Source organism: Paenibacillus sp. OV219 (assembly GCF_900110075.1).
In the GTDB taxonomy this organism is placed as follows: domain Bacteria; phylum Bacillota; class Bacilli; order Paenibacillales; family Paenibacillaceae; genus Paenibacillus_Z.
The window spans coordinates 173,015-230,685 of record NZ_FOCJ01000007.1; the positions used below are offsets into that span (position 1 = coordinate 173,015).

Genomic DNA, 57,671 nt, shown 5'->3' on the forward strand with positions numbered 1-57,671 from the left:
GAAGCTCTTTCAGCAGCTCGTTCAGCTCTTGGCGAAGCTCGTTCAGCTCGGCGCTGCATCTTGCTTGCAGCTTGTCTAGCTCACTTGTCGAGAGTCTATCCTGCTTAATTTGGAAAATCAACTTGTTCGTCATCGTTTCGCTGTCGCACAGACGATTGGCGTATACAATGGCAGGTGCATGGTTCATGATTCGTATTTCACACTCCCTTCTCTTAGCTGAACTTAGTGTAGCAGCCAAGTATTAACGGGACATTTGGAAAGTGTGAAACGATTATTAAATTTCGTTATTTCATTTCGCGAAGGAACGCTGCATCGCCGATTAGCAAGAAAGTGATGACAGGCGAAGGACCGTCGCTCAGAATGACGCTGATTCCGTAATCGTAAGGCGCACGATCAGGGTCAGGCATTATAGGGAATTCAGTTAGAAGCTGCAGCTCAGATCCTTTTCTCTTAAAATAGTACGTCCAGCTCGAAGGATCGGCTGCTGTCGGTTTGCCGTATAACCGCTCCAATATGGCTGCGGAGCTCTGCATCGTAATGCCGCGCGGTGTTCGGAATAGATGAGCGGGGTCTTCCCGCGGCTTGATCCCGACTGCCTTCGTGCCGCGATAATAGACAGACATACTGTCGTATTCATGGATAGGCAGCGACATCGTATAACTCTCGTGGCTTCCGAGCAGCTTGTCCACGTCTGCCATCTCCATGCCGAGTCGGACAGTACGGCCAAGCTCGTCGATTACGGCAAGATCGTCCAGTACGAATGGCGCATGCGAATGCGGGAGCCCGTCCGTGCTGTTTGCGAGCTGTATTGCTCTAATTACATCACGTTTGTAAGATACCCCGAACATAACTTCCGAGCTGATCTCTCCGAATGCGTTCAATGAAACAATGACCTCATAAACATCGGAGCGCCCCACAGCTGCTGCCAATTCCTTCGCTGTTCGCAGCTGCTTGAACAAATACGAATTCGCTTGATACCTATAGATGCGGTCGCTTCCTGCCACTAGAGTCGGTTCTCCGAGAAGCGCTGCGGCTTGCTCCCAGCTTTGGCCTGGCTTTACTCGCTTGCGGAGGGCGCCTTCCATACCGGGGTCAATCATCGCGGCTCTCGTGCCTACATAGCCGATCGTAATGTCTTCTCCGTAACGATAATAATCGCCGCTTAGCGTCTTGATTACTTGTGGCTTGCCGAGCAGAAGGTCGATCTCGCCCTTGGTCATGCCGAGCTGCAAAGCGACGTTGCGGCCGTTAATGGGAATATAGGCAGTGAGTGGCGAGTAGTTGAGAATGCCATCTGACGCCGGTTTGAATAACGGAGCGCCGTATGCTTCATGTGCTGCTGTGCCGCCAATAGTCCCTAGTAGCGTGAGTGCCAGAATGAAGATGCCGGCAAGGTGCAGCTTTTTGTTCATTTGTTGCCTCTCCTTTTGGTTATAAATAACAGATACAGGAGATTTTATAACAGAACTGCGGTACTTGCCTAGTGCAGATAGGCCCTGCAACTTAAGCTGCGGCTCCTTCGTCGAAAGAGATGAGAGAGAACATGATAAAGGGAAGGGAACTACAAGAAAGAGGTGAATTGATGTGAAGAAAGTAATGAACATGCTGACGGCTGCTGCGCTTCTGACTGGCACACTGCTTAGCGGATTGGCCGCGCCTGCGGGCGCTTTGGCTGCAAATGCGGCCGCTGCTCCTGCAGGATGCCAGGCAGATGATCACGGGCTGAAGCTTGCGGCGATGAAGGATACGGGCAGCGCCCATGTACAAGCGATTCAGTTTCTTGGTGCGAACATCGGTCGTGCGGCTGGCAACGGGTTTATGATAGGTACCTCGGACGGAGGCTGTCATTGGCAGTCGATCTATAATACAGGCAAGCTGAGCTTTAACCAGATGCAGTTTCTGACCAATTCGGTCGGTTATGTGCTCGCGAAGACGAGCGCGGAGAAACAGAACACGCTGCTCAAGACGACAAACGGTGGCACGAGCTACGCGTGGGTTCCGACAGGTCAGTATGGATTCGACCGCATTCAATTTCTGAATGAGAACGTCGGCTATGGGTTCACACGCCAGTTTACATTCAAGACGACGAACGGCGGGAAGAATTGGACGAAGGTGACGACGCCGCCGAACACGCGGTATGTTCAGTTCATCTCGCAGGATAAAGCATGGGCGATTATTGTAAAAGCAGCCGGCGGCTACGAAGTGATGAAGACTGTGGATGGCGGCAAATCGTGGGTGAATTCGCTCGCGGTCCAATCGTCGGTGAATTACGGCGGCGCGATCTATGGCACGGATAGCTCGGATGTGTGGGTCGTGCTGTATGGCAGTTCCGGCATGTCGCAGACGTCGTACTCTGTGTTCCATACGTCTGATGCTGGCGCGCATTGGAAGCAGGTCATTTCCAATACGACGGCAGGGGGCGGACCTGCACCGGGTCCGGAAGTAGCCGCAGGTAAGCTGCCTGGACCAGCCGGCAGACCGACGGATATGGCGGTCATTGGTCATTCGGCAGCCTATATGGCTGCGGGAACCGGTGCGCTTGATCAGGTTCAGTTCGGCCGTTCCGTTGATGATGGCAAGACGTGGAAGAACCTGCCGAGCGGCGTACCAGGGTATGAAGCGAAGCTGTCTTTCGTATCGCCTTCGAGCGGTTATATGGCCGTGACGAGCGATTCGCACTCCGGCGTTTATAAAACGATCAACAACGGCACGAAGTGGACGAAGCTGTTCGGGCTGCCTGATTCAAATTAACGCGTTCACAGTAATGGGTTCGATGTTATAATGGTGGAAAAAAAAGGCGGTGGCAAGTGATATGCTGCAGCATGAAGGCATCCATCATGTAAGCATCATTGTAACGGATATCGAGCGGGCAAAAGCGTTCTATCGCGAGGTGATCGGGCTTGAGGAAATCGAACGCCCGGGGTTCGATTTCTCAGGCGCGTGGTATGCGATTGGCGCAGGCGGGCAGCAGCTGCACCTCATCATGCACGAAGGCGAGACGAAGCGCACCGGCGGCATCGATACGCGCGATGGGCATTTCGCCATACGCGTGGCTGACTTTGATGCCGCGATCGATTGGCTGAACAAATGCAATATCCCGCATAAGTCGAACCGGAACAGCATCACGGGCTTCGCGCAAATTTTCATCATGGACCCGGACCATAATGTGATAGAGCTGAATGCGGCGAGAGATTGAGCATGAGGTTGACAGCCGTCACGAACCGTCGCACCTCGCGCGCGCGAGGGTTCGCGATTTCGAGATCGTTGCTCAAATCCCGCCCAGTTCGCGCTAACGAATCGTGGTAATTCTATTTACGCTTTTTAGGCCAACTAATAGCTGTAACGAATCGTGGTAACGCTATTTGCCACAAAATCGCTTTTATGAAGGCCAAATGGTCCGAATAGCGCGTTTACGATTCCTAAGAATTTCTGCGACGCGATTATCGCGGGAATAGGGCTTGTACGGTTCGTTAGATCTCGATCCGCATCGAAAGCTTGTAAAAAACCGTATCCCACAGGGATACGGTTTTTCGCGCTAACTATGCTGGACCAAGCATAAGCAGCTCGCGGATTTCCGACTCGGTCAAGGCGGACAGCGCCTCCTCGCCAGGCTGGATGACCTCGTTGATGAGGTCCTTTTTGCGCTGCTGGAGCTCGAACATTTTGTCTTCGACGGTGCCTCGGCTGACGAGCCGGATCACCTGGACGACGTTCTTCTGGCCGATCCGATATGCGCGGTCGGCGGCTTGCTGTTCGACTGCGGGATTCCACCACAGGTCGTAGAGAATGACCGTGTCGGCTCCGGTCAGGTTAAGACCGACGCCGCCGGCTTTGAGCGAGATGAGGAACAGCTCCCGCTCGCCGTCGTTGAAGCGTGCGCTTAGCTCCGCTCGCTCGGAAGGAGGAGTGCTGCCGTCGAGATAGAAGAACGGCACACCGCGCTCTGTCAGCTCACGACGAATGATGCCGAGCATCTGCGTGAACTGGGAGAAGACGAGCATCCGTCTGCCGGCGCTGCGGCATTCGTCAATGAGTTCGAGCAGCTGCTCGAACTTGGCGGAGCTGCCGCCATAGTCTTCGACGAACAGCGCGGGGTGGCAGCACAATTGGCGCAGACGTGTCAGGCCAGCCAAGATGCGAATCCGATTGCGCTGGAACGTATCCTTGTCCAGATGCTTCAGCGTCTCGTGCCGCAGCTTCGCAAGATACGCGGCATATAGTTTCTTCTGCTCCGGCAGCAGCTCGGTAGCAAGCTGGGTCTCGATCTTCTCCGGCAGCTCCTTCAGAACGTCGGTCTTCACCCTGCGCAGCAGGAAGGGGCGGGCGCGCTTCGCGATGGCCTCGCGCGTCAGCTCCGCGAATTCTCGCCGCTTCGGGAACAGGCCAGGACAGACAGCATCGAAGATGCTCCACAGCTCGTCCAGCCGGTTCTCGATTGGCGTGCCTGTCAGCGCGAACCGGTAGCGAGCTTCGAGCAGCTTCACGGTCTGCGCCGTCTGCGTCGTATAGTTCTTGAACGCCTGCGCTTCATCGAGAATAAGCGTGTGGAACGATTGTCTTGCGTACAGCTCGGTATCCCGGCGCAGCAGCGGGTACGAAGTGATGATAACGTCGGCGTCCGATGCCGCTCCCTGCACAATTCGGCTCCGTTCCGTCTTCGTGCCATCGGCGATGACAGCACGAATCTGAGGTGCGAATCGGCGCAGCTCGTGGAGCCAATTGTACGTGACCGAAGCGGGCGCTACGATGATGGCAGGGAGCCGTTGTTCACGGATTTCCGGCAGCTGAGAGACGAGGAACGTGATGGCTTGCACCGTTTTGCCAAGGCCCATATCATCCGCCAGAATGCCACCAAAATGGTAATTGGCGAGCGTGCGCATCCACTGATAACCGTAAACCTGATAGTCCCGCAGCACGTTCGCTAAGCTGTCCGGCACCGGGAATTCGAGGTTGTCTGGGCTTCGCAGGTTGTCGAGCAGCCGCCTAAACGACTTGTCCAGCGTGATGGTCTTGCTGTTTCGATGCTGCTCCATGAGATGAAGACCGCGCAGCAGGGGAACATGAATGCCAGCTGCCGTGAGATCCTTCACTGTGAATTTAGCTTCGTTAAAGAGTCGGATCATCTCCTGCAGCTCGGCGGTTTCGAGCGGCATTAGCTCGCCATTCGGCAACCTGTGATAACGCCGCTTCTCCTCCATCGACTGCAATAAGCGGCGGATCTCCGTCTCGGGGATGCCGCTTATGTCGAACTCGAATTCGAGCCAATGTGTCTGCTCATTCATCTTAATGTTTACTTTCGGCGGCGGACCGCCTGTATGGATTCTCGTTCTAACGGCTGAAGTGGCATGAACCGTCAACAGCTTCTCGAGCTGTGGGACGATGTGGTACAGAAACTGATACTCGGCTTCCTCATCCTCCATGAAATAACCGGCTTCCGTCTTCGCGAACCCGGCTTCCTCCATAAGAGAGAGAATGCGTCGTTCCCGCTCGCCGTCCCGCACGAGAATAAGTCCGCCTCGCTTCTGGATGTCTGTAGCCGCATCGAGTGGATTAATAATCAGCTCGCCATAATGGAACTCCAGCCCCGCGAGCAGTCTGTCCCGCACGCGGTCTAAGTACAGCCGGGCTTTCAGCGGCCGGTGGGTGACGCGGTTCTCGACCGCTTCGGCAATATGAACGCTGCCAAGCTTCAGTAGGCCGGGAATGACACGCTCCATGAACGGCTCAATTTGTTCGGATCGAATCGCGACATGGTCGCGCGCATCGGAATGTTCGAGCAGCTGTTGCAGATCGGTCAACCTGCGGCAGCCCTCTGATGGCAATGGTACAAGCTTACCGCCGTCTGTGATTACAAGGCCGTAGTCTTCCATAATCGTCATCCGATTAAGGCCTTCAACCTCCAGCTGATAGCTGCTTTCCGTGCCTATCCCTCTGTTCTTACCATCACCTTGATCGAGCTTGAATTGCAGGGGCAGCCGTTCGTCTGATACGGCGATGCCTTCAAACTGCGCACCATCCTGTTCGAGCATCGCCGAAGGAGCCTTCGTCAGTGCTGGCAGCAGCGCTTCCCAGGCGTAAGGCGGAACGAGCAGCATCCGCTCTCCGCTCATCGGACTTGCATGTATCGAATATGCGCTCGTCGTCTCGCGGTACAGGTTCTCGTGGTGCTGAATCGCGATTAACTGCCTGATGATCTCATAATCGGCAGGATGGAAGCTGTGCTGCACCGGATCGTAGGTGAACATCTTCGACAGCGGATAGGCTTCGCCCCGTTCAATATGAGCGAGGAAGTCGCGAATCTGCTGCACGATCAGAGGCCGATTCAAACCCGCCTTCATCTCGATGCCGAAGAGGCGCTTCACACTTCCTTTGCCGTAAGTGAACGGCTTGCAGATGAAAGTCACGTCAAGCAGCGTGCGGGACTCGAGACTTAAGCGCGAGCCGATAGGTAGCCGCGGCTGCTTGTGCGTGAACAGCCCGAGCAGGCTTGCGGCGAGCTCGCCATCCACGCTTCGCTCAGCTCGCTCAGGCGATGATGCGACGGCTCTGCCATCAGCGCGCCCCGGCTGGCGCCCTGCTTGCTGCGCATCGTGCAGCTGAAGCAGCACCGCTGCGATATGGGAGCAATACTTGTCGTAAGAGGATAACGTCGGACAGCTACAGGCTGCAGCGACATCGCCGTCTTCGTCGATTCGCACGCTTACGTCGAAGCGCTCTTGCAGCTTGACGATCGCTTCACAGCGCGAGCCGTCCGGCTCATAGCGTGTGATCGTCACTTTTCCGCTGCGAAAGGCGGCTTCGCCTTTCTTATACGAAAGCTGCCCGCACATCGACAGGATTGCGGACAGCGATAATGGGTTGCTCACGGGCGCAAATTCCTTTCATTCTTTCTCTCATTCTTTCTTTTCCATCATACACATTTGCATTTATTATACCGCCCGGAGGCTATGGCTCGCGAGCGGCGATTGACGAATTACCGGTACCGCTGGCGAAAAGCTTTCGGCCGCGTCCCCGTATGCTTCCCAAAGCAGCGAACGAAGTACGGAAAGGTGAGGAAGCCGGTTTCTTCGGCGATGGCACCGATCGGCTCGTTCGTGTGGATCAACAGCTGCTTCGCCTGTTCGATACGGTAGCGCTTCAAGTACTCTAGCGGAGTGCAGCCGAAAGCCTTCTTCATGCAGAGCGCAATATAGTTGGCGTGAAAATGCAGCTGCTCCGACAGCTCCTTATAGCTGATCGGCTCCCGGTAATGAAGGCGCAGGAACGCGGCCGCTTCGTCGGCTAACGCCAGATGAGCGTCCCCCGCCGCTTCGCTGCCTTCTTCTTGCAGCTGGAGCAGCAGGTCGAGGAAGATGCTTTGCTGGCGGAAACTGCTCGCCGCCGACGGTTCATGACGGAGTGCCATGAGCTGGCGCACCCAGCTATAAACCGTCTCCGGCGTACGAAGCTCACCGATCCGTGGAATATGATAGACGAAGGTTTCAATCTGCATGAACGGCTCATTACTGTTCGGCGACGTGAAGGGCACCTGTTCATTCACTTCGCTCCAGCTGCCAAGCGTCTGGAAGTGCAGCCAATAGAAATGCGTCTCCTCCGTACATGGCATTGGCGACCGATGATAACGGTCCGGACGCAGAAACGCATAGTGGCCGGAAGGAATCGTCAGCGTCATTCCTTCTTCCTCCATATATAGACAACCCTTCGTGACGATGAGTAGGTCGAATACCCCAATGCTGGCGCGCTCAGGATGTCTAGCTCCGGGAACATAGGTGTCTTCGCCGCAAGTAATATGGTGAGGCATAGGAGGAGAGGTGAATCGGAACATTGTGGTGAGCTCCTTCAAATACTAGATTGCTTTTATAATAAGCGATTTCGGAGTATTACACTAGATCTGATCCCGGTCCTAAATGTTGTAATTGGACAATTAATTGTTGTGTTCGGGTATCGGCTGTCCACTTGTCTCCGTGCTATATTCGGTTGGAAGGAATATTAGATTTCGATGTGCAAAGGGAGACGTGCGAGAAATGGAATCGACCATGAGGAAGCTAATTGATACCGCGTTCCAGGCGCTGCCGCTTGGCGCGATTAAACCGACAGGCTGGCTGCGGAACCAGCTGCGTATTCAAGCAGATGGACTGACAGGACACCTCGAGGAGCAATGGGGCGACGTTGGACCGAATAACGGCTGGATTGGCGGAAGTGGCGAGAGCTGGGAGCGTGGTCCGTACTATCTGGACGGGATGCTGCCGCTTGCTTACTTGCTAGAGGATGAGAAGCTTATTGCGAAGGCGCAGCGCTGGATTGAATGGTCGCTAGCTAGCCAGCAGGAGGACGGCTCATTCGGACCTGTTGGCACGATTCAATCGGTGAATCAAGATATTAACAAGAAGCATGACTGGTGGCATTACATGATTATGCTGAAGGTCATGACGCAGTATAAGGAAGCAACGGGCGATCCGCGAATTGTACCGTTCTTAACGAAATTCTTCGGTTATGTCCATAGCAAGATCGAAGCGACTCCGCTTGAAGGATGGGCCAAGGCGCGCGGTGCTGAGATGCTGTTGTGCATACAATGGCTCTTCCGGGAAACAGGGGAAGCGTGGCTGCTTGAGCTGGCTGACATTGTCGCGGAGCAGACGAATGATTGGACTGATATTTTTCACGACTTCCCGTATTGGCGCAAGGTTGAAGAGTGGGACTGGACGACGCATGTCGTCAACGTGGCGATGGGCATTAAGACGCCGGGCATCCGTTATGAGCTGAGCGGCGCAGAGGTGGAGCGTGCAGCAGTGCATCGCGGCATCGACAGCTTAATGACCTATCATGGGCAAGCGCATGGCATGTTCTCCGGAGACGAGTGGCTGTCCGGCACGCATCCAAGCCAAGGCGTCGAGCTGTGCGCCGTTGTGGAATATATGTACTCGATGGAGAATCTGACGCGGGTGTTCGGCGAAGGGCGGTTTGGGGATATTCTCGAAAAGGTTGCGTTCAACGCGCTGCCTGCGACGATCTCAAAAGATTGGTGCGCTCACCAATATGATCAGCAGGTGAATCAGATTGTCTGTAACGTAGCACCACGCAACTGGAGCAACGGTTCGGAGGCGAATCTGTTCGGTCTTGAGCCGAACTTCGGCTGCTGTACGGCGAACATGCACCAGGGCTGGCCGAAGCTGGCTTCGCATCTGTGGATGAGCGACAACCGCGGCGGTCTGGCGGCTGTGTCCTATACGCCATGTACCGTGCAAGCGACGGTTGGCAACGGAGTTTCCGCAGCGGCTACGATCACCGTCAGCGGCGAATATCCGTTCCGCGACATGGTTACGATGGATGTGGCACTGGATCGCCAGAGCGCAGCCTTCGCGATTTCGCTGCGCATCCCGGCATGGTGCGAGGCACCAAGCTTGACGATTAACGGAGTTAAGCAGGAGCTTAACATCGTTAATGGCTACGCACGCGTGGAGAGGGAGTGGGCGAATGGCGAGCAGCTAACGTTGACGCTGCCGATGGAGGTTCGCACCGTATCTCGCAATCTGTACGCGATTAGCGTCGAGCGTGGGCCGCTTGTGTTCGCGCTTCCGATTCAGGAGAACTGGCAGCTGCTGACGAAGCGGGAGAAGTTCCACGATTGGGAGGTCTACCCGGGCTCGCCTTGGAAATACGGCCTGTTGGCAGATAACAAGTACGAGGCCGCGCTCTCTGACGTGCCGTACCAGCCATTCGATGCGGAGCATGCGCCGGTTCGCCTCAAGGCGACAGGGCAGCTCATCCGCGAGTGGAAGATGGAAGGCAACAATGCAGGTGCGCCGCCGATCTATCCGAAGACAATAAATCAAGAATTCGCCGAGCTGACGCTCGTACCGTATGGCAGCGCACGCCTGCGCATCGGCGAGTTCCCGCTCATTGGCGAGCGGGAGAAAGCTTGGAAGAAACACGTATAGTCGCATCCTCGTAGAAACAAAGAGCCTCCCTCAGCCATCATGGCTGGGGGAGGCTTTTGTTGATAGAGATAGGCCGATTACTGATATTGGCCCAATATCAGTGAGCTTATTTACATCCATGTCTCCGCTTCAGCCGTACAAGTCCGTGCTGCAGCACGTTATTGCCGGTTTGCGGCGTTAATGTCGGCTGCTCGCCAAGGCCTGTCACATTCAGAATGACGTTACGGTTCACACTGCGGCGGGTGATGCGAACCTCATATCTGAACTGTACATTCGATACGTCGGCATAGACGAAGTTTGACGTGCCAGGAGCAAGCGATACGAGGCAAGTCGTCGTGTTGCAAGGTGATAACGTAAGCGGAACGGGCAGACCACTGGACCAGTCAAACACTTGCACCCTCATCTCTCTCGCGATCGTTTTGCCTAGATTGACCAGATCGACCAAGGCGAAATTCGTACCCGGATTGCGCCGGAGAATGCCTGTGGAGAATACAGCTCGAACCGGAGTCCTTTTGCAGCCTGTACAGCCTTTGGTCATCTTACTTGCGCTACTAGTCACCCTTGCCATATGAATCTACCAGCCTCCTTGATAGCGGCATTCTGCCGCACACTCGTACTATTACATGCGGTAGGGAGCAGTTTGGCACGGGTTAATCGCCGACACATGCATGAAATGAGTGGAAATGTCCACAATATAAGGGGCTTTCCACTACCGGCGTTTCAAACAAAGGAGAAGAACGACAACATGCGAAATCGTAGCATCAAAGTGATACTGCTCTGCCTAGCGCTAACCTTAGGACTAGCTCCCGCTGGTGTACATGCAAGCAAGGCTCTCGACCACTCCCACAATCACCAAGCTTGCTGGACAAAGCCGATGTGGGAGCTCAAGGACAACATGAGAAGGCTGTGGACAGATCACGCGATCTACGCGCAATCCTATATTGTCAGCGCAACCTCGAATCTACCGGACAAAGATAAAGTGTTGGAGCGACTGCTTCGCAACCAGCAGGACATCGGCAATGCGATCAAGCCCTATTACGGCGAGGAAGCTGGCAATAAGCTGGCAGCGTTGCTGCGGGAGCATATTCTGCTCGCGGGACAGATCGTCGGTGCAGCCATGAGCGGCAATCAAGCGGACTTGGCGAAGTTCAATAAGGCGTGGTATCAGAATGCGGATGATCTCGCCAAATTCTTGAGCGGTGCGAATCCGAACTGGTCGTACAATGACTTGAAGTCGCTGCTTGATCGCCACCTGGAGTTCGTTGCGGCGCAGCTTACAACAAGGTTGAAGAAGGATTGGAACGGTCAGATCAAAGCGTTCGACGATGGGCTGACACATCTCTATATGCTGTCGGATACGCTGGCGAACGGAATTATGAAGCAATTCCCAGACAAGTTTAAATAACTGAACTAAATGTGAGAGCCGCTGGCTGAAATGCTGGCGGTTTTTTTTCATTTATGGCAAGAAACATCAAGAACTAGCGGACTTTCGTACGGTACAATGGAAACAGCAATTGAGAGGAGTAACAGGTTTCCATGAGGCAGGATTACTTGAAGCAGATTCAAATGACCATTGATTACGTAGAAGCGCATATCGCGGAGGAGCTTTCTTTAGCGCATCTTGCTCGAATCGCGAAGCTGTCTGACTTTCATTTTCACCGTGTCTTTCTGAATATGGCTGGCGAGACGGTGATGGATTATGTGCGCAAACGGCGTCTGGCGAAATCAGCCTATCAAGTGGCCCACACGGATGCAAGACTGCTCGACATTGCACTGGCTCACGGGTTTCAGAATCATGAAACGTTCACGCGCGCTTTCAAGCGCATGTTTGATTTAACGCCGGCGGAATACCGCAAGCAAGGGATCAAGCCTACCGCTTACTCGAAGCTGAACGTCCTGCAAGGCAAATTTAATCCTTATTTGGGAGGCATTCGAATGGATTACCGTTTAGTGATGAAACCTGCTTTCAAAGTTATCGGCTTCGATCTTGAGACATCCACGCGTGATGGCGAGAATCATCGTCAAATTCCGGCGTTCTGGCAGGAGTACATTAAAGGTGGCTGGGGCCGCCGGATTCCAAATCGCGTTCATAAAGACAACTGGGTTGAGCTTGGTCTTTGTCATAGCTTCGATATGGAATCAGGCAAGTTCAAATATACGATCGGAATGGAAGTCGACACTTTCGAAGGCGTAGAGGACAGCGATCTGGTCTGCCGCGAGTTTGGCGCTGCCGAATATGCAGTGTTCACAACACCGAAGGTACCGATGGATCAGTTCTCGAATTCGATTCAAAGCACATGGGGGGCAGTCTTTAGCGAGTGGTTCCCACACTCCGGCTATGAGCATGCAGGTACGACAGAGTTCGAGCTGTATGACGAGGAGCATTGCGGTCAGGGGCTAGATGAAGTGTCGATGGACATCTATGTTCCGGTGAAACGTAAAGAGGCGTAAGGGTCAAGGCATTAAGATACGCGCCCAGAATAGAGGACAAGCGTGCTGCCCTAGAGCAGTGCGCTTTTTTGCGCACTTTACTTTTTTCGCGTGAATTCGCTTCTTGCGAAAATTGTGGAGTAGCGCAGCAGCTCGCAGGCGGAAAAAGGAGAACTGCTAGAAAAAATCCCGTTGAGCTGTGCTTTTTTCGCGTATATTCTTGTCTACATACGTAGGAAGGGAGCGAGCGGGTTGCATTCATTTTCAATAGAAAAATCTGGCTTCGTATACGATGGCGAGCCTGTTAGGCTGCTCTCCGGGGCGATGCATTATTTTCGAACCGTGCCGGCCTATTGGCGGGATCGGTTGCTCAAGCTTAAGGCTTGCGGACTGAACACGGTGGAGACGTACATCCCTTGGAACATTCATGAGCCGAAGGAAGGCGAATTTCATTTCGAGGGGATAGCTGATGCTGCTGCCTTTGTGGAGCTTGCAGGCAGCCTCGGCCTCCATGTCATCGTTCGGCCAAGCCCGTATATTTGTGCAGAGTGGGAATTCGGCGGTCTGGCGGCATGGCTGCTGGCTAATCCTTATATACAGCTGAGATGCAGCCACCCGGCGTTTCTCGCCAAGGTGGATGCCTATTACGATGAGCTGATTCCACGGCTTACGCCACTCTTGTGTACGAACGGCGGACCGATTATTGCGGTGCAGATCGAGAATGAATATGGGAGCTACGGCAACGATGCGAAGTACTTGGAGCATCTGAAGGATGGTCTCATTAAGCGAGGCATCGATGTACCTCTGTTCACTTCAGACGGACCAACCGACGCGCTGCTGCAAGGCGGGTCTGTACCTGGCGTGCTGTCGACCGTCAATTTCGGTTCGGATGCTGCATCGGCATTCGCCAAGCTGAAGAAATATCAGTCAGACGGTCCGCTCATGTGTATGGAATTCTGGAACGGCTGGTTCGACCATTGGGGCAAAGCGCATCATACGCGAGGCGCGCTTGATGCGGCTGGAGTGCTCGATGTCATGCTGAAGGCCGGAGCTTCCATCAACTTCTATATGTTCCACGGCGGCACGAACTTTTGCTTCTATAACGGGGCGAACTGCCAGGAGCCGGATCGTTATGAGCCGACCGTTACGAGCTACGATTATGATGCGATGCTTAATGAAGCAGGCGATCCGACGGACAAATATTATGCAGCGCGGGAAGTGATTGCCCGTTACATGCCCGTTGGCGAATTGGAGCTCCCGCCAGCAATACCGAAGCAAGCTTACGGCCGAGTCGAGCTGACAGAGCAAGCAGCCTTGTTCGAGCAATTGCCTGCCTTATCCGCGCCTATGCAATCTGTTACGCCGCTTCCGATGGAGCGGCTGGGCCAGCAACACGGCTTTATTCTCTATTCTACGCGGATCTCTGGACCGCGTCCGGCTGAGCAGCTGTATCTGCATGATGTCCGGGACAGGGCGTTGATCTTCCTGAACGGCGAATATCAAGGCAGCATAGAACGCGATCCAGCGCCGCAATCCGTGAGAATTAGCGTGCCTGAAGGCGGTGCGAAGCTTGACATTCTCGTCGAGAATATGGGCAGAATCAACTATGGCCCTTACTTGAAGGATCATAAAGGGATTACTGAAGGGGTAAGGCTCGGCTTCCAATTCCTATTCGATTGGACGATTCGGCCGCTTCCACTGGAGGACTTGTCGCAATTGTCCTTTAATAGTGGCGGCGATTCCGCAGATGCTTCAGGGCCGAAATTCTACAAAGGGAGGCTGCATGTAGAGGGCTCCCCGGCTGACACCTTCCTCGACATGCAAGGTTGGACGAAGGGCGTCGTCTTCCTGAACGGATTCAACCTCGGCCGTTACTGGAACAAAGGGCCGCAGCGGACTTTATATGTGCCTGCGCCGCTGCTTCGCGAGGGCGACAATGAACTCGTTATTTTTGAACTACATGGGACAGAGCAAGGTGTGGTCTCGTTTATGGACTCGCCGATTCTTGATCAGCCGCCTTGCTAGCTCTAGCTTCAACTAATCCAATAGAAGAAGGTGTTTACATTGCAATTGACTCCATCCATTCAAGAGGTTCTCGCTAAAGCAGAGAAGGAGCTTGCTCCGTATCCGAAGCTTGCGCATATGTTCAAACAATGCTTCCCGAATACACTCGAGACGACGACACGGCTTCAGGAGGACGGTTCGACTTTCGTTATTACCGGCGACATTCCGGCGATGTGGCTGCGGGACTCGAGTGCTCAGGTTCGTCCTTATATTCAGCTGGCAAGCGAAGATGAAGATCTCGGCAACATCATAGAGGGGCTGCTCAAGCGTCAGTTCACCAGCATTCTGATGGACCCTTACGCCAATGCGTTCAATGAGGAAGCCAATAATAACCGCTGGGAAGACGATATTACTGAGCTGATGGAGCCGAATCCGTGGGTGTGGGAACGTAAATACGAGATCGATTCGCTCTGCTATCCGATCCAGATTGCGTATCTGTTCTGGAAGCAGACGGGGCGGAGGGCCGCGTTCGATGCCAAGTTCCGGGAGGCGGCGCAGCGCATCGTGCAGCTGTGGCGCGTCGAGCAGCATCATATGGACCAGTCACCGTACCGGTTCACCCGTACGTCGGGTCCGGCGAGCGACACGATTCACAATAACGGCCTTGGCGCTCCGGTCGCCTATACAGGTATGACTTGGTCAGGCTTCCGGCCAAGCGACGATGCGTGCGCATACGGCTATTTGGTACCGGCGAATATGTTCGCAAGCGTTACGCTCGGCTACCTGGCGGAGATCGCAGCTGATGTGCTGTCCGATGATAAGCTGAAGAGCGATGCATTGGCGCTGAAAGCTGATATCGACGAAGGGATCGCGACTTATGGCATTTATAAGCATCCGATCTACGGCGATATCTACGCGTACGAGACGGATGGGCTTGGCAATTACACGCTTATGGATGATGCGAATGTGCCAAGCCTGCTGTCCATTCCGTACCTTGGCTACACGGCGAAGGAAGATCCGATCTACCAGAACACGCGCCGGTTCATCCTCAGCCCGGACAACCCGTACTATTACGAAGGCCGTATTGCCCGGGGAATTGGAAGCCCGCATACGCCGCCGCGCTATATTTGGCATATCAGCCTTGTTATGCAGGCGCTCACTGCGACGGATGAAGAGGAAGTTGCCGAGCTGGTACGGCTGCTTATTGCTACCGACGGCGACACTGGCTTCATGCATGAAGGGTTCAATGTGGATGATCCAACCCAGTTCACAAGATCGTGGTTCGCATGGGCGAATACGCTGTTCGGCGAGCTGATCTTGAAGCTGATGCAAGAGAATAAGCTGCACAAAATACTGGCCTAATACTTTGCCTAACTTATTAAGGAGGTTAAATAGATGAGTGAGAACGTAAATGGAGTCGTAGATGAAGTCTTAGATGAAGTCGAGCATGAGGTCGAAAATGGCGTGCATAATTACAGTAGCGAAGCGGAGTGGGTGAAACCGAATAATCCGGTTACGCTGGAGCGTCTGGAATGGTTCCAAGACCAGAAGCTTGCCTTGATGATGCACTGGGGTCCTTATTCCCAGATTGGCATGGTGGAATCGTGGATTCTTAGTGACGACGATGGCGACTGGTCGCGAGATGATGTCGACTGGACGACAGATTACGAACAGATGAAACGGGAATATTTTGACCTGAACAAGACGTTTAACCCGTTCCGCTTCGAGCCGGAGAAATGGGCGGAGGCGGCTGCGGAGGGCGGCTTCAAATATTTGATCTTCACAACGAAGCATCATGATGGCTTCTGCATGTGGGATACGCATACGACCGAATACCGTATTACGGGCAAGGAGACGCCTTTCCACGCGCACAAACATGCCGATATCGCAAAGAACGTCTTCGACGCGTTCCGTAACAAAGACATTGCAATCGCGGCATACTTCTCGAAAGCAGACTGGCATACGCCGCTTTACTGGTCACCGGGCATGGAGCGCGGTAACCACACTTGGCGGGGACCTTCCTATAACCCGCAGGAGAAGCCGGAGCTATGGGAGAAGTTCGTCGATTTCACGCATGAGCAAATTATGGAGCTGATGACGCGTTACGGCCGCATTGATATTCTATGGCTTGATGCTGGCTGGGTTCGTGAAGGCGGCCGAGTTAGCCAGGACATTCGCCTAGGCGAGCTTGTCGAGCGCGCAAGAGAGACGCAGCCTTGGCTGTTGTCGGCGGACCGCACGGTAGGCGGCGCTTACGAGAACTATGTGACACCAGAGCAGACGATTCCGACGCGTCCGCTGAATGTGCCATGGGAGAGCTGCATCACGATCGGTACCTCGTTCTCCTTCAAATTCGAGGACAAGTACAAGACGGCTCGCCAGCTTGTGAATATCTTGATGGAAGTCGTCGCGAAGGGCGGCAACCTTGCGCTTAATGTTGGGCCACAACCAGACGGACGCTTACCGGCAGGGGCACTTAAGAGTATGAAAGACCTTGGCGCTTGGATGAAAGTTTACGGTGAAGCGGTATACGGCACGCGGATTTGCGCGCCATATTATACGGGTCAATGTGCGTTCACGCGCAAAGACGACACGGTATATTGCACATATCTATACGCGAGCGAAGATGCGGAGCTGACAGCAGAGATCCGTATCCCTTACAGCGAGCCGATTACAGGCATTGAGCTGCTTGCATCGGATGAGCCGATTAGCTATACGCAGGACAGTGAAGGCGTGACTATTCAGCTTCCGGCAAGCGAGTTACAGGGCAAGGCGCCGATTGCGCATGTGTTCCGAATTTCGACGAAATAAACAACAGAACTGGATTTGGATGGCATTTATTCGACAAATCATGTAAAATAATTGTCTCGGACGACTATACACGGGAAAAGATAAAGGAGGAGTCAACATGAACAGCAGCTGGTTCCGTAAATTGCTTTTATCTTATCTTCCCGTGTTTTTTGTCGTGGTTACGATTCTGTTCTTTGTCTTCTTCCAATCCTTGAATGAACAGAACCGTAAAGAAGCGATTAAAGCCAACGAGTTTCTAACTCAGCAGATCGTCCTGTTTACAGATAATTCGCTGAAGACCTTGAACTATCAGGTGCTGCGCGACACGCTTACAGCCGATGAGCTTCGGTTCTTCTTCGGTTCGGATAATGACGATGTGTATCGCAATATACAAGCAACGGAGCTAATGGATGATTGGAAAATGAACAATCCAATCATTGACTCGGTTTATATCATCCGCTTAAAGGATAACTTCGTCCTCGGCGATGGCTCGGGACAAGCAGCTGACTTCGTGGATCAGCCATTCATTCAGACCTATATCAATCAGAAGGTGACAGCCGGCAAATGGACGGGCAAGCGAAGCTTCCGTCCGTATGCGGTGGAGAAGCCGACGGATGTGATTACACTCGTGCAAGGCTTTCCGCATTTCTCGACTGACAAGTCAGGGTATATCGTCGTCAATGTCAGCTTATCCAAGCTGAAGAAGTCGATTTCGCCGATGTATAATCCTAAGCTTACCTACGTGCGAGTTACCGATGAACAAGGTGCCACGCTGATGTCTGACTCTGGGGCAGATGGCGAGAATAGCGTATTGTCTCACTATATTTCCCCTTATACCGGCTGGGCTGTTGATAGCGGACCTACCGGATGGGGACTTGCCCACGTCGCACTCCATTTCTACAACATTTGGGTCATTATTGCCCTCGTTGCGGTATTGCTGGGCGTATTCTGGGTTGTGCATGTAACCCGCCGCAATTATAAACCGATCAGCCAGCTTGTCTCGCTCATTCGGACCAGCGCATTAATCAATCCGTATAAAGGGCAGTCCGGCAACAATGAGTTCGGCTTTATACAAGGTGCTCTGGAGCAGCTACTGGAAGAGACATCAAAGTCGATGCAGCAGAACCAGGAAGCCATAATTCTCCGCAAGAAGCATCGCTTTCAAGAAGCGGTGGAGGGCATTGTCTCCATCCGCGAATCGGAGTGGATGGCAGATCTGCTAGCACTGCAGGTGAATCCGGTTGGTGCGCATGCGTTCGTGCTTGCGATCGAGATCGATCGCTATCACCAGTTTATCGAAACCTATCATCGTCAAGACCAGTCGATTCTGAAATTCGTCGTATCCAGTGTGACGGGAGAGATGTCTGGTCTTCGGGACGCGACGACTTGGGCGGAATGGATAACGGACCGCAGGTTGTCGGCCATTATTTGGGTGCCGGATGACGCTGACGGCGAAGTGCTGAGCGGGCAGATCGGGGAACAAATTGTACAGTGGGTACAGAGCAATTTAAGCTTTACGGTCACCATCGGGGTTCACGGAATCGCTTCGAATCTGGAGGAAATCCGTCGCTCCCACGAGATCGCCGGCAACCTGCTACAGTACAAGGCAGTGCTTGGCACGGGGCGGCTCCTTCGTCCCGCACAGCTGGAAGGCTCCGAGCAACGCGTACATGACTATTTCGGTACAATCCATGGGTTATCGCAGTCAATTCGGATCGCAGACGGAGCTTGGCAGAAGCACATCGAGGATCTGTTCAGCCAAATGCAAGATTCGATCTCATCTCGCAAGGAGATCGAGAGCTTCCTGCAATTTCTCCACCAACAGCTGAACCGGGTATTCTTGGAGCTGTCCAAAGATTATCGCAGTGTATGGAAAGACAGCGGAGCGGAGCTGCTCGAACTCGGACGCAGCTGGGAGACACTGGATGAATTGAAGCAAGGCTGTTTGCGCGTCTTCGAGGAGATGGCGAGCAAGCTGCAGGCATTGAAGGATTCACAGCGGACACGTGCCGTTATTAGCGATATTCGGACATTTATCGAAGAGAACTATCATAATCCAGAGCTGTCGCTCGATTATTTAAGCGATCAGTTCATGATCCATGCCAAGAACATCAGCAAGCTGTTCAAGGAAGCGTACGGATACAACTTCGTCGATTTTCTGATCGGACTGCGGATGGATAAAGCGAAGCAGCAGCTGCTCACAACAGAGCGATCGCTTCAGGAAATAAGCACAGAGGTCGGCTACTTCAATTACAATTCCTTTAATCGCGCGTTCAAGAATGTCGCAGGCGTCTCGCCAAGCGATTATCGCAAACAGCAGACAAGTTAGCCAACCGCTCACTACAAACCATATTTCTACTTCGAACCTTGGGGTTATGCCTGCAACAGCAGGCAGCTCCAAGGTTTTTTGCTGCTCTGGCATGTCCGGAGAAAAACATGTTCTGTAGAAAAAAGAGGAGTACACATCTTTCTCAGCGCTAGAAAGCTTGATTTGACGGGTTTTGCGAAAATCGTGGATTTACGGAATCTTACGAATTGCTGCCACTGCGCTAGACGGGCTATCATCGAGCTACACAAGAAGAACGATACTGACTAAAGGGGTTATGCCGATGGTTCAGACATGGACTAGAGTAAAGCGAAGCTGGGAGCTATATCTCCTCGTACTGCTTCCAGTGCTTTATCTTATTATTTTCAAATATATCCCGATGTTCGGGGTAATCATCGCGTTCAAGGATTTTAACATCATTAAAGGCATCATGGGCAGCCCGTGGGTGGGGTTCAAGCACTTCCACAATTTGTTCAGCTCGCCGAACTTCCCGCTGCTCATTAAGAACACGCTGCTCATCAGCTTCTATTCCTTAATAGCAGGCTTCCCGGTTCCGATTCTACTGGCGCTCGCACTGAATGAAGTGCGGACAGGCCTTTTCAAGAGATCGGTTCAAATGATTACCTACGCACCTCACTTTATTTCGACGGTCGTTATGGTATCCATCATCATCTTAATGCTCTCGCCGCATGTCGGCGTCGTGGATCATATCTTCAGTTTCCTAGGCTACTCGAATATCAACTTCTTGGGTGAGCCTGGGCTGTTCAAGTCGATTTATGTCTGGTCCGGCGTATGGCAAGAGATGGGGTATGCCTCCATTATCTATATCGCGGCACTCTCAAGCGTCGATCCTTCGCTCTATGAAGCAGCACGTATGGACGGTGCATCCAGGTTCAAGAAGATCATTCATATCGACTTGCCGACACTTATCCCGATTACCGTGACAATGCTCATTCTAAGTCTTGGTAACGTAATGGCGGTCGGATTCGAGAAAATCTATTTGATGCAAAATCCGCTTAACATGAGTACATCCGAGGTTATTTCCACTTATGTGTACAAGGTGGGTCTGCTCGGGGCGAACTTCAGCTTCTCCTCCGCGGTTGGATTGTTTAACTCGATTATCAACTTGATTTTGCTCATCGTCGTCAATGCAATTGCCCGTAAAGTTTCGGAAAACAGTTTGTGGTAGAAAGGCGGACGAACATGCTAATTCAACAGAAAATCAGAGAGCCGTTCGGCGATCGCGTTCTACTTGGCATCATCTATACACTGCTTGGCCTGTTGACACTGACGGTCCTTTACCCGTTGTTGTACATTTTAAGCTCGTCGTTGAGCTCGCCTGATGCGGTCGTGTCTGGCAAGGTCTGGCTGTACCCTGTTGAGTTCTCGGCACGGGCTTACAAGTCGATCTTCCAAAGTACGCAGCTGATGAGAGGCTTCTACAACAGCCTTGTCTACACGGCAGTCGGTACGTTCATTAACGTTGCATTCACCGTATTAATGGCTTTCCCGCTCTCGCAGCGGACGATGCCAGGCCGCAAGTACATCATGCTTTTGATGATGATTACGATGTTTTTTAGCGGCGGACTCATACCAACTTACCTTTTGGTGAAAAATTTACACATGCTAGATACGCGCTGGGCGCTGTGGCTTCCAGGAGCGTTCTCGATCTTCCAGGTTATCATTGCAAGAACATTCTTCATGTCTTCCATTCCGGCGGAGCTGCAGGAAGCTTCCCAAATGGATGGCTGCCGAGATATGCGTTACTTGTGGAGCGTCGCGCTGCCACTTTCCAAGCCGATTATTGCGGTTATGACGCTGATGTATGCAGTTGGACATTGGAATGCATACTTCGATGCGCTGATCTATCTAAGGTCAGAGAATCTGTTTCCGCTGCAGTATGTGCTGCGTAACCTGCTCATTCTGAATGCGGCCGATCCGGAAATGCTGGCGAATACGGCCCAAAGTCTGCGGGACAAAGGCTTTGAAGAAGTGTTGAAATATGCACTCATCGTCGTCGCCTGTGTGCCGGTGCTCATTATGTACCCGTTCGTGCAGAAGCATTTTGTTAAAGGGGTTATGATCGGCTCCCTGAAGGGCTGATTATCATAGCAGCTAATGTGAACTCTGGCTGGAGGTGAGGCTGGCAGCGCGGAAGCGCCTGTATCATCAATCAAAGTTGATTGTTACAAGAAGCAGGGGGAACTGTCTGAGGGAGACTTCAAGGCAGATGCAGCAAACTTTAGACCAATCACAAGGGGGAACCGCTTTGAAAAAGTCAATCTTGGTATCGTTAATGCTTATACTAATTAGCAGCATCGTACTGTCCGCATGTGGCAGCAGCAATGACAACACATCATCAAATACAGATAAGAGCAGCAATGCCGGAGCATCGAATGAGACGTCTACTGAGCCAGTAGATCTTGGCTTCTTCGCTCCACAAGGCAAAGCACCGCTTGAAGATAACGAATATACGAAGCTGATCGAACAGAAGTTTGGCGTCAAAATTAAGTGGGACCTTGCGCCAACAGACGCGCTTGTTGACCGCAGACAGTTACTGCTTGCGAGCGGCGACTACCCGGAAGTATTCCTTGAGGGTAAATTCACGACTTCGGATTTGACGACTTACGGCAAACAAGGCGTGCTCATTCCGCTTAACGATCTGATTGACAAGTATGCGCCGAACATTAAGGCTATGATGGAGAAAAAGCCTTACATGAAAGAAGCGATGACAGCGCCAGACGGCAATATCTACGGCCTCCCGCGTCTTAACGAGTGCTACCACTGTACGTTCTCGCAGAAGTACTGGATGAACAAAGATTGGCTGGATAAGCTTGGTCTGAAAGTGCCTACAACGACAGATGAACTGTATAACGTGCTGAAAGCATTCAAGACGCAAGACCCTAACGGTAACGGTAAAGCAGACGAAATTCCGCTTACTGGCGCACCAAACAAATCGGTTTGGAACGGCAACATCGATTCGTACATCATGAACTCCTTTATTTATAACGACAACGACAAGTACTTGACTGTAACAGACGGCAAAGTTGATTTTGCTGCGAACAAGCCGGAGTGGAAGGAAGGTCTCGCTTACATGCACAAGCTGTACAGCGAAGGCTTGATCGACAAAGCGGCATTCACACAGAACGACCAAGCGGTTGGCCAACTTGGCCAGCGCGAAGGCGACGAAATTGTCGGCTCCATCACAACAGCGCTTATCAGCTACCTTGTAAAAGCGTATGAAGATAAAGACGAGCGTCAGAAGCACTGGGTTATCGTACCTCCGGTCAAAGGACCAAACGGCGTACAGCTAGCAGGTATGTCGCAAGGCATCAGTGAGTTCCCGATGGCAATCACGAATAAAGCGAGCGAAGAGCAACAAATTGCTGCAATTAAAATCGCAGATTATGCCTACAGCGAAGAAGGCTCCCTGTTCAGCGAATACGGCCAAAAAGAAGGCATTGGCTGGAAGAAAGCGGACGCTGGTGAACTGAATATTACAGGACAGCCAGCTAAATACAGCTTCTCCAACCTGCAGCCAGTAGACGAGAATGTTGTTCGTAATGACAGCTGGTCTCTGCTTGGACCAAAAGATCTGTCGAAAGAATTCCGTGATCTGTTCGCAACGGCTCAAGACCCGCTGACAGGCGCAGGCTACGAGAAGCGTCTTGCTGACGCAACAGCAGCTTATGCACCGTATGCACCGAAGGAAACGTATCCTTCTGGCGCATATGTGAAACCGGAAGACACAGATACAATTGCGCAGCTGGCGACATCCATCAAGGATTATGTCAACTCCAACATGGCACAATTCATTATTGGCGATAAGGACGTTGAGAAAGACTGGGATGGTTATGTGAAAGGGTTCGACGGTCTGAACCTTGATCAATATATCCAGATTTATCAAAACGCTATCGCGAAGAAGTAACAATAGTTAGGGCAGATCGGGAAGTATGCCATCAGGCATACTTCCTTCTGTCATTATCTTGGGGAGAAATGGGGAGAACGATTATGCGATACAAGGATGCGGCGCAGCCACCTGCGGTGCGGGTGAAGGATCTGCTGTCGAGGATGACGACGGAGGAGAAGATCGGTCAGCTGACGCAGCCTTTCGGTTGGAAAATGTACGAGAAGCAGCAAGGCGGCACCATTGCGCTCAGTGCTGAGTTTCAAGAGCAGGTTCGCAAGGGCGGCATCGGCTCGCTCTATGGTACGCTTCGTGCGGATCCATGGACGGAAGTGACGCTTGAGAATGGGCTGTCTCCGGCGGAAGGCGCACGTGCGGTCAATGAAATCCAACGTTTTGCAGTGGAGGAGTCTCGGCTCGGTATTCCGATCCTGTTCGGGGAAGAATGCTCGCACGGCCATATGGCGATTGGCGCGACGGTATTCCCGGTTCCGCTGTTGATTGGCAGCACGTGGAATGTGCCGCTCTATGAGGAGATGTGCCGCGCGGTTGCGCATGAGACGCGCAGCCAAGGTGGTGCTGCGACCTATTCGCCCGTACTCGATGTCGTTCGCGATCCACGTTGGGGTCGTACGGAGGAGTGCTTCGGCGAGGACCCTTATTTAATTGGCGAGCTGGCGATGGCTTCCGTGCAAGGACTGCAAGGAGATCGGCTTGACGGGGAAGGTAGCTTGATCGCGACGTTGAAGCATTTTGTTGCGTATGGCGCTTCGGAGGGCGGACGCAACGCCGGTCCTGCACATATCGGCAAGCGAGAGCTGCATGAGGTCGACTTGTACCCGTTCCGCAAAGGCGTTGAAGCGGGCGCGATGTCGATTATGCCAGCGTATAACGAGATCGACGGCGTGCCATGCACCTCGAACGACGAGCTTCTGAACGGCTTGCTGCGCGAGGAATGGGGCTTCGATGGGTTCATCATTACGGACTGCGGCGCCATCAATATGCTGGCGTGGGGCCATGATGTTGCGAAGGATGGGGCTGAGGCATCGGCGATGTCGCTGAAGGCGGGCATTGATATGGAGATGTCCGGAGCGATGTTCGGCGTTCATCTGCAGGAGGCGCTTCTCCAGGGCTTAATTACAGAAGCGGACTTGGACCGCGCGGCAGGCCGAGTGCTTGCGGCGAAGTTCAAGCTCGGCTTGTTCGATCGCCCTTATGTAGATCCAGCGCTAGCTGCGCGGATTATCGGCAGCAAGGAGCATCGCGAATTGGCGCGGGAGATTGCGCGTCAAGGTATTGTGCTGCTGAAGAACGAGGCAAGCACGCTTCCGCTCTCGAAAGCGGGAACTGGCAAGATTGCGGTCATCGGTCCGAATGCGGACAATACCTACAATCAGCTCGGAGATTACACGTCACCGCAGCCGCGGGAAAACATCGTTACGCTGCTTGGAGGAATTAGAGAGACGCTCGGCGAGGGTGGAGCGGATCGTGTGCTGTATGCGCCGGGCTGCCGCATTCAAGGCGACTCCCGTGAGGGCTTCGCTTCCGCGCTCGCAGCGGCGGAGCAGGCGGATGTGGTCGTGCTAGCGCTTGGCGGGTCCAGCGCGCGCGACTTTGGCGAAGGTACGATCGACTTGCGCACAGGCGCTTCGGTTGTGTCTGGCCTTGCGCAGAGCGAGATGGAGTGCGGGGAAGGCATTGACCGCACCGGCTTACACCTAATGGGCGTACAGCTGGAGCTGGCACAGGCCATTCATCAGCTCGGCAAGCGGCTCATCGTGGTCTACATTAACGGCCGCCCGATTGTGGAGCCGTGGATTGATGAGCATGCCGATGCCATTGTAGAAGCATGGTATCCGGGTCAAGAAGGTGGCGCAGCGCTTGCTGATATTCTGTTCGGGGATGTGAATCCATCCGGCAGACTGACGATCTCTGTACCGAAGCACGTTGGTCAGCTTCCGGTGTACTACTACGGCAAGCGCAGCCGGGGCAAGCGTTACCTGGAGATGGATGTGATGCCGCGGTATCCGTTCGGCTATGGACTGAGCTACACAACATTCGAGTACAGTGGCTTGACGCTGTCTTCGGAGCAGATCTCAGCGGACGGTGAGACTGTCGCGACGGTGAGTGTGACGAATACGGGCACGGTAGCAGGTACTGAGGTTGTTCAGTTGTATATTGGCGATAAAGTCAGCTCGATCACGCGTCCGGCGAAGGAGCTGAAGGGCTTCGCACGTGTGGAGCTTGAGCCGGGAGAAGCTCGTGAGGTCAGCTTCACGATTGGCAGAGAACAGCTGCAAATGTTGGATCGGCAGCTGAAGCCGGTTGTAGAACCGGGGGAATTCGAAATTATGGTTGGACAGCATGTTGAAGACGTAATAGGTGCGACGCTTGTCGTCCGCGCAGAAGAGGTGTAAGGAATGTATCGTATTCATCGTTTTATTCGCAATTTATCGGAACGTCAGTGGGCGGAGCGAGTACCGCTTCGGGATTGGAACATGCGGAAGGTTAACTATATTCTGCCGGGGCAGTATGAGCCGCTTGAGGGCAGTGAAGAGACAAGCTTGTTGTGCGATATGAAGCTCGACGGAAAGCATGGCATTACTTATTTTCTAACGAAGAAAATTACGATTCCTGCCGAGTGGGAGCACGGAACGGCTGGTTTAACGGTTAGCGGCGGTGGGGAAGGTCTGCTGCGCGTGAACGGTGATTCCTATCAGGGGCTGGATCGCAACCATAACTTTGTACCGCTATATTTGGAAGGAGTAGGCCATACGCCGCTGCTTGAGATTGAGCTGTACGATCCGATTCCTGAGCCGTTCGATCCGCTGAACAATCAAGAGACAAAGGCTCAGCCGATTACGCAGTATGACATTACGCTTGTTCGCGTGAACAAGCTGGTGCAGAGCTTGCTGCGAAGTGTGCAGGCTGTATATGAAACGATGCGGCTGCTGCCGGAATCGGACACAGCTCCTGCCCGTCAGCAGATGCTGGATCTGCTGCACCGCACAATGCGAGAAACAGAGTGCTTATCAGAGGCACAGTGGCAAGGCGGCGAGGGGATTGCGGAGATCGAGCAGTCGTTAGCTGAACGTGTGTGTGAACAATTCCCTGCCAGCCCATTGCAAGGAAAGATGCATATGGTCGGTCAATCGCATATTGATATTGCGTGGCTGTGGCCTGTCCGCGAGACGGTCCGCAAGGCAAGCCGTACGTTCTCGACGATGACGTCGTTGATAGAAGAATATCCGGACTTCGTTTATTCGCAGAGCCAGCCGCTGCTGTATGATTTTGTGAAGGAGCAGGATCCTGCACTCTATGCGAAGATCAAACGGGCGATTGCAGAGGATCGTTGGGAGCTCGTCGGGGGTATGTGGATTGAGCCGGATCTCAACATCCCGAGCGGGGAGTCGCTTGTCCGTCAGCTGCTGCACGGTCAGCTCTTCTATGACGAGGAGTTTGGCAAACGCGCGACGATTGAATGGCTGCCGGATACGTTCGGCTATAGCGCATCGCTGCCGCAGCTGCTGAAGCTGGCGGGGATCGACTATTTCATGACGACGAAGCTCAATTGGAACGATACGAACAAGTTCCCGCATGAGCTGTTCCGCTGGGTCGGCATCGACGGGACTCCGATCATCTCCTACTTGAATCACGGCGTTAACGAGCATACGCGTCCCAAAGACGTGAAGGAACACTGGGAAGCTTACCGCCAGAAGGATAAGCTGGACGAGTTGATGCTTCTTTACGGTCACGGTGACGGTGGCGGCGGCGTTACTCGCGAAATGGTGGAATTCGTGCATCGCACCGAGCTTATGCCGGGCCTTCCGGTAAGTCGCTTCAGTACGGCGGGCGCGTTCTTCGAGTCCGTCTCGAAAGCCCAGGATACACTGCCGGAGTGGCATGGCGACCTCTACTTGGAGCTGCACCGTGGTACGCTCACGACGCACGGACGGAACAAGCGGTATAACCGCAAAGCTGAAGTGCTCTACCGTAATGCTGAGATCTGGGGTACATTCGCAAGGTTATATGCTGGAGTATCCGGGGATGCTGCTCTGAAGGCGCTGAACAAGGGTTGGAAACTGATGATGCTGAACCAGTTCCACGACATCATTCCGGGAACGGCGATTACGGAATCGTATGTGACCTCTGCTGCTGAATACGAAGAAGTCTTCGCGCTTGGTAATCAGGAGCTGGATAAGGCGCTTCGTGCTATTGCAGGCCAGGTTTCGGCGTCTTCTTCGGCTGCAACTGGCGAAGGCACGCCGTATGTCGTGTTCAACAGCCTCGGTTGGGAGCGGGACGAGACGGTTCTGATTGAGGGCGGTCTGGAGCTGGCAGGCATGAGCGCGTTCGATGAAGCGGGCGACCTGTTGAAGTCGGATTGGATCGCAGGGGCAGATGGCATGAAGCCGGCCTTGGCGGTTGCTGTGACGGGAATCCCTGCTTTTGGCTATAAGACGATCTGGCTGAAGGAAGCGGTAGGTGCTGGTACTGGCGCTGGCGGTCAGGAACTAACGGATATGTCTGTGTGGGAAACGCGTCATTATAAGCTGGAGTTCAACGAGCGTGGTGAGATCACTCGTTTGTTCGATAAAGCGGCGGAGCGTGAGGTTCTGCCAGAAGGCGCGAAGGCGAACGAGCTTCAATTCTTCCATGACAGACCGCTGTACTGGGATGCATGGGATATTGATGCGAAGTACGAGCAGCAGCGTGCGGGAGAAGCTGAGCTTCTGGAACGGAAGGTAGTTGTCTCTGGCGAGGCGCTTGATATTCTTCGTTTCGAATGGCGCTTGAACGATTCGCGGATTACGCAGGATTTGGTGCTCTATCACAATGAGAAGCGGATTGATTTCAAGACGCGCGTACAGTGGCACGAAAGCCATAAGTTATTGAAAGTTGCGTTCCCCGTCGATGTTCTGGCGACGAAAGCGACCTATGAAATTCCGTTCGGCGCCTTGGAGCGTCCGACGCATCGCAATACGAGCTGGGAACAGGCGCAGTATGAAGTATGCAGCCATCGCTGGGCCGATGTTTCAGAAGGCGGCTATGGCGTCAGCTTGCTCAATGATTGCAAGTACGGCTATGACGTGAAGGACAGTGTGCTGCGCTTGTCGCTGCTGCGTGCGCCGAAATGGCCGGATGCGACCGCTGATCAAGGCGAGCACGAGTTCACATACTCGCTCCTGCCGCATGCTGGAGACTGGCGCTCGGCAGATGTCGTTCGGAGGGCAGCTGAGCTTAACAGCCCGACAGTTACCGTTGTAGGCGAGGGTGCGGATATCGCTAGCGGTACGAGCGGAAAGTCGTTGCCTTCGGAACAAGCGATGCTGGAGCTGGACAGTCGCTCTGTCATTCTCGATACCGTGAAGCAGGAGGAGCGCGGGGCGGGTACGGTTATTCGCTTCTACGAGTCGACGGGCAGCCGCGACCGGATCACGCTGCGCTTGCCAGCATCAATAAAGCAGGCGAGCATCGTCAACCTGCTCGAAGAAGAGCTCGAGCCGTGCAGCATCAGCGCGGATGGAACGATCATGTTGACGTTCAAGCCGTATGAGATCAAGTCGATTAAGGTGGAATAGCTATAGAGTTAATAAAGAAAGGGTGCTGCCTAGTAGGCAGCATCCTTTCGTGTAGAGAAACCCGCGTTATTTCGAAACAGCGGGTTTCTCTTTTTAGTTTAAGCTTCAACATAAGGGATATAAGAAAATCGTTGTGTCCGGTTCATCGCATACGCTTACGGTTGTCACGAACGCTATTTAGCCTCCAATGGCTAATTTAATTTTCTAACGGTTGCTGTGCAGCTATTAGGTGATATAGCGCCAGTTACAGCGCCAAACAGCTCGAAATGATTAGAAATATCCAATATAGGGACCCACGCCGCTATCGACGCCGAATCTCAAAAAACTCGCAGGCCGAGCGGTCGTGATACGCCACGTCGCTGACGCTGGATTGGCTGACGACGGTGGTGTCGTCGAAGCGGATAATGACGCCGCCTGAATCGACGATATGATCGTCTTTGTAGACACGAAGCCGGAACTGGCGCTCCATCGCCTCGGTGAAATCTTCATCCGTCACTAAACGGTGGTACAAGGCCATAATCGCCATTCCTTCCTTATCAGTAGTTATAGATTACGTTCGAAATGGTACTCCATCTCGCCGGCCATCGCTGCTGGCGTATCGCCAGTCACGCGAAAATCATGCGAATACAGCTGTTCGAAATCACCGAAATCGACCTGTTTATAAAACTCGAAGCAAGGAAAGCCGTCATGGCTGCCTCGCACCTCAACCTTGCCGTCTTCACCATGCACAGTAATGTGCAGCTCATAATCCACCGTCGGCGCATCCGGACGAAGCGGGTTGGCTGCGCTTGCTTTCATGACGAATGAGCAAGACATCGCTCCCCAAGCTTCACCTTCTACCGTGACACCGTCAGTCGGCGCTTTGCCTTGTTTCATCTCCGATACGCCGCCAGGCATCGTCTGTCGCAAAGTCGTATAACCTGTACTCGCGAAAGTGAACAGTTTGCGCTTCACAAAGTCAATGACGACCTCCTGCTCGACACGGGAACGTCCCGTATTGACCGTCGCTGGCGAAAATTCACGTGCATCACCTGCATATTCATATATGATGCCAGTTGCCGAATCTGTGATGGCCGGAAGCCACTGCAGCCCTCCAATAAATACGCTGCCGCGGATTTTTACAATCGTAGCCATTGTTTAACGCCGCCTCTCTCCACTACATTTGCTCCGCCTATTCTAACATAGAACAGCAGCTCACATAAATTCCCGAGCATGGTGAAATCCTACTTATACAGGCAAAGCCAAGCATGAAAGTGGGAATTGATGATAATGAATATGCGAAATCGACGTGCCTTGCTCGGCGTAACCATAGTAGCGGTGCTTGCGGTGCTGCTGCTAGCGAGTGAAGCCGCAAGTGCGATTGCTGGGCCGCATGGCGGACCGTATCATTTTGGATTTAAGAAAAGCGTTGGAGGTGCTCTGCCTTCGATTAAGGAGGAAGGGTTCCAGCCGATCCTTGAGCAGCATGGGGCGATATTTCTAGGCGATACGAAGCAAAAGGAGCTGTACTTGACCTTCGACAACGGCTACGAGAACGGCTATACGAGTCGGATTCTGGATGTGCTCAAGGAGAAAGGCGTCCCGGCAATCTTCTTCGTGACCGGTCACTATGTGAAGGATAAGCCGGAGCTCGTGAAGCGAATGGCGGCGGAAGGGCATCTGATTGGCAACCATTCCTGGAGCCATCCGGACATGAGCGTCATCTCGAGCAGCCAAATCCATACGGAGCTTGCGAAAGTGAAGACGGCGGTTGCTGAGCTGACTGGACAGCAGGACATGACGTATCTGCGCCCGCCGAGAGGGATCTTCAACAGCCATGTGCTAGCTGTAAGCAAGGAGCAGGGGTATACGAGCGTGTTCTGGTCGGTCGCTTACCGGGACTGGGAGCCGAATGCGCAGAAGGGCTGGCGTTATGCGTATGACAATGTGATGAAGCAGCTGCATCCCGGCGCGGTCATTCTGCTGCATTCTGTTTCGAAGGACAACACGGAAGCGCTCAGCCAGATTATTGATGCAGCAAGGCAGCAAGGCTATACGTTTAAGCCGCTGAATGAGCTGGCGACGAAGAGTTATTAATTCTTTATGGCAAAATAATAAGCCCGGTACTCCTACTGTCTTCGGAGGACCGGGCTATTTATACGGTTAAGCTTGTTCGTCAAACATAACAAACACATGTTGGATACCGTCTTTGCCACCATAGATGCTATCGATATAAGTAATGCCAAGGAACCCCAACTTCTGTGCCCATTTCTGTTCTTCGGAGTCCGCTTCATACTTTCCATATCGGTCAAAGATTTGATTCAGGTACATCACGTTTACATAGTTTGTTCCGTCCTTGAATACGAACCACTCGTGCGGCCAAACCACTTGCTTCTTAGAGGGGTTAAACGACTTCGTAGCTAGAATAAGCTGCTTGCCATTACGTAGAACGGAAGCAGTCTTCGTATGATTGTTCCAATTAATCTGATCTGTAGATCTGCCGAATAAGAAACGAATCGGGATAAATTGATCCTTAAACGTAACCGCTGTATTGGCATGATGATAACGGACAGTCACTTCTGTCTTGCGATTGGCTTCAAACTTCTGATCTGCTCGCTGCTCGAGGCTATCGGCGGCACTTGCTAAAGCGACATGAACCAGCAGGACTTGTAATGCTATCGCGAGCGCTGCAATTCGAACCTTCAAAGCGATTCCCTCCGTCATGTGAATTCGATACTATTCAGACGGAAGAGACATTGTGAATGTTACGTTTATAGCGGAAAAGAGTTCTCTAGTTCTAGAACCAGACGAATAACGATCGGAACAAGCCGCGCTTGCGCGAAGGCAGTCCGGTTGAGGCGGCTGCTGTTTCAGCTGCTGAGGCGCTGAGCTCCGCCATCGGCGATGCTGGCTTGCGGGCCGTCTCGAGCGACGCGGCAAGCTGCTCGACCATGCGGCGCAGCTCGTCAAGCTCCTCGCGGTGCTGCAGCACTTGGGCGGCGACGACCTCGTCGGCCTTCTGCTCCAGCTTGCGCTCGACAGAGCGGATACGTGCCAGCAGATCAGTCTCCTCGGGAGCCGCGACCGAGGCTGCGACCTCTAGCATAGCTTGATTCATGGGCTGCTGTGCCGCCTGCGCTTGCGCCTGCTCTGGTTCCGGTTCTGGCAATACGATCTGATCCATCGTCTCACCATTCTCGAGCGCTGCCTTAATGATTCCGAGCATGGCGAGATCCTGCTGCGTGAAAATATAGTGTCCGAAGCGGTCCTTTTGGAAGTAGTGCGGGAAGTGGGAGGCCCAGCGTTTGACCGTTGTTTGGCTCACGTTCAGCGACTCAGCTGCGTCCTTGCTTTTGACAAGTTCCATCATTCCAATCACTCCGTTCAGATGTGGGATGTATCGAAGTATTCGAGCTATAGAAGCGGGTCCCTGCATGGGTGACAAAGGAAGTGCTCATTCGCTAAACAAAGTGGTTTTGCGATAGTTATTGCGTGAGATACGGAGTGTAAGCAGGAGATCATGCGGAGGTGGCGAATGAGAATAATGGAAATAGTAGGTAAAAATTCCGATTTGTTTGAATGAGAGGAGGGTATGCGTATATGTCACGATTGACTGGAAGCTCTATGCAAGGTCTACACTATAAACAACGGCGGTTGTTTGTATGGAGCTTCGCAAGATCTACCGCCTAGTTTGTAGGATAGACTTTGCTACCTTAAAGAATTTATTTTAAGGAGCAGAGCGAATATGAAATATATTAATGCAGATGTTATTTTTCCTGCAGAGTTGTTGAAGGAAATACAGAAGTATGTGAGCGGCGGAATGGTTTACGTTCCAACGCCTGTAGGCTCAAAGAAGCAATGGGGAGAAAATTCCGGCAGCAAGCAGATGCTAAGGCACAGAAACGATGAAATACGTCAACAATTCTCCGCTGGCATCACAATAGACGAGCTTTCGTCGCGCTATTGTCTCTCTTGCGATAGCATCAAAAAAATTGTCTATAACCGGAGCAAACCGGCAAAAGTCGCATCGGACTAATGGATGCGCCTTTTTTTATACCATAAATAGCTCTAACCGTTTGTTATATATATCCGGGTGGAGCCATCCCCTATAATGACCTTATTCATATGAATAAATGATTGATGAGGGGGCAACATCATGCCGAAATCTACACGCGGAAAATCGCTCTGGAACACCCCGTCTCACGGGCGCGGAACATGCCCTGCATGCGGGACGACTAGAATCAAGCTGCTATACTCCCGGTCCAGAACAGACGGGAAGATTATAAAAGTATGCAAGCTCTGCCGTAGTGCGTCCCAAGCGAAGCTGGACGGTACTCAGTCGTAAGGTGAGCATCTGAGAGATTTAGAGCAAAAAAGAAGCGGCACAGGATCAAACTCCTGCGCCGCTCTTTGGTACGTGCGGATTGTCTTCCTTAAGGCTGTTTGCTCTCGTTCGCGTTCGCGCTTGTGCTATCCAAAGCAGCTGTATCATCCGCTGCTTTATCCGCGCCGCTCGCATTCGGCACACTCGCGGAACTGCTACTGATGCTGCCTGCCAGCGAATTCACATCAATGAAAGGCATCGCGCCGCCTGTTACGGTCGGCAGATGACCATCCCACTTATCGACCGCCATCTCCTGCACCTCGATCTGCTTCAGCTGAACGAGCTCCGGCGTCACTTCCTGTTTCTTCAGCTTAAGCGACTCCGCTTCCGCCTGCGCCTGCGCGACCTTCTGCTTCGCTTCAATCTGTACGCGTTTGAGATCGTTCTCCGCCTTCAATGCCTGCTGCTGCGCTACTTGCTTCGCCTCAATCGACTGATTGAACGCATCAGAGAACTTGAAATTCACGATGTTAATATCGGCGACGATAAGGTTGTATTTGGCGAGCCGCGTCGTTAGATGCTCCCGCACTTCGGCTGCAACGATGTCGCGCTTGGCAATCAGATCCTCCGCCGGATACCGTGCCGTCACTTCCTTCACAATCTCCTGAATCGCCGGATTGACGATGACGTTATCGAAGGAGCCTCCGACGTTGTTCATCAGCTTATAGGCAGCCGCTTTATCAACAGCATAGTTGACGGCGACATGCGTGGATACCGGCTGCAGGTCTTTGGAGGAAGCCGACGTATCGGTCTCGGCCTTGGTCACCTGCACATTCACTTGGATGATGCTCTGTACGAATGGGATTTTCATATGAATGCCTGGCGCCAGTATGTTATCATTCAGTTTGCCGAACGTTTTGTATAAGCCGACGTTGCCGTATTGGACGGTGGCAAAGCCGTTAAAAGCGACAATGAGGCCGACGACGACAAGAGCCGAAAGCCAGATATAAGGCTTAAAGTTCACTTTCTTCGTATTCGGTTCGATGACATGCATGCATGAACCCCTCCACAATCGTTTTTTTAAAATATAAGAAAGTATGAGTTTGCTCGATACTTTACTTATATTTTTCCGCGAAACGCAGCTTTTGCCACTAGAGGACGGCGACAGCCGTTTACGCTTTAATACGGGCTGCTACTCATAGGTATGCGGTTGTTAAGGATACATACGGTTTTTAGGGGCAATGGTAACAATAGATTTAGCACGAAAGGAAGGGGACAGGGCAATGGAGCATACAGCACAGGAAGTGGCGGAATGGATGATTAAGGAGCTGCAAGCGGTGGGTATTCTGCGTCAGGAGCAAGTAGTGGCGCATATTAAAGCTCATTACGGCGAGCACTTCATCTACGTGAATGAGAACGGCAATGAGTCGATCGACAAAGAAGTGAAGAAGGCATTTAAAAAGCTGCACGGCGGGCGCGCAGCTTGGGAGCGGGACGGATTTTTCTGGGCATGGACATAAGACGGAGTTAGAGCTATTAGGAGCAGCTCCGAGTCCTATTCCGAGTTAATCGGATGTTTAAGCTGATCATGGTACAGATCGAAGTACACGGAACCGTCGGTTCCACGCACGGCATAACACACATCATCAAGCGTCAGTCCACGGCGCCGCATCTGCTTGTTTAGCCAATCCATATCAAGCCCGCTGTTCTCCATATTGGTAATGGCGGGCTTGCCGTCCATAATGAGCTCGATGGGGAATTGGCTCTCAGCAGGCGTCTTCACGCCGAGATCCTTCTTCGTCACTTGTCGGAACTGGGGCTTCTTTAGCACGGATAACTTGCCGTTCAGCTCCAGCACCGCATACTCGACTTCATTGATGTCGAAAATATCTTTTTCCCGCAGCTCCTGATTGAGTGTATCGAGCGTGAAGCGCAGCTTGCGCAGGTTATGCTCGAGGATTTTGCCATTTTCCATCATGATTGTCGGCTTGCCGGACACCCACTTACGCAGATGCCGGCTTCGCAGGGACACGACGGAAATGAGGAGCGCGATCCCGCTGAAAGTCAGCAAAGCGGTAATTTGGTTCCACGATTTCAGGTCGGTGTTGAACGCCAAATTTGCTGTAATGGCGCCGAGCGTAATGGTGGATACGAAGTCGTGATAGGTTAACTGGGTTAACGTTTGTTTCCCGATTATGCGCGCAATGATCATGATGAGAACGAATGCGGCGATAGAGCGGATGATCGTCTCTATTGTAGTATTCATGGGATTTGGTTCTCCTCGCAGCTAGCAGAATGTTCCACTAGTGTAACCGCGAGAGCGCAGTGTCATCCGGTTTAAACGTTGTAGTCCATTTTGCCATCAGCGTGAATGGTCAATTTCGCATCGGTGTTGTTATAATCGACGATTCCGTGTGTAGAATAATACCATGTCTTCTTGTCGACAGCGCCGCTCTCAATCACGAAGATATTCAGCTCATCGTTGTGACGACAGATATCCTCAGCAATTGCGGTATCTGCCAGGTCGATGGTCAGCCTCCAGCCTTCGCGGTCGCTCGCAGGCGTAATGGCAAAGCTCACTTCATGTTTCTTCGAATCGAGAAATAAGCGGCCGCCAACGGTGTGGCGAATGTACAAATGATCCATAGCGATCCCTCCTTGACAAGCTTACTATAGCACACTATTATACTTACATAAAGTAAGTTGGTATACAAAATTTCAACGATACAAAGGAGTGTTTTAACGATGATTACGACGTATCCGGCCTCATCGCGATATTCGGGCGATACCGGCTGGCTCCAATTTAATTTTAGTTTCTCTTTTGCTGATTATTACGATCCGAACAACATGAATTTTGGCCCACTGCGGGTATTTAACGAGGATTATATTCAACCTGGCAAAGGATTCGGCACACATCCGCACCGTGATATGGAGATCGTCACGGTAGTCATCAGCGGCGAGCTGGCGCATGAGGACAATACGGGCGGCAAAGAAGTTCTGCGCGTGGGCGAAGTGCAGCGGATGACGGCTGGAACGGGCATCCTGCATTCCGAAGTCAATTCATCGAGCACGGAAGTCGCGAACATTATGCAGCTATGGTTCCTCCCAGAGGAGAAGGGGCTTACGCCATCTTATGAGCAGAAGGCATTCGATCAGAACGCTATGGTTAATGCGTTGCTTCCTATCGTATCGAAGAGCATCCTTGGCGAGTCGATCACGACCATCCATCAGGATCTAACGATCTACCTGTCGAAGCCGGAAGCAGGCAAGACAGTCACCTTCAACCAAGCACCTGACCGCAAAATCTATCTGTTCGTTATTGACGGCGACGTTACGCTGAACGGCTCTAATCGCCTTAACCGCAGCGATGCAGCGCGCATTACGGATGTGACAGAGCTTACGATCACGTCGGAGAACGGCGGGCGGTTCATGCTGATTGACTTGCCTTAACAATTGGCTGGCGCAAGCTGCATAAGTTGCTCCGCTGCCGTCAACAATAGAGAGTATCTATCACTCTAGTAAATGGAGGGGATTCTCTTGAATTACAGACCGGCACAGTTGGACGGACAAGCGCTAGCGCGTCTGCAGCAGCTTGAAACAGAGCTGAGGCAGCTGACATCGGACAACAACATCGTTATTGTCGCGTATCAGACTTCCGCGGAGCGGTTCGAATCGCAGGGCGAGCAGTAGAGAGCAATAGTGAGCAATGGAATAGGACGGGATTTTAGGATTTTAGGGCATGGCCTTTAGGGCACGGACTCCGCATGAGGCGGGGACCGTGCTTTTTGTTGGTCGGTTTAATCTGGTAGACGCTGGTAGGACCTTTCGGCCTCAGGGAGAAGTTGCTCGGAACGAATACCTAATACCTTCGGCAAGCTCGGAAGCTGACGGATGTTAGCCTCACTACCTACTAACGCTTCCCGAGAAAATCTCGGGCAACCTGGGCCTTATCCTTAACTGGGTAAGGCTTTTCGGATTGAACGAAAGAAGCTGGTTTGGTGGACTACATTGACGGAAAACTGGTGAATTATGCGAAAGAAGCTGGTCTGGTGGACTACATTAGCGGAAAACTGGTGAATTATGCAAAAGAAGCTGGTCTGGTGGACTACATTGGCCATAGAGAGTCCTCAGGGTCACCACATTAGGAGGAAATCTGCGAGTTTGAGCCAAAGAGGGGTACCACGAAACCCACATCAGTGAGAAATCCACGAGATTCAGGAACTGCACCTCTCCAACCAGTTCTTTTTCTATTTTATCTAGTTCCCTAGAACCAGAATTTTGGTATAAAATAGAGAAATATGTAGGAGAAGGTTAAGGAGCTGCGAGGATGAAAATCAAATCGGGGATGATTGCCCAAACGTTTCAGAGGTTCGGTGAGGACAAGGAAGAATACTCGAAGGTGCTGTTCCTTGTCCTCTATTTATTTGCCATTACTTCGGCTTCAACGATTGGGCGAACGGCGGCGGATGCGCTGTTTTTGTCCCATTTTGGCGCCTCGCAGCTGTCGTTCATGTATGTGCCTCAATCGGCCGCGCTTATACTGGTCGGATTCCTGTTTCAACGGATCAGCCCTCGATTCCGGATGGACCAGCTGCTCTATGTGCTGATTCCGATTCTCTCATCGCTTGTGCTTCTTTCCAGGCTCGGTGTTGGATTGGATTTCAAATGGGTGTATCCGGTCATCTATGTCGGCTATGACGTGTTCAACTTCCTCATGGTCGTCTGCTTCTGGCAGTTTGCGACCTCCGTGCTCGATCAGCGGAAAGTCAAACGAACGATCGGCCTAGTCGGCAGTGGCGGCTTGATCGGCAGCATTGTCAGCGGCTTCGGACTGAAGGCGGTCGCTCCGCTTGTGGGCACCCCGAATCTCATTTTCTTCTACGCGGGGATGCAGTTAATCGCGCTGGTAGCGGTTGTCCAGCTGACTCGCCGCTCGGATGTGAGCGTATTCGCAGTCCGCAAACAACAACCGAATACCGGGGCGAAGAAGAAGCAGCCGGCAAAAGAAAGCAAAGGCGGCATGTTCCACCACGTACCGCATCTAAAATACGTCGCAATCATGTCGGCGGCGCTCGTCATTACGCTGACACTTATTGATTATCAGTTCAAAGTCATCTTGAAGAGTACGCTGGAAAATGATGAGCTCGCCGGCTTCATGGGAAGCTTTTACGGCTATTCGGGCCTCCTTGCCCTGTTCGTTCAGCTGTTCATCGCGGGCAAGCTTCTGACGCGCTTCGGCGTTATGGCGGCGATACTGGTGTTCCCGATTGCCTTGTTCACAGGCAGCCTCGGCGTTCTGCTCATGCCTGTGCTCGCGATGGTCGTCATTGTGAAGGGCAGCGACAAGGTGCTCGGCGATACGATCAACTCCTCGGTCAATCAGCTCATTATGTTTCCGGTTCCTCCAGAATGGCGCAATCAGGCAAAAAGCTTCCTCGACGGTATTGTCCGCAACGGTGCCAAAGGAGTGGCGGCGATCGGCCTTATCGCTCTGTCTCAGCTGCTCACGACACCGCAGTTCAGCTATGTCATTCTAGCACTTCTGACCGTATGCATCTTTGCGGCGGTAAAGGTGAAAGGGGCTTATTTGCAGGCGCTCTTGTCGACACTAAAGACAAGGGGGCATGATCTGCAGGAGGGTCAGCTCGACCTGATGGACCCTGCCAGTCTCGCTGTACTGACAGGTACGCTGACGAATCCCGAGAAGGGGCAGGTGCTGTATGCGCTGAAGATTTTGCAAGAGGTAGACGGGTTTGACCTGATGCCGCATATGGAAGGACTGCTTCAGCATCCGGCGCAAGAGGTGCGCGTGGAGGCGCTTCGGTACATGGAGCGGGTCCGTCCGGCAGGACAGGAAGAGACGCTGCTTGCACAGATGCAGCAAGAGGGCCATAGTCTCGTGCAAGCTGGAGCGGTGCTGGCGTTGTCCGCTTATGCGAAGGAAGAGTATCTTGACGAGATCACAGCACGGCTAACCGTGGAAGATATGGATGTGAAATCCGCCGCGATTGCCGGCCACATTAAGTATTACGGCATTGAGGGGATGTTCCGTGCCGTCGGCACGTTGAAGCAGCTCATGGAGAGCTCGCATGAGGACGAGCGGACGAGGATGGCGATTTTGTTCGGTCAGATCGGTATCCGCGGGTTCTACAAGCCGCTTATTCCGCTGCTGAGGGACGATTCGCCGCAGGTGCGTAAGTATGCGGTGCAATCGGCTGCGCTGCTTGGCGTGACGGAGCTTGTGCCGCACATCGTACCGCTCTTGACGCATAATGAGACGAGGGAGCCTGCGGTGGAGGCGCTTGCGGCATATGAGGAGAAAGTGATTTTGCCGCTGCTTGCGCCGTATTTTGAGATGGACGCGGCCCTGCTTTATTTGCCAAAAGTATTCGAGCGAATCGGCGGACAAGCGGCCTTCGACGTATTGATGGAGCGATATCCGGCATCGGGCTTCGAGCTGCGGGATAAGCTGCTTGAGGCGATGTCGCGCATGCGTAAGGGCATCTCTTATATCGATGCGAAGCGGATTGAGATGCATATCTATCTAGAACTTGATCTGTACTGGAAGTTTACCGCCTATCAGCGGGATATGGGCGGGGCTGAAGGCTACAGCGAGGTTGCCGAAGCGATTGAGCAGTCGCGGCTTGAGATGATCAAGCGAATCTTCCAGCTGCTTGGCTTTATGTATGATGCAAGCACGATTAGTGCGGTATACGTGAACTGGTCGGAAGGGCAGGCGCGACAGCAGGCGAATGCAGCGGAAGTGATCGATCAGCTCGTTCAGGGCAACCTGCGGATGGAGCTGGCGAAGCTAATGGCTGCGCCGCGGATTATAGCACCAAGTGCAGCAGGGACTGGCGCTGGTACGGCAGCTTCGCGCGAGCAGTCGCTGCCGAATTTGGACTGGCTGTACGATCAGGGCGAAGAGTGGCTGTGCCAGGTCATTCAATTCGCTGCGGCAAGGCGCGGCGAGCGGATTGCCCTCGGAAAGGCGACCGGAGCTGAAGCTGGAGACTCAGGCGATGCGGCATTGACGGCGCAGGTGGATGAGGCGTGGCTCGGCGATCAGATGGATCGCATCGAGATGCTGAAGAAGGTTTCGCTGTTTGAAGGACTGACGGGCAGAGAGCTGGCAGCTTTTGCGCTGCGTATGGAGCAGCTTGTCTATCCGCAGGGCAGCACGGTGTTCCGTCAGGGTGACCCTGGCGATGCGCTCTATATTATTCGCAGCGGTAGAACCGCCGTTTACCAAGGCAGCGAGAAGGTGAACGAGCGAATCGCTGGCGAGACGTTCGGGCAGACGGCGATTCTGACGCACCGATTGCGCACAGCGACGGTTGTCGCAGAAGAAGAGCTTGTGCTCTTGCGACTCGATTCGGCTGCGTTCTATGATGTCATGTTCGACCGCACGGGCATCGCGCTTGAGATGATGCGGCTGCTCTCGCGGCGGCTGCGCTCGAAGCTGGCGCGCACAGCGGCTGCTCCTGCATCCCAAGCGGAGCAGGAGGTGGCGGCATCGATGGAATCGGTGGAGACGGAGGCGTCGAATGCGCATTTGATGCAAAGTGAAACGATTTTGCGGCGGGTTCTGATTCTGCAGAAGATCGAGCTGTTCGCGCGCTTATCGCAGGAGGATGTCATAAAGCTCGCTCAAGCTGTGGAAGAAGTGGAATATGCACCAGGTGAGTCGGTTTGCAAAGTGGATGATTACGGCGATACGTTGTACGGTATCATCGAAGGAAACATTCGTATTCATAAAGGAAGCGAGACGTTCGCGACACTTGGCGAAGGCGAATATTTCGGCGAGATGGCGGTTATCGACAGCGGTCTTCGCTCAGCAGACTGTACAGCGGTAGGTCGGACGGTCGTGCTGCAGCTGCACCGCGACCAAGTCTTTGCGCTATGCTTCCAAAATATCGACGTATTGAGAAGCATGATGCAAGTGCTTGCGGACCGTCTGCGGGGTATGCTGTTATAAGCTGGTAGATTTTAGAAAAATCTGTTGAAGGAATCGGACAAACCGATCAATAACATGATGAACGACTGAGAGAGAAGAAGCAGTGTAAGCGAGCTCTTCTCTTTCTTTTTATGTCGAAACGTTGTACGGTATCCATAGAAGGAAGTATTCGAGATGGCGATTATCGTCTTGAAGGAGTGGGGTTTTACGGTGAAAGGGTTTATGAAGTTGGTTGTCCTGTTATGCGGTCTGGTGGTGCTGCTTGCCGCATGCGGAGGGAAGACGGAGACACCGCTGTCGGTGAGCGACAAGGTGAGCACGACCGATCTAAGTGCGGAGAAGGGCGGCGCGGCGGAGCTCGGCATGACCGAGAAGGAGCTTGTGGACAAGCTGGGCAAGCCGGAGAGGGCGCTGAACGAAGGTAGAACATTCCTTCTCATGTACGAGAGCTATCAGTATACGACGCTTGACAGTAAGGTGCTCGGTTACTCGATCGGGCCGGAAGCGGCAACAGCACGAGGCGTGAAGCTTGGCGACTCAAAGGAGCAAGTGCTGAAACAGTACGGCGATGCGTACTACACGCTCGGCGAGTCGATCGGGTATATCGACAAGACGAAGCAGCTGTCGCTGGATTTCAAGCTGAAGGATGATAAAGTGGTCGCCATCAACTTGGCGTCGTTGGAGCTATACGAATAGAGCAAAGCCCACCTCGGGAGTGATCCTGTGGTGGGTTTTTACTTTTGTTATTGTTATTGAACGGTATGTCCCTGCGCTCGAAGATCCAACAAATACGGCCGAGGTGGGTGAGGATTATCCATGGGAGGACGCAGCCCTGTATTATAAGCGGCGGGTTCAACGTGCAGATGCTGAACAATCTCGCTCCACTTCTGTTTTTCATTTGCAGCGGTTAATCGAGGCCGGAACCCAGCGTTCAGATAGCTTTTGATTGCAGGTAAGTTGCTGCTGTCGACGTCGAGTAGTGCGGTTTGCTGGCCTCTAAGCGCGATAACATCGCAGAGTTGCAGCACCATTGAAGTGCCAAGACCTTTACCCCGGTGTGTTGGGATGACGCCTACGAAAATAATAAAGCCTTCGTTCTCGCCCCACCGCCAAGGCTGGCTCCAAGCGGTCGCTGTTCCGCAAGGTGTGCCTGCTTCGTCAAACAGCACATGCACACGCTCGGGTAGATACGAGTAGTTATCGACCATAACGTGTTCGAAAGCGCCCGCCTGATAGTCTCCGAACGCGGCGTCCATCACCTTTTCCCACAGATAGCCTTCTTCACGCGCTATAGATCTGAACGTATAGCCAGCCGGGAGGGCTTTTGCTGTTTGCTCACCCTGGGTCACATTTTTCTCCATCGTTACATCCATTCGTCTGTCGCCCCGCAATCATGTATACTATTACTAAATTCTACCAAGCTTGTGATCTGGTAGATAGGGAATGGCCTTTTTATAACTAAAATGTACCCAACACTGATTTGGCAGATAGGGAGTGGCGTTGTGGAAGAGATGCTGAGCAAGCAGATGGAGTTTCTTGTCGAGATTGACAAGCTAAAGCAAGTGGAGCGCAGGACAAAAATTATGAGTGGCGATCGACTTGAAAATGACGCGGAGCATACGTGGCATCTCGCTATGATGGCGCTAATTCTGCAAGGTCACGCCAATGCGGAAGTGGATCTGCTCAAGGTGATTCGGATGCTGCTCGTGCACGATTTGGTTGAGATCGATGCTGGCGATACGTTTGCGTACGACACCAAGGGCAATGAGGATAAACATGAGCGAGAGCTGAATGCGGCGAAGCGGATTTTCGGATTGCTGCCAGAGGAGCAGGCGGCTGAGCTCATGGAACTGTGGTTGGAGTTTGAACGTAAAGAGAGTCAAGAAGCGAAGTTTGCCAGTGCGCTCGATCGGTTGCAGCCGCTCATTAACAATTTCAATAACGATGGCGATACGTGGCTAAAGTACGGCATAACGAGCGGTCAGGTGCTTAATCGCAATCGGGAGATCGCTGATGCCTCGGATAAGCTGTGGGATTATGCGCAGCAGCTGGTGCGCAAGTCAGTGGACCAGGGAATTCTGAAGGAATCGTAACGGACAGGAGTGGTGGGGATGCTTTTGAAGCCTTACAAAACGTTGCTTGTCGCTATCGTGCTTTGCGTCCTGCAATTGTCGCTTGCGGTCTTTCGGTTATTTACGACGAATCAGGAGTGGATGCCAGCCTTTATTGGCTTCACTTATTTTCTTGTAAGTCTGGTCCTCTTCGGGGTTCTTGTTGTGCTGCTAATCGATCTGTTGACGGAAGCGCGGAGAACGATCCAGGGCCGAATTATTAACAAGGAAGGCAAGATCATACACGTGCTACGAGACGATGGGAAGCTGGGGCGGTATCGAATTATCGTGCCCGAGGTTCTGGAGACGCTGCATGCTGAACATAGAGTCGAAATTGTGAGCACGAATCTGGCGAACATCCCCAGTCGCATCACGGTGGTTGAGTATCAAGCCGCGCGAAAATGGAGCTAAGAGAGCAAATGTGCTCTCTCAGCACCAAAACTAACCCGAAAAGCCGCCGAGAGATCATATATGATCTCTCAGAGCAGAGCGAACTCGCTCGCCGCGCGAAAATGGAGCTGAGAGAGCAAATGTGCCCTCTCAGCTCCACAACTAACCAGAAAAATCACCGAGAGATCATATATGATCTCTCAGAGCAGAGCGAACCCACTCGCCGCGCGAAAATGGAGCTGAGAGAGCAAATATGCTCTCTCAGCATCAAAACTAACCCGAAAAGCCGCCGAGAGATCATATACGCTCTCTCAGAGCAGAGCGAACCCGCTCGCCGCGCGAAAATGGAGCTGAGAGAGCAAATATGCTCTCTCAGCATCAAAACTAACCCCAAAAGCCGCCGAGAGATCATATACGCTCTCTCAGAGCAGAGCGAACCCGCTCGCCGCGCGAAAATGGAGCTGAGAGAGCAAATATGCTCTCTCAGCTTTAAAACTAACCCGAAAAGCGACCGAGAGATCATATACGCTCTCTCAGAGTAAAGCGAACCCGCTCGCCGCGCGAAATGGAGCTGAGAGAGCAAATGTGCTCTCTCAGCACCAAAACTAACCAAAAAAACCGCCGAGAGATCATATATGATCTCTCAGAGCAGAGCGAACTCGCTCGCCGCGCGTGGGTCGTATGCTGAGAGAGGGAAAACCCGCTCTCAGCCCCCGAATTCACAGCGACCACGCCGCTGTGATCACATAAACCAAAAAGAAGCCGAGAGATCAAATCCTGATCTCTCGGCTTCTTCACGCACTCGCGCCTCCGGCGCTCCTACCCCATGTCCACATAAAGTGGACCATAGGTCACTTCATTGCCGCCAGCGGCAAGGCGCAGCTCCAGCGTGTCGCCGTCCGCGAGCGGGCCGACGCCTGCCGGCGTGCCGGTGTAGATGACGTCACCGGTGCCGAGGCCCATGTTCGAGCCGATGAAGTCGACCAGCTGCTGCAGCGGGAAGATCATATCCTTCGGGCAGCCTTGCTGCACGATCTCATCATTCTTAATGAGGCTGAAATTTAACGCCTCGAATTCCGCTTCTCCGGCGAAAGGCGTGAACTCTGTCAGCACGGCGGAGCCGACGAATCCTTTGGCAAGCAGCCAAGGGTGGCGCTTCTCCTTCAGCTTGGACTGCACATCGCGCGCCGTCAGGTCGATGCCGAGGGCGATACCGTCGATGAGCTCGTCCACCTTCATGCCAGGACGATAGCTCGCACCTACACGCACAACGACCTCCAGCTCATAATGAATCTCGCCGATCGAGCCCGACAGCGCAAGCTTCCCAGTTGCCGGATGCAGCGCGTGCGTAGGCTTCGAGAAGATCATCGGCTCCTCCGGTACATCGTTGCCAAGCTCCTTGGCATGAAGGGCATAGTTACGTCCTACACAGTAAATGTTGCGAATCGAATCCATCGATGACATGTTCTATTTCCTCCAAATTGGTTGGTAATTTATATATTTTTATAATAACACGACAGCCGGTTTCACATTATATCATTCTATATCCTTCGCTTTATATGAATTTCTATAATGTCTCCGCGAAACGTTAGCTTTTGCCGAATAGACGGCGCCAGCCGTTTGCACTTGTTCATATCGATCTTGAAAACGCAAACCTTAATCCCTAATTTCACGCATTGTTGGTAAAGGCCTAGTGCATGATAATAAGCGTATACCAACCCGAGGGGGAATAGAGAAATGGCTAACAAAGCATTAAAAACAACTGCAGTCGCAGTCACAGCGGCAGCATTGCTTCTTGGCGCAACAGCTTGCGGAAGCAAAAACGACAACAATACAAACAATACAACGAATACAGGCAGCACGAACGCTGGCACGAACGAACCAGCTGCTGAGAACGTAACAATCACGTTCCAGAACATCTACCCAGATCCAGAAACGCCTTCGTACAAAATGCTTCACACGATTGTTGATCAATATCAGAAGGACCACCCGAACGTGAAGGTCGAGCTAGACTCCCTGAACACGGACCAACAAAAACTGAAGCTGAAGACACAAGCAGCTTCCAAAGAAGTTCCGGACATCACAATCGTGAACCCGTCCGCACAAATGAAGCCATATGTTGATGCAGGCCTGCTCGCACCACTGAACGACATGCTCGATCAGAACGGTTTGAAAGACACTTTCCAAAAAGGCCTTCTTGACTCCTACAGCTTCGACAACAACGTATACGCGTTGCCAGACGGCAACAACATCGAGGTTGTTTACTACAATAAAGACCTGTTCACGCAAGCAGGCATTACAGCTCCACCAACAACGTTCGAAGATCTCGTAGCTGACGTTAAAGCGCTCAAAGCGAAGAACATCACGCCAATCGCGATCGGTGAGAAAGACTCCTGGACAGGTTCGTTCTTGTTCATGAACGTTCTTCTTCGCACAAACGGCGGCCCAGGCTTCCTGTCCGAAGTACTGGATGGCAAGAAAACATTTAACGATCCAGCATTCACTGACGCAGTATCGAGCTTCCAAGACCTGATTCAAGCAAAAGCATTCCCAGATGGCGCAACTTCCGTCGATTACAACACTGGCGGTAACCTCTTCAAAACAGGTAAAGCGGCAATGTACATCATGGGTACATGGGAAACTGGCGCAATCGACGCTTCGTCCGTAGCTGGTAAAGTAGGCGTGTTCAAATTCCCTACTGTTAAAGGCAAAGGCGATCCAGACCAATACATGCTTGCTCCAGGTTCCGCATTCGCGGTTTCCGCGAACAGCAAGCACCTGAAAGAAACAAAAGACTTCCTGAACTACTTCATGACAGAAATGCCTAAGAAGCAGTTCGAACTGAAAAATGCAGTAGGTAGCGGTCAAATCATGAGCGGTGACTTCAAAGCAGCTGGTTACTCGGATCTTGCAATCGCAGTACTTGACCTGTTCAAGAACGTTAAAGGCGGCGACCTTGCTTTCGATAACACAATGAAACCAGCAATTGCACAAGCTCACCTGAGCAGCATCCAAAACATGTTCGTGCAAAAAGTTGACCCAGCGAACGTTGCGAAAGAGCACCAATCGGCATACGACTCGAACAAGTAAGCTTTTAAATAACAAATAGTCGTTTGCGGGTGGAGGTACTTTGCTGATCTCCATCCGCATTCGGCTTTCTTTACAATTTATAATGACTCAGGAGGCAACCTACGTGAATGTTTTAAAAGTCCCGGCCCGTACAATTGCAGTTTTCGTCCTGCCGTGTCTGATTCTCTACATCGGCCTCGTGTTCGTGCCAATCCTTGTAGCTGTGTATGACAGCTTGCTGGACTGGGATAGCATCAATAAGGCGAAATTTATCGGGCTCGATAATTTTAAAACGATGCTATTCCACGACACGAATTTCTGGCCTTCCGTGCGTCACACGCTTGGTTACGCGGTATTTTCCATGTTGGAAATTCCGATTTGTCTGTTTGTTGCAGCACTTATGAACCGCTATGTGCGTAAAGCGAATACTCTCGTTTCCCTTTACTTTGTACCTGTTATTTTGTCGGTCGTTATTATCGGCCAACTTTGGAAGACCATCTACAACCCGACTGATATGGGCGGCATGCTTAATGGAATTCTGACATCGCTAGGGCTGAGTAGCTGGACACATAACTGGCTGACGGAGCCTAAAATTGCAATGTATTGCTTGTATTTTGTATCGCTATGGCAATATTTCGGCTATCACTTGCTCATTCAATACACAGGCGTACAGAACATTCCGACGGAAGTGTATGAAGCGGCGAAGATCGATGGCGCAGAAGGCTTTAAAGCAGATTGGTATATTACTTACCCAATGGTTATCCCGATCTTCAAAATCTCGATCATCCTCTCGTTCATCGGTTCCCTGCAGGCGTTTGACCTGGTATGGGTTATGACAGGCGGCGGCCCGGCGCACGCGACGGATACGATCTCCACACATATGTACAACATGTCGTTCCTATCCTTCAAGTACGGATACGGTAGCGCCCTTGCGACATTCCTTGTGTTTGTTTGCTTGGTATTCACAGTCTTCATTAATTTCGTCTTCAAAAAAGTCGAAGCAAGATACACCTAGAAGGGAGAACAATAGATCATGGCAAGTGTTAAAAAAGGGCTCGTGTATCTGCTTCTCTCGATCCTTGTCGTTACGCAAATTTACCCATTGTTTTGGCTGGTCATGTACTCGCTCAAAACGAACGAAGAAATTCTCGGCTCAAGCTTCTTCGCACTGCCGAGCTCGCCGCAATGGGGTAACTATAAAGCCGCGTATAAAGGCGGACATTACTTGCAGTACCTTGGCAACAGCATCCTCGTAACGTCGGTTACTCTGCTGTGCGTTATCATCCTGAGCGCGATGGTTGCTTACGCCATTTCCCGGTTCAAATGGAAGCTTGGCCCGGTTGTAACGCTCGTGTTCTTGCTCGGGATGATGATTCCGATGCAGGCTACGCTGCTGCCGCTCATGGTTATTTTTAAACACATGCACATCTTGAACACGCGCTGGGCGCTGATTCTGCCTTACATTACGTTCTCCACGCCAATTGCTGTCTTTATCCTGAGCGGATTTATGCGCGGCATTCCAGCGGAGATCGAAGAATCGGCATTCATGGATGGCGCAAGCGTGTATCGGATCTTCCGCAGCATCATCCTGCCGATCTCTGTACCGCCGATTATGACGGTATGTATTCTGACGTTCATTACGATCTGGAACGAATACATTATGGCGGCTACATTTATTTCCAAAGAAGCATTGAAAACTCTTCCTTTCGGCGTATATACTTTTGTCAGCCAATACAATGTTAACTATGGCGCAATTGGTGCTTTCCTTATCCTCGGCGCGCTGCCGGTGCTGCTCGTATACTTCATCCTTTCGGAGCGTATTACAAAAGGTATGGTTGCAGGTGCGGTTAAAGGATAAGCGTAAAGCCCGGAGGAAAGGGCGAAGAGCGAACATGTCACGGGGATTTCATTCCATTCAATATCGGCTATTCGTGCTGTTTCTGATCAGCATGTCAGCTATCGTACTGATTGTCAGCATCCTGTATTACAACCGGACAACGGTGCAATTTCAAGAGAAGGTAAGCGGCCTGTCCAAGCAGAACGTCTCGCAGACGGCAGGTCTCTTCGATCTTCTTCTGAAAGGCTATGACAGCATGTCCAAGTCTGTCATCGGCAACAATGATTTTTCCCGAATTATGAGCACGCCTACAGTCGACAGCCCTGCTGTCGATTATTTTAATGAGCGGGCCATTACGAATATTCTCGGTGCCGTCTTCCTCTCGCAGGAAGATCTGATCGGCATTCATGTCCTGACGGATAAAGGGAAAGTATATAATTACGGCAATTTTGCCAATGTGATCGACCCCGAGTACACCAAATCGCACTGGTATCAAGAAATTCAAGGGTCCAGCGGCAGTATGGTTTGGCTCGGGGTTTATAAGCGTTCCATTATTGATCAGGTCGAGAGCCGCTCTGTGTTTGCGTTCGGACGCCGGATTTATGACCTTAACAATCACCGCCAAGTCGGCGTTGTCCTCTTCGAGACGAGCTCGCAGGCGATCGTGAATGCGATGGAAAACTTGAAGCTTGGCGTACATAGCGAGGTTTACTTGATGTCGAGCAACGGAGAAGTGATCTCGTCGACGTCCCAGACCTGGGATGATCAAAGGATGTCGACCCTGCCTCGGCCCAAAGGGGGCGTGCCTGTCGTAGTTGAGAATGATGGAAATCTCATTGTGGCGTCGCAGCTGCCTTTTGCAGATTGGACGGTGCTCAGCGTGACTCCGGAACGAGACTTGAATGTCGAGCTGGCAGAGACGAAGCGATTCCTCATTTATGTAGGTGCTGCGCTCGTGCTTGTTGCGATTCTCATTGCTACGATTTTCTCACGGACGATCTCTTCACCGCTGAAGCGCCTCATTTCGGAGATGAAGCAGGTCGAGATCGGGAACTTCCGCGGGTCGCTCAAAGTAACGTCATATCAGGAAATTAATATACTCGTCGCATCGTTTAATCAGATGGTAAATCAGATATCAGAGCTGATCGAGCGGGTGAAAATCTCGTCCGTTAGTGAGAAGAATGCAGAGCTGCAAGCGCTGCAATCACAGGTGAATCCGCATTTTCTATACAATACGCTTGATATGATTTATTGGATGCTCGACGAGAAGGGACATGATCGGCTCGGGGAAGTCGTGCTGTCGCTGTCCCGGCTGTTCCGTTACAGCAGCCACTGGGATCAAGGCGTGGCAGTCAGCCTGCGTGAGGAGATTGAGCAGACGCAGCATTATTTGACCATTATTGTGACTCGCCTTGAAGGTAGGCTCACGGTCGATGTTGACGTCGACGAGACGTGGATGAATGTTCCATTACCGAAGATGACGCTGCAGCCTGTTATTGAGAATGCCGTGAAGTACGGCCTGGAGCCGCTTCTCGACTGGGAAGGGAAGCTGCGGGTTTATATTGAAGCGGATGATCGCAAGCTGCACATTATGGTGCAGGATAATGGGATAGGCATGGATGCCGCCAAATTAAAGCGGATTAATACATTACTAGATAAGCCTGAGGAAGCAGCGAAGGATGAGGAAGGACTAGAAGGGATTAGGCAGGAAGGCGGCATTGGACTTGTCAATTTGCAGCGGCGTATCCGCCATATGTATGGCGAAGCGTACGGACTTGAGCTGCGAAGCGAGCCGAATGAAGGCACCACGGTCATTATTACCGTTCCTTATCAGTAGATGTAAGGCGTTAGAGGCAGGAAGGAGGAGCTGCAGATGGCAGTGAATATCCTCATTACGGATGACGAGGGCGTCATTCGTGAAGGTGTGAAACGGACTATTAAGCGGGCATTCCCCGATTACGATGTGCATTTGGCAGCCTCTGCGGAGGATGCGGTGCAAATTCTGGAGAGTCAACCGATCGATATCGTGCTTACTGATATATTAATGCCAGGGATCGACGGTCTTGAGTTTATGAAGATGTCCCGGCGGAAGTACCCGCACGTGAAGTGGGTCGTCATATCGGCACATTCGGAGTTCTCCTATGCGCAGAAAGCGGTGCGGCTTGGCGCTCGGGATTATTTGCTGAAGCCGATCGGTAAGCAGCGCTTGGAGGAATTAATTGAACAGCTTGCTGAAGAGGCGAAGGAAGAGTCCACTTCTACCAAGGAAGGCGAGCTGCTGAAGACGAACCTGAAGTACTTGCGTGAAGCCGTGTTCCAGCGTTTGGCGACTGGTCTAGCGCTTGGTAATCTCGACATTGCCCCGCTCATTGAGCGCTATCCAGAGTTTCGCCTTGTTATGGTGCGAATCGAAGAAGCAGTGAAGAACGTTCAGCTGGAGCATTTTATTATCGAGAATGTGCTTTCTGAACTGATTGATCTGCATGGGCAGGGCTTCGTCGTCAGCTTTGACCGACAGAGCTTGCTTGGCCTGGTACAGCTGAAGAACGACAAGACGGTGGAAGGGCTGGCGCAGGATCTGAAGAAGCATCTAAGCCATTATTTGAAATTGCCCTTCCACATTACATTCTCAGAAGCCATCAGGGAGTTCAGCCGCATACCCGAAGAAGTACGTCGTCTGCGCCAAGCGCTAGCTCCTGCATCGAGCGACCGGCCAGAGGGCAGCGGCGACAAAGCGATTGAGGTTGCCCTGCAATACTTGAAGGCGCACTATAACGAGGAGCTGTCGCTCGAGAAGGTTGCAGCTGTCGTGTTCCTAAATCCGATCTACTTCAGCCAGCTGTTCAAGCAGAAGACGGGCCAAGGCTATAAGGATTATGTCATCAGCTTGCGCATTGAACAGGCGAAGGAGCTGCTGCAGCAGTCGGGTATGAAGCTCGTAGAAATTGCCGAGCGAATCGGTTATACCGATGTGCGCCACTTCACGCAAGTATTCCGTCGCAAAATGAATGTAACACCAACTGAATACCGTCAGCAGATTACGGCTGAACGCTAATCGAAGAGTGATAGGAGGGGGAACTTAGTCCCCCCTCCTATCACTCTTCTTCGTCTACCGCGACGCCGAGCTGGCGGTTCTTCTCCTTGAATCTCGAGTTGTGAGAGGAGACATAGGCGGTTTTGTCCGCCTTCGGATCGAGATACACATTCACGCTGTTCGTAGCGTTCACAGCATCGGTGAACGTGCCTGCGATTAGATGCACCTTGCTGTCATGCATAACGAAGTCGCCTGCGGCGAAGACACCTGGCAGATTCGTCTCCATTTTGGAGCTGACAGGTATATGCCACTCGTCCATCGCAAGGCTCCAATCCCGTATTGGGCCGAAGTTATAGCGCAGCCCGTGGTTTACGATTACGGCATCGACAGGGACTTGCTCCGTCTCCCCAGTCTCTATATGTGAGAGGGTAACTCGGTCAATCGCCGTCCCGTTGCTGCTATGCAGCGCTTGAACGGCATAAGGCGTCCGAACATTCGCGGACGATTCCTTCATCCGCGTCACATTTCGCTCATGGCCGCCGAACTGGTCACGTCTGTGAACGACGGTCAGGCTGGCTGCAATCGGCTCGATCATGTTCGCCCAGTCAACCGCAGAATCGCCCCCTCCGGATATAAGCACATGCTTGCCTTTGAACTCCTCAAGCGCCTGTACGGTATAGTGCAGGTTCGTCACTTCGAACCGGTCCACACCTTCAATATCCAACTTCGCAAGCTCCAAGATCCCGTAGCCGATGGCGAGTACGACGGAACGCGTCCAGTGCTTCTCGCCAGCTGAAGAAGTGAGCAGCAGCGTATCATCCGCTTGCCGCTCCATTCCGATAATTTGCTGACCGAGCACAACAGTTGGCTCGAACGTCATTGCCTGGGTAATGAGCTGTTCGATGAGCTTCTCACCTAGTGTAGGAGTCAGCCCGCCAACGTCCCAAATCATTTTCTCCGGGTAAATCAGAATCCGTCCTCCAAGCTCTTCGCGCGCCTCGATGATCTTCGTCTTCAGCTCCCGCATGCCGCTATAGAAAGTCGTGTAGAGCCCGGCCGGGCCGCCTCCAATAATGGTGACATCAAATAATTCTAGTTGCTCGCTCACATTCGTATTCATGTTCTTGTAACCTGCTTCCCCTATTGGTTTTATCTGATATCCGCGTTATGTTAACTGAGATTCATTCTCACAAAGTTGTTGACAAAGGTTGCATCGCGGGTTAAAGTTTGAAATGTCCTGATACTGATAATCATTATCAATAATAACATCATACAACGAAAGTGAGAGATTTAGAAATGAACAAATTGTTAATTCCGATCGTTATCCTGTTTGTCCTGGCGCTTAGCGCTTGTGGCAGCAACGGTGATAAGAATAATGCGAGCAATGCGAATACGAATGCAGCGGCGAATACGACTGCGAATGCTAGTGGCAATGAGAAGGCGAATAATTCAGCGAATACAACGAATGATGCTGTAGCAGCCAATACGCCAGCGGAATCCGGTACGATTACTTATCAATCCGAAGCAGGTCCGGTGGAAGTGCCTGCGAACCCGCAGCGCGTTGTTGTACTGGCAGGTTATGCCGGTGATTTGATCCAGCTTGGAGTACCGATTGTTGGTGTAGACTCTTGGTCGAAGGCGAACCCGAACTTCCAAGATAAACTGAAGGATGCGGCGGAAATTTCGGATGAAAGCGTGGAGAAGATCCTTGAGCTGAAGCCGGATCTGATTATCGGTATGGACAGCGTGAAGAACCTCGACAAGCTGAAGCAGATCGCTCCGACCGTTGTGTACACGTACAACAAAGTCGACTATCTTACGCAGCACCTTGAGATCGGCAAGCTGGTGAACAAGGAGAAGGAAGCGCAGGCGTGGATTGACGATTTCAAAGCGCGTGCTACCAAAGCGGGCGAAGAGATTAAAGCGAAGATTGGCTCAGATACGACGGTTTCCGTTATCGAATCATACGAGAAGCAGCTGTATGTTTATGGCGATGCATGGGGCCGCGGAACAGAAATTATATACCAAGCGATGGGACTCACGATGCCGAAGAAGGTTAAAGAGATGACGTCCAAGGAGGGCTACTACGCACTGTCCACGGAAGTGCTGCCTGACTTTATGGGTGACTATGTCATATTCAGCAAAGACTCCAATGCGGATAACTCGTTCCAGCAGACCGATACGTACAAGAACACAACTGCAGCGAAGAACAATCATGTTATTGAGGTAGATTCCAAGGGCTTCTACTTCAACGATGCATTTACGCTGGACTACCAACTCGATATTCTGACTAAAGGCTTGCTAGGTCAATAATAGGAGGGAAGAGGAATTCTCTTTCGAGAGTAATTCCTCATCCTCGAAAGATAAGGATTATAGGTTTTCTGCTTATAAATGGGCTTATATTTCTCCGGATTGAAACGGCTGTCGCCGTTAAAAGACGGCGACAGCCGTTTTACCTTGTTTGAAAAGGAATGTGTGAGACTAATGATGAATGTGGATGTGGGTGTGGATGCGGAAATCAAACGTCCAGGTCTGGCGAATACAACCGCTAAGCTAATTCTTGGCGTTGCCGCGCTAGTCGTCATGTTTGCAGCGGCCATGCTGTTCGGCGCTGCGGATACAACGCTGCGCGATTTGTGGCATGTGTTCTTCTCGCAGGAGCAGGGCGATACGGTTACGATGCTGCGCGAAATCCGATTGCCGCGCGAGGTGGCGGGCATTCTCGTTGGCTCGGCGCTTGCTGTATCAGGCACGCTGATGCAGGGGCTGACCCGCAATCCGCTAGCCGATCCCGGCTTGCTCGGATTAACGGCTGGCGCGAACTGCGCGCTTGCGCTAACGATTACGATGCTGCCGGGAACGGGGTATTTTGGCATCATGGTGGCTTGCTTCATCGGTGCGGCGGCAGGGACGGTTATCGTGCTAGGGATTGGTGCAGTTAAGAAGGGCGGCCTGTCTCCACTTCGGCTCGTGCTCGCAGGCTCGGCGATTTCGGCTTTTCTGTATGCGGTGTCGGACGGCGCGGGGCTGATTTTCAAAGTATCCAAAGATGTTACGATGTGGACTGCTGGGGGATTAATTGGGACGACATGGGGGCAGGTACAAGCGATCTCGCCTTTCATTATTGTCGGTATTGTAATCGCGGTGCTGCTGTCGAGAAAAGTGACGATCTTAAGTTTGAATGAAGAGGTTGCGGTCGGACTGGGACTTCGAACGGTGTATGTAAAGCTTGTTTTGTACACGGTTATTACATTGCTAGCAGGCGCGGCGGTTGCTCTCGTCGGGAATATGGCGTTCATCGGGCTGATGATTCCGCATATCGTACGCGCGATGTTCGGTATCGACTATCGCACGGTTATTCCGATGTCCGCAATCTGGGGCGCGGTGTTTATGCTGCTGGCGGATACGCTGGCACGTACGATGAATGCGCCGTATGAGACGCCGGTGGTGGCGATTATTGCGACGATTGGCTTGCCATTCTTCCTGTTCATCGTACGTAAAGGAGTGAAGCTCACATCATGATGTCTGGTTCGATCTCGATTCTTGCTCGCAAACAGCGCGTGGTTGTGACGGCATTGCTGCTGTTCATTCTACTCACGATTGTAATCAGCTTAGGGCTAGGTGCCTCTTCGCTGTCGTATAACCGGCTGCTCCCGACGTTGTTTGGGAATGGCGATTTCAAAGAAGAATTTGTGCTGTACTCGCTGCGGTTGCCGCGTATTCTGGTAACGCTGCTCTCCGGCATGGCACTTACGTTGTCCGGTGCTGTTCTGCAAGGAATTACGCGCAATGATTTGGCCGATCCTGGTGTCGTAGGCATCAATTCAGGCGCGGGCTTTGCTATTTCGGTGTTCTTCTTATACGTGCCGATTGATACGGGAGCGTTCGCATATATGCTGCCTTTGGTTGGCTTTGCTGGAGCGTTCCTGACAGCGGGCGTCATCTATCTGTTCTCGTACAGCCGGCGGGAAGGGCTGCATCCGGTCAAGCTGGTGCTCGTCGGCGTTGGCTTCTCGCTGGCGCTATCCGGCGCGATGGTTGTTATCATCTCGTCGGCTGACCGGATGAAGGTGGACTTCATTGCGAAGTGGCTTGCGGGCAATATTTGGGGCACCGACTGGCCATTCTTCTGGGCACTGCTTCCGTGGCTCGCGGTGCTGATCCCTTACGCGATGTACAAGGCGAGCGCCATGAATTTGCTGGCGCTGAACGAATCCTCTGCGATTGGCTCGGGGCTCGCGGTCAATCGGGAGCGAATCGTGCTCTTGCTTGTAGCCGTCGCTCTCGCTGCAGCGGCCGTCTCGGTGACAGGCGGCATCGCCTTCGTCGGCCTGATGGCGCCGCATATCGCGAGGGCGCTCGTGGGCACGCGGCACCAGATGTTTGTGCCGGTGTCCATCCTGATGGGCGGCTGGCTCCTGCTGCTCGCCGACACGATCGGCCGCAACATCGCTGATCCTTCCGGCATCCCCGCCGGGATCATGATCGCGTTCATTGGCGGGCCTTATTTCTTGTATTTGCTGCTTCGGAAGTGAGATGCGAGGCAGGGGGCATGCCAAATAGCCTGCCCATCAAGCAAATAGGGTGCCGAGAGATCAAATACGTTCTCTCAGCAGGAGAAATGATGCAAAATAAAGCCGAGAGATCATATTTGATCTCTCGGCTTTATTTTGGTAGTACTGACAGCGCTGAGAGCAGGACTATCCGACTCTCGCGATCAAAAATCAGGGCGACGCAGCCCTTCCTTAACCAACACAGTTACTCAACAACGCCCGAGCACCACGCTAGCAGATGGAACAGCCTGTCAACGTCGCACCCACAACAGAGCCAACGCACTTAACTAATTTCACGTTAGCCCATGTCCCCCACGGGCAGCAACATTTCTAACTAACTTATACCACCGGGAAGAACTGCGGCAAGTAGTCGCGGTTTGCCTCGAGCATCTCATCAAGCAGCTTGATGGCGGTGTCGACGTTCGGTACTAATGGGTGGTGGACCATCGCTTGCAGTGCAACGCCGCGATCGCCGGTGACGGCAGCTTCGATTGTCAGCTGCTCATATGTCTTCACCGCGTGAATGAGCCCTTTCACATGCGGAGGTACGTTCGTAAGAGGCAGCGGCAATGGGCCGGTTTTCGTGACGACGCAATTCACTTCGATGGATGCGTCCTTCGGCAGGAAGTCGAGCATGCCGTTATTAGCGACATTAAGCGTCTGAATGTCGTTCGTGCCGTTGTGCAGCGAGCGCATCAGGTTCACCGCAGCCTCTGAGTAGAACGCGCCGCCGCGCTGCTCGAGCTGCTTCGGTTTCTCGCTCAGCTCAGGGTCGCGGTACAGCTGGAACAGCTCGTCTTCGACGCGTTTCACGACCGCCGCACGGTTGCCGTCACGTGCGAAGGATGCCTGCTGCTCTGCCAGCATTTCGTCCGTCATATAGAAATATTTCAAATAATACGAAGGCAGCCCGCCAAGCGAGAGAAGGAAGTTCGGGTCCCAGCCTTGCTGTGGTACGTTCTTTCCGCTGAAGCCTTCCGTATTGCCGAGCAGCTCCGGCAGCTTCGACACTCCATCAACATCGACTCGCGTCACCCAGTGTAAATGGTTGAGTCCAACGAACTCGGTATAAATCTTCTCTGGAGCCACGTTATACGTAGACGTCAGCCATTTCCGAAGTCCAATCGGTGAATTGCACAGTCCTACGCTGCGCACGTTCGAGTGCTTATGAATCGCTTCTGTCACAATGCCCGCCGGATTCGTGAAGTTCAGCAGCCACGCATTCGGAGCCAGTTCCTCAATATCACGGCAAATGTTGAGCAGCACTGGAATCGTCCGCAGCGCCTTCATCATGCCGCCAGGACCAGTCGTCTCCTGTCCGATGACGCCGTATTTCAGCGGTATCGACTCATCCCGACCGCGTGCTTCCAGCATGCCGACACGCATCTGCGTGCTCACGAAATCGGCACCGCGAATCGCCAAGCGGCGGTCCGTCGTCAG

Annotated in this window: 48 protein-coding genes (2 of these 48 running past the window's edge); 32 read left to right on the plus strand and 16 right to left on the minus strand. The window is 52.5% G+C overall.

Annotation, left to right across the window (positions count from 1 at the left end):
* On the minus strand, positions 1–187 hold the 5' portion of the coding sequence (locus tag BMY11_RS18475; protein ID WP_090579379.1) for a hypothetical protein. The gene continues 59 nt to the left of window position 1, outside the view; only the first 187 of its 246 coding nucleotides appear in the window; its start codon is at positions 185–187; its stop codon lies off the left edge, out of view.
* A 97-nt stretch (positions 188–284) separates the two neighbouring features.
* The gene (locus BMY11_RS18480) at positions 285–1,412 is read right to left on the minus strand and encodes a hypothetical protein (RefSeq protein WP_090579382.1); all 1,128 of its coding nucleotides are present in this window, start codon (positions 1,410–1,412) and stop codon (positions 285–287) included.
* 172 nt (positions 1,413–1,584) lie between these two features.
* Here BMY11_RS18480 and BMY11_RS18485 point away from each other — a divergent pair, with 172 nt between their 5' ends.
* Both BMY11_RS18485 and BMY11_RS18490 read left to right on the plus strand, forming a co-directional pair.
* A complete protein-coding gene (locus BMY11_RS18485) occupies positions 1,585–2,751 on the plus strand; it encodes a WD40/YVTN/BNR-like repeat-containing protein (RefSeq protein ID WP_090579386.1) in 1,167 nt (388 codons plus the stop codon).
* A 49-nt stretch (positions 2,752–2,800) separates the two neighbouring features.
* Entirely contained in the window at positions 2,801–3,196 is a 396-nt protein-coding gene (locus BMY11_RS18490; protein ID WP_371262875.1) for a VOC family protein, read from the plus strand.
* 343 nt (positions 3,197–3,539) lie between these two features.
* Here the strand turns inward: BMY11_RS18490 and BMY11_RS18495 are convergent, their stop codons facing one another.
* Together BMY11_RS18495 and BMY11_RS18500 are read right to left on the minus strand one after the other, a co-directional pair.
* Positions 3,540–6,866: a DEAD/DEAH box helicase gene (locus BMY11_RS18495; protein WP_256217633.1), complete on the minus strand. Its 3,327-nt coding sequence runs from the start codon at positions 6,864–6,866 to the stop codon at positions 3,540–3,542.
* Between the two features lie 107 nt (positions 6,867–6,973).
* Positions 6,974–7,825 (minus strand): helix-turn-helix domain-containing protein, encoded by an 852-nt coding sequence (locus BMY11_RS18500; protein WP_090579393.1) that lies wholly within the window; start codon positions 7,823–7,825, stop codon positions 6,974–6,976.
* Between the two features lie 199 nt (positions 7,826–8,024).
* Between BMY11_RS18500 and BMY11_RS18505 the strand changes: the two genes are divergently transcribed.
* The gene (locus tag BMY11_RS18505) at positions 8,025–9,938 is read left to right on the plus strand and encodes a beta-L-arabinofuranosidase domain-containing protein (protein ID WP_256217635.1); all 1,914 of its coding nucleotides are present in this window, start codon (positions 8,025–8,027) and stop codon (positions 9,936–9,938) included.
* Between the two features lie 106 nt (positions 9,939–10,044).
* On the opposite strand, the gene BMY11_RS18510 is transcribed toward BMY11_RS18505, so the two are convergent.
* Positions 10,045–10,506 carry a hypothetical protein gene (locus tag BMY11_RS18510; protein ID WP_256217636.1) on the minus strand — a complete coding sequence of 154 codons (462 nt, stop codon included), beginning with the start codon at positions 10,504–10,506 and terminating at the stop codon, positions 10,045–10,047.
* A 177-nt stretch (positions 10,507–10,683) separates the two neighbouring features.
* Between BMY11_RS18510 and BMY11_RS18515 the strand changes: the two genes are divergently transcribed.
* From BMY11_RS18515 to BMY11_RS18565, 11 genes are all read left to right on the plus strand, one after another.
* Positions 10,684–11,343 (plus strand): glycosyltransferase, encoded by a 660-nt coding sequence (locus BMY11_RS18515; protein ID WP_090579395.1) that lies wholly within the window; start codon positions 10,684–10,686, stop codon positions 11,341–11,343.
* 131 nt (positions 11,344–11,474) lie between these two features.
* Entirely contained in the window at positions 11,475–12,389 is a 915-nt protein-coding gene (locus BMY11_RS18520) for an AraC family transcriptional regulator (RefSeq protein WP_090579398.1), read from the plus strand.
* Between the two features lie 231 nt (positions 12,390–12,620).
* Positions 12,621–14,393 carry a glycoside hydrolase family 35 protein gene (locus tag BMY11_RS18525; protein WP_090579401.1) on the plus strand — a complete coding sequence of 591 codons (1,773 nt, stop codon included), beginning with the start codon at positions 12,621–12,623 and terminating at the stop codon, positions 14,391–14,393.
* Positions 14,394–14,432: 39 nt separating this feature from the next.
* Positions 14,433–15,734, plus strand: a complete 1,302-nt coding sequence (locus BMY11_RS18530; protein ID WP_256217637.1) for a glycoside hydrolase family 125 protein — start codon at positions 14,433–14,435, stop codon at positions 15,732–15,734.
* 33 nt (positions 15,735–15,767) lie between these two features.
* Positions 15,768–17,183 carry an alpha-L-fucosidase gene (locus tag BMY11_RS18535; RefSeq protein WP_090579404.1) on the plus strand — a complete coding sequence of 472 codons (1,416 nt, stop codon included), beginning with the start codon at positions 15,768–15,770 and terminating at the stop codon, positions 17,181–17,183.
* Positions 17,184–17,280: 97 nt separating this feature from the next.
* Positions 17,281–19,491, plus strand: coding sequence for a helix-turn-helix domain-containing protein (locus tag BMY11_RS18540; protein WP_090579407.1), 2,211 nt, complete (start codon positions 17,281–17,283; stop codon positions 19,489–19,491).
* 280 nt (positions 19,492–19,771) lie between these two features.
* On the plus strand, positions 19,772–20,677 hold the full coding sequence (locus BMY11_RS18545) for an ABC transporter permease (protein WP_371262876.1): 906 nt from the start codon (positions 19,772–19,774) through the stop codon (positions 20,675–20,677).
* 14 nt (positions 20,678–20,691) lie between these two features.
* Complete coding sequence (locus tag BMY11_RS18550; protein WP_090579412.1) at positions 20,692–21,591, plus strand: carbohydrate ABC transporter permease; 900 nt, start codon at positions 20,692–20,694, stop codon at positions 21,589–21,591.
* 166 nt (positions 21,592–21,757) lie between these two features.
* Positions 21,758–23,416 carry a type 2 periplasmic-binding domain-containing protein gene (locus tag BMY11_RS18555; RefSeq protein WP_090579414.1) on the plus strand — a complete coding sequence of 553 codons (1,659 nt, stop codon included), beginning with the start codon at positions 21,758–21,760 and terminating at the stop codon, positions 23,414–23,416.
* An 83-nt stretch (positions 23,417–23,499) separates the two neighbouring features.
* Positions 23,500–25,812, plus strand: coding sequence for a glycoside hydrolase family 3 N-terminal domain-containing protein (locus tag BMY11_RS18560; protein WP_090579416.1), 2,313 nt, complete (start codon positions 23,500–23,502; stop codon positions 25,810–25,812).
* 3 nt (positions 25,813–25,815) lie between these two features.
* On the plus strand, positions 25,816–28,977 hold the full coding sequence (locus tag BMY11_RS18565) for an alpha-mannosidase (RefSeq protein ID WP_090579419.1): 3,162 nt from the start codon (positions 25,816–25,818) through the stop codon (positions 28,975–28,977).
* 301 nt (positions 28,978–29,278) lie between these two features.
* Here BMY11_RS18565 and BMY11_RS18570 read toward each other — a convergent pair whose 3' ends face one another.
* Together BMY11_RS18570 and BMY11_RS18575 are read right to left on the minus strand one after the other, a co-directional pair.
* On the minus strand, positions 29,279–29,494 hold the full coding sequence (locus BMY11_RS18570) for a hypothetical protein (protein WP_090579422.1): 216 nt from the start codon (positions 29,492–29,494) through the stop codon (positions 29,279–29,281).
* Between the two features lie 26 nt (positions 29,495–29,520).
* Positions 29,521–30,111 (minus strand): DUF3238 domain-containing protein, encoded by a 591-nt coding sequence (locus BMY11_RS18575; RefSeq protein ID WP_090579425.1) that lies wholly within the window; start codon positions 30,109–30,111, stop codon positions 29,521–29,523.
* Between the two features lie 135 nt (positions 30,112–30,246).
* Here BMY11_RS18575 and pdaA point away from each other — a divergent pair, with 135 nt between their 5' ends.
* Positions 30,247–31,053 carry a delta-lactam-biosynthetic de-N-acetylase gene (gene pdaA, locus BMY11_RS18580; RefSeq protein ID WP_256217638.1) on the plus strand — a complete coding sequence of 269 codons (807 nt, stop codon included), beginning with the start codon at positions 30,247–30,249 and terminating at the stop codon, positions 31,051–31,053.
* Positions 31,054–31,119: 66 nt separating this feature from the next.
* Here the strand turns inward: pdaA and BMY11_RS18585 are convergent, their stop codons facing one another.
* Both BMY11_RS18585 and BMY11_RS18590 read right to left on the minus strand, forming a co-directional pair.
* Positions 31,120–31,662: a hypothetical protein gene (locus BMY11_RS18585; protein WP_090579427.1), complete on the minus strand. Its 543-nt coding sequence runs from the start codon at positions 31,660–31,662 to the stop codon at positions 31,120–31,122.
* A 91-nt stretch (positions 31,663–31,753) separates the two neighbouring features.
* On the minus strand, positions 31,754–32,326 hold the full coding sequence (locus BMY11_RS18590; RefSeq protein WP_177182707.1) for a MerR family transcriptional regulator: 573 nt from the start codon (positions 32,324–32,326) through the stop codon (positions 31,754–31,756).
* A 375-nt stretch (positions 32,327–32,701) separates the two neighbouring features.
* Between BMY11_RS18590 and BMY11_RS18595 the strand changes: the two genes are divergently transcribed.
* On the plus strand, positions 32,702–32,992 hold the full coding sequence (locus tag BMY11_RS18595) for a CD3324 family protein (protein ID WP_090579434.1): 291 nt from the start codon (positions 32,702–32,704) through the stop codon (positions 32,990–32,992).
* A 120-nt stretch (positions 32,993–33,112) separates the two neighbouring features.
* Positions 33,113–33,301 carry a hypothetical protein gene (locus BMY11_RS18600; RefSeq protein WP_090579437.1) on the plus strand — a complete coding sequence of 63 codons (189 nt, stop codon included), beginning with the start codon at positions 33,113–33,115 and terminating at the stop codon, positions 33,299–33,301.
* An 88-nt stretch (positions 33,302–33,389) separates the two neighbouring features.
* Here the strand turns inward: BMY11_RS18600 and BMY11_RS18605 are convergent, their stop codons facing one another.
* Positions 33,390–34,334, minus strand: a complete 945-nt coding sequence (locus tag BMY11_RS18605; protein ID WP_090579440.1) for a prohibitin family protein — start codon at positions 34,332–34,334, stop codon at positions 33,390–33,392.
* Between the two features lie 229 nt (positions 34,335–34,563).
* Between BMY11_RS18605 and BMY11_RS18610 the strand changes: the two genes are divergently transcribed.
* Positions 34,564–34,800 (plus strand): DUF6953 family protein, encoded by a 237-nt coding sequence (locus tag BMY11_RS18610; RefSeq protein WP_090579443.1) that lies wholly within the window; start codon positions 34,564–34,566, stop codon positions 34,798–34,800.
* A 35-nt stretch (positions 34,801–34,835) separates the two neighbouring features.
* On the opposite strand, the gene BMY11_RS18615 is transcribed toward BMY11_RS18610, so the two are convergent.
* On the minus strand, positions 34,836–35,546 hold the full coding sequence (locus BMY11_RS18615; protein WP_090579446.1) for a DUF421 domain-containing protein: 711 nt from the start codon (positions 35,544–35,546) through the stop codon (positions 34,836–34,838).
* 71 nt (positions 35,547–35,617) lie between these two features.
* A complete protein-coding gene (locus tag BMY11_RS18620; RefSeq protein ID WP_090579449.1) occupies positions 35,618–35,926 on the minus strand; it encodes a hypothetical protein in 309 nt (102 codons plus the stop codon).
* 99 nt (positions 35,927–36,025) lie between these two features.
* On the opposite strand from BMY11_RS18620, the gene BMY11_RS18625 reads away from it, so the two are divergent.
* From BMY11_RS18625 to BMY11_RS18635, 4 genes are all read left to right on the plus strand, one after another.
* Positions 36,026–36,730, plus strand: a complete 705-nt coding sequence (locus BMY11_RS18625) for a pirin family protein (RefSeq protein ID WP_090579451.1) — start codon at positions 36,026–36,028, stop codon at positions 36,728–36,730.
* A gap of 87 nt (positions 36,731–36,817) precedes the next feature.
* Complete coding sequence (locus tag BMY11_RS28925) at positions 36,818–36,970, plus strand: hypothetical protein (protein ID WP_177182708.1); 153 nt, start codon at positions 36,818–36,820, stop codon at positions 36,968–36,970.
* Between the two features lie 637 nt (positions 36,971–37,607).
* Complete coding sequence (locus BMY11_RS18630; RefSeq protein WP_090579454.1) at positions 37,608–41,258, plus strand: Npt1/Npt2 family nucleotide transporter; 3,651 nt, start codon at positions 37,608–37,610, stop codon at positions 41,256–41,258.
* 153 nt (positions 41,259–41,411) lie between these two features.
* Positions 41,412–41,933: a hypothetical protein gene (locus tag BMY11_RS18635; RefSeq protein ID WP_090579457.1), complete on the plus strand. Its 522-nt coding sequence runs from the start codon at positions 41,412–41,414 to the stop codon at positions 41,931–41,933.
* Between the two features lie 53 nt (positions 41,934–41,986).
* Here the strand turns inward: BMY11_RS18635 and BMY11_RS18640 are convergent, their stop codons facing one another.
* Complete coding sequence (locus BMY11_RS18640) at positions 41,987–42,610, minus strand: GNAT family N-acetyltransferase (RefSeq protein ID WP_090579460.1); 624 nt, start codon at positions 42,608–42,610, stop codon at positions 41,987–41,989.
* A 138-nt stretch (positions 42,611–42,748) separates the two neighbouring features.
* Here BMY11_RS18640 and BMY11_RS18645 point away from each other — a divergent pair, with 138 nt between their 5' ends.
* Positions 42,749–43,330, plus strand: a complete 582-nt coding sequence (locus tag BMY11_RS18645) for an HD domain-containing protein (protein ID WP_090579945.1) — start codon at positions 42,749–42,751, stop codon at positions 43,328–43,330.
* Positions 43,331–43,348: 18 nt separating this feature from the next.
* On the plus strand, positions 43,349–43,759 hold the full coding sequence (locus BMY11_RS18650) for a hypothetical protein (protein ID WP_090579463.1): 411 nt from the start codon (positions 43,349–43,351) through the stop codon (positions 43,757–43,759).
* Positions 43,760–44,557: 798 nt separating this feature from the next.
* On the opposite strand, the gene BMY11_RS18660 is transcribed toward BMY11_RS18650, so the two are convergent.
* Positions 44,558–45,193, minus strand: coding sequence for a fumarylacetoacetate hydrolase family protein (locus BMY11_RS18660; protein ID WP_090579948.1), 636 nt, complete (start codon positions 45,191–45,193; stop codon positions 44,558–44,560).
* 282 nt (positions 45,194–45,475) lie between these two features.
* Between BMY11_RS18660 and BMY11_RS18665 the strand changes: the two genes are divergently transcribed.
* The 5 genes from BMY11_RS18665 (at position 45,476) to BMY11_RS18685 (ending at position 51,699) form a co-directional block, all read left to right on the plus strand.
* Positions 45,476–46,828 carry an extracellular solute-binding protein gene (locus BMY11_RS18665; protein WP_090579469.1) on the plus strand — a complete coding sequence of 451 codons (1,353 nt, stop codon included), beginning with the start codon at positions 45,476–45,478 and terminating at the stop codon, positions 46,826–46,828.
* 103 nt (positions 46,829–46,931) lie between these two features.
* A complete protein-coding gene (locus BMY11_RS18670; RefSeq protein ID WP_090579472.1) occupies positions 46,932–47,822 on the plus strand; it encodes a carbohydrate ABC transporter permease in 891 nt (296 codons plus the stop codon).
* A gap of 18 nt (positions 47,823–47,840) precedes the next feature.
* The gene (locus tag BMY11_RS18675) at positions 47,841–48,665 is read left to right on the plus strand and encodes a carbohydrate ABC transporter permease (protein WP_090579475.1); all 825 of its coding nucleotides are present in this window, start codon (positions 47,841–47,843) and stop codon (positions 48,663–48,665) included.
* 34 nt (positions 48,666–48,699) lie between these two features.
* Positions 48,700–50,481, plus strand: a complete 1,782-nt coding sequence (locus BMY11_RS18680; RefSeq protein WP_090579478.1) for a sensor histidine kinase — start codon at positions 48,700–48,702, stop codon at positions 50,479–50,481.
* Between the two features lie 42 nt (positions 50,482–50,523).
* A complete protein-coding gene (locus BMY11_RS18685) occupies positions 50,524–51,699 on the plus strand; it encodes a response regulator transcription factor (protein ID WP_090579951.1) in 1,176 nt (391 codons plus the stop codon).
* Positions 51,700–51,739: 40 nt separating this feature from the next.
* Here BMY11_RS18685 and BMY11_RS18690 read toward each other — a convergent pair whose 3' ends face one another.
* Positions 51,740–52,786: an NAD(P)/FAD-dependent oxidoreductase gene (locus BMY11_RS18690; RefSeq protein ID WP_090579954.1), complete on the minus strand. Its 1,047-nt coding sequence runs from the start codon at positions 52,784–52,786 to the stop codon at positions 51,740–51,742.
* 188 nt (positions 52,787–52,974) lie between these two features.
* Between BMY11_RS18690 and BMY11_RS18695 the strand changes: the two genes are divergently transcribed.
* From BMY11_RS18695 to BMY11_RS18705, 3 genes are all read left to right on the plus strand, one after another.
* The gene (locus BMY11_RS18695; RefSeq protein ID WP_090579481.1) at positions 52,975–53,991 is read left to right on the plus strand and encodes an iron-hydroxamate ABC transporter substrate-binding protein; all 1,017 of its coding nucleotides are present in this window, start codon (positions 52,975–52,977) and stop codon (positions 53,989–53,991) included.
* Between the two features lie 171 nt (positions 53,992–54,162).
* On the plus strand, positions 54,163–55,200 hold the full coding sequence (locus BMY11_RS18700; RefSeq protein WP_256217640.1) for a FecCD family ABC transporter permease: 1,038 nt from the start codon (positions 54,163–54,165) through the stop codon (positions 55,198–55,200).
* Complete coding sequence (locus BMY11_RS18705) at positions 55,197–56,213, plus strand: FecCD family ABC transporter permease (protein ID WP_090579484.1); 1,017 nt, start codon at positions 55,197–55,199, stop codon at positions 56,211–56,213. Before BMY11_RS18700 ends, BMY11_RS18705 begins: the two co-directional genes overlap by 4 nt.
* Positions 56,214–56,570: 357 nt before the next feature.
* Here BMY11_RS18705 and BMY11_RS18710 read toward each other — a convergent pair whose 3' ends face one another.
* A protein-coding gene (locus tag BMY11_RS18710) for a 6-phospho-beta-glucosidase (RefSeq protein ID WP_090579487.1) crosses the window boundary here: on the minus strand, positions 56,571–57,671 show its 3' portion. It continues 207 nt past the right edge of the window; 1,101 of the gene's 1,308 nt are visible here — the last part of the coding sequence; its start codon lies beyond the right edge, outside the window; its stop codon occupies positions 56,571–56,573.

Excerpts from the sequence above, each read along its gene's own strand:
- BMY11_RS18480 (WP_090579382.1), bottom strand. The coding sequence starts at position 1,412 with ATGAACAAAAAGCTGCACCTTGCCGGCATCTTCATTCTGGCACTCACG.
- BMY11_RS18500 (WP_090579393.1), bottom strand. The coding sequence starts at position 7,825 with ATGTTCCGATTCACCTCTCCTCCTATGCCTCACCATATTACTTGCGGC.
- BMY11_RS18505 (WP_256217635.1), top strand. The coding sequence starts at position 8,025 with ATGGAATCGACCATGAGGAAGCTAATTGATACCGCGTTCCAGGCGCTG.
- BMY11_RS18510 (WP_256217636.1), bottom strand. The coding sequence starts at position 10,506 with ATGGCAAGGGTGACTAGTAGCGCAAGTAAGATGACCAAAGGCTGTACA.
- BMY11_RS18515 (WP_090579395.1), top strand. The coding sequence starts at position 10,684 with ATGCGAAATCGTAGCATCAAAGTGATACTGCTCTGCCTAGCGCTAACC.
- BMY11_RS18520 (WP_090579398.1), top strand. The coding sequence starts at position 11,475 with ATGAGGCAGGATTACTTGAAGCAGATTCAAATGACCATTGATTACGTA.
- BMY11_RS18535 (WP_090579404.1), top strand. The coding sequence starts at position 15,768 with ATGAGTGAGAACGTAAATGGAGTCGTAGATGAAGTCTTAGATGAAGTC.
- BMY11_RS18540 (WP_090579407.1), top strand. The coding sequence starts at position 17,281 with ATGAACAGCAGCTGGTTCCGTAAATTGCTTTTATCTTATCTTCCCGTG.
- BMY11_RS18545 (WP_371262876.1), top strand. The coding sequence starts at position 19,772 with ATGGTTCAGACATGGACTAGAGTAAAGCGAAGCTGGGAGCTATATCTC.
- BMY11_RS18550 (WP_090579412.1), top strand. The coding sequence starts at position 20,692 with ATGCTAATTCAACAGAAAATCAGAGAGCCGTTCGGCGATCGCGTTCTA.
- BMY11_RS18560 (WP_090579416.1), top strand. The coding sequence starts at position 23,500 with ATGCGATACAAGGATGCGGCGCAGCCACCTGCGGTGCGGGTGAAGGAT.
- BMY11_RS18565 (WP_090579419.1), top strand. The coding sequence starts at position 25,816 with ATGTATCGTATTCATCGTTTTATTCGCAATTTATCGGAACGTCAGTGG.
- BMY11_RS18570 (WP_090579422.1), bottom strand. The coding sequence starts at position 29,494 with ATGGCCTTGTACCACCGTTTAGTGACGGATGAAGATTTCACCGAGGCG.
- BMY11_RS18575 (WP_090579425.1), bottom strand. The coding sequence starts at position 30,111 with ATGGCTACGATTGTAAAAATCCGCGGCAGCGTATTTATTGGAGGGCTG.
- pdaA (WP_256217638.1), top strand. The coding sequence starts at position 30,247 with ATGAATATGCGAAATCGACGTGCCTTGCTCGGCGTAACCATAGTAGCG.
- BMY11_RS18590 (WP_177182707.1), bottom strand. The coding sequence starts at position 32,326 with ATGATGGAACTTGTCAAAAGCAAGGACGCAGCTGAGTCGCTGAACGTG.
- BMY11_RS18595 (WP_090579434.1), top strand. The coding sequence starts at position 32,702 with ATGAAATATATTAATGCAGATGTTATTTTTCCTGCAGAGTTGTTGAAG.
- BMY11_RS18600 (WP_090579437.1), top strand. The coding sequence starts at position 33,113 with ATGCCGAAATCTACACGCGGAAAATCGCTCTGGAACACCCCGTCTCAC.
- BMY11_RS18605 (WP_090579440.1), bottom strand. The coding sequence starts at position 34,334 with ATGCATGTCATCGAACCGAATACGAAGAAAGTGAACTTTAAGCCTTAT.
- BMY11_RS18610 (WP_090579443.1), top strand. The coding sequence starts at position 34,564 with ATGGAGCATACAGCACAGGAAGTGGCGGAATGGATGATTAAGGAGCTG.
- BMY11_RS18615 (WP_090579446.1), bottom strand. The coding sequence starts at position 35,546 with ATGAATACTACAATAGAGACGATCATCCGCTCTATCGCCGCATTCGTT.
- BMY11_RS18620 (WP_090579449.1), bottom strand. The coding sequence starts at position 35,926 with ATGGATCATTTGTACATTCGCCACACCGTTGGCGGCCGCTTATTTCTC.
- BMY11_RS18625 (WP_090579451.1), top strand. The coding sequence starts at position 36,026 with ATGATTACGACGTATCCGGCCTCATCGCGATATTCGGGCGATACCGGC.
- BMY11_RS18630 (WP_090579454.1), top strand. The coding sequence starts at position 37,608 with ATGAAAATCAAATCGGGGATGATTGCCCAAACGTTTCAGAGGTTCGGT.
- BMY11_RS18635 (WP_090579457.1), top strand. The coding sequence starts at position 41,412 with ATGGCGATTATCGTCTTGAAGGAGTGGGGTTTTACGGTGAAAGGGTTT.
- BMY11_RS18640 (WP_090579460.1), bottom strand. The coding sequence starts at position 42,610 with ATGGATGTAACGATGGAGAAAAATGTGACCCAGGGTGAGCAAACAGCA.
- BMY11_RS18645 (WP_090579945.1), top strand. The coding sequence starts at position 42,749 with ATGCTGAGCAAGCAGATGGAGTTTCTTGTCGAGATTGACAAGCTAAAG.
- BMY11_RS18650 (WP_090579463.1), top strand. The coding sequence starts at position 43,349 with ATGCTTTTGAAGCCTTACAAAACGTTGCTTGTCGCTATCGTGCTTTGC.
- BMY11_RS18660 (WP_090579948.1), bottom strand. The coding sequence starts at position 45,193 with ATGGATTCGATTCGCAACATTTACTGTGTAGGACGTAACTATGCCCTT.
- BMY11_RS18665 (WP_090579469.1), top strand. The coding sequence starts at position 45,476 with ATGGCTAACAAAGCATTAAAAACAACTGCAGTCGCAGTCACAGCGGCA.
- BMY11_RS18675 (WP_090579475.1), top strand. The coding sequence starts at position 47,841 with ATGGCAAGTGTTAAAAAAGGGCTCGTGTATCTGCTTCTCTCGATCCTT.
- BMY11_RS18680 (WP_090579478.1), top strand. The coding sequence starts at position 48,700 with ATGTCACGGGGATTTCATTCCATTCAATATCGGCTATTCGTGCTGTTT.
- BMY11_RS18695 (WP_090579481.1), top strand. The coding sequence starts at position 52,975 with ATGAACAAATTGTTAATTCCGATCGTTATCCTGTTTGTCCTGGCGCTT.
- BMY11_RS18700 (WP_256217640.1), top strand. The coding sequence starts at position 54,163 with ATGATGAATGTGGATGTGGGTGTGGATGCGGAAATCAAACGTCCAGGT.
- BMY11_RS18705 (WP_090579484.1), top strand. The coding sequence starts at position 55,197 with ATGATGTCTGGTTCGATCTCGATTCTTGCTCGCAAACAGCGCGTGGTT.